Here is a 40,642-nt window from a genome sequence, read left to right as displayed (position 1 = left end):
ATATAATCAGGAGGAACAGCACCCCCATCAAATAAAGAATGCCAAAACGAATTACGATCGCACCTCATCTGAGTCCAGAAGAGCTACAAGCTCGTTTCCGTCAAGCTAAAACAACCACCCAGGCTCATCATTACCAGATTATTTGGCTGTTAGCCATTGGAAAAACCACCGCAGAAGTGATGGCAGTGACAGGTTATAGTCGTGGTTGGATTTATGAATTAGTCGGGGGCTACAATCATTTAGGACCTGAATCCCTCGGAGATAAACGTTGCAAAAATAGCGATTGTGACCCTCTGCTGAATGATGTGGAACAAGCTCAATTGTGGCAAGTCTTACAGCAGCCACCCCCCGATGGCGGGCTGTGGAATGGTCGTAAAGTGGCCGACTGGATGAGTGAACTCAAGGGTGAAAAAGTCGGTCGTCAAAGAGGGTGGGAATATCTCAAGTCCATGAAGTTTCGATTGAGAGTTCCTCGTCCAGAACATCAGGAATCAGATCTCCGCAGAACTTGCAGGAATGGAAAAAAAAATCTGCGTCGGTTCGTCTGGAAAATCAAGAAGGAGAACCCTTCAAGCGACGTAGAAGTCTGGTCAATGGACGAACATAGGCTCGGATTGAAACCTGTTTTGAGGCGGGAATGGGTGGATGAGTTTAGTAATGCCACCGCTGTTGTTAATTGGCGGTTTCAATGGTTGTGGTTATATGGTTTTGTGCATCCGAGTTCAGGAGAAACATATTGGTGGATACTGCCATTTGTCAACAGCCAGCTTTTCGAGCGAGTTTTAGAAGATTTTGCCAGACATTGGAAAGTAGGACCGAAAAAAAGAGTCGTTTTAGTCGTAGACGGAGCCGGATGGCATTTAAGTGAAAGCGTGAAAATTCCCGACGGCATACATTTGTATTGTCTGCCTTCACACTCGCCGGAACTCCAACCAGCAGAAAGACTGTGGCCACTGACAAATGAACCGATAGCCAATCGCTGTTTTAAAAACTTAGATGAATTAGAAGCAGTTTTATTTGAGCGATGTCGAAAACTGTTAAATCTCAAACAGTTAATCAGTGGTTTGACTCATTTCTATTGGTGGCCGGAGGCAAAAGCTTAATCATGGTTAATCGACCGGACATGATATGAAATCCTGTAGATTGCTCGTTGCCGAACTTCCTTCTTTGCCCAAAAAGTATGAGCCCTGAGTTTTGGATTCCAAGTTTAGTTAAAAACTCAAACCTCAAAACTCAAGACTCAAAACTCTCTCAGCCTAAAAGCCGATCGATTCAGTCGATCGCCCGACACAAATAATCGCATCAGGGCAGCATCAATTACCGGCGACGGGGAACCATCGTCTCGATATTGATATTAGCTAGAGGCACGCGCTGCGGCGCAGTAGCAGGCAGCGGCATATTGCGCGCCATACCCAAATAGTTCGACGGATCGCCAGCCTTAGCCTGCTGTTCTTGAGGAACAAAACGGCGGACACTTGTTTGCCAGATGATTTGCGGGAAGCCAAGCTGCGAACGGTGGTACTCACCGTAGCGGGGCGTTTTCAAGTTGAAAGGAGTGTCTCCTCCAACTCGCTGAGGCAAAATTCGGCGCTGCTGGTAAGGTACGGTATCGTAGCCGAACTTATCCAGGTACTCTTCGCTATTGACCAACTCGTCAATAAAGCCTTGAGGCCCCTTATTTGCTACCACGATCGACCAAGCAATCTTTTCGCGCTCGCTGTACACATCCCGGCCCAAAATGCGCTGCACGCACATTTCCACAAACCGATAGTTGCTGTTAGTTTGGTAATTCCGCTCTAGGAAAGGAGAAGAAGTCGCCAAACCGCGAATAAAGTCTCGCACCGTAATTTGGCCGAACTTGAGTTGCGACTCCAAAGACTTTTGGCGGTTGCTCTTGAGGATTTGGTGTTCGCTGTAAATCTGGCGATATCCAGCCCAAATCAAATTTTCCATGTCTCCAGACGAGAGCACATTTTCAGTTGTGAAAATTCTGGGCTGCTCGTCGCTCCCTGTTTCAAAACCAGCTACGCGCTGGTTTTGGCTTTTGGGGGCGTAGTTTATCAAAGGTAGCGCCACGTTAAAATCTCCGTTATCTCAAATTTCAGAAATAGTTGACACCGTGAGCTGCCAGCATAACGGATACAACTAACCAACATACAGATTAGGGGATTCCCGCAATCTAAATCTGATTTTCCTGAATTTTTGCAACAATCTGTAACATTTGTTGACTTTGGGGAAGTCAGTAGTCAGTAATTAGCAATCACCCTTCCAGTCTCTGGCTGGGAAGGCCACTTGAGAGGCTCTGCCTCGTCTAATCCAACCGGAGGCAGAGCCTGAGACCCTGATTCCCAGGCTGAGTCTGGAAACGAAGCCAAAGTTATGACCGATGACTAATTACTAATGACTAAATTACCAGCCCAGAGCCGAATAAAACTCGCTGGCGGGTACTTGATCTGCTGCTGCTTCTGATGTTGCATCCGAGTCTGGTTGCACCCGAATTTCGGTACAAAAAGTCGATGTGCTGAAACCGCCAAAGCGCTTTACGGTACTCGTCCGCATCCGCACGTTCGGATTAGCAAACCAAAAACGCTCGATCGAACTCATCGTCTCGTATTCCGTAATCAGCAGCAGCCCATCCTCATCATCCATCTCAAAACGGCCAGCCACAGGCACAATTTCCGCATAGCCTCGTTCGCGCAACATCAAGCCCTGCCGGGGATTTTCAGGATCGGGGACGATCGCGAACACCGTAGACCCTTTATGATTCTCATCATCCTTATCCCACGCCATCGAGCCGTGCCATGTCACAAAAGCTCCCCCAGCCGCCCGGCTCGGATCGACTTCGTGCATCTTGCAAATCTCCGCGACTCTAGCGTCATCGGCAGCTAGGGCTGTTACCTGAATATTTGAATCCCCAATCTCCGCTTGGCGGAAAGCGAGGTGGTGAGTGCTGCGCTGAGAACGCCACTCCCCAGCACTGCTTTGAAAAAACTCCATTGCATCCATACGAACTAGCTCCTTTGGCTTATGCTTCCCGGTGTTGACGCCTTTTTATGATAGAGCTCCCCCCACTTAGATGTACTTTTGCTACACAAATTAGTCTCAAAATGTCTACTTTGGACATATTGTCAAGTGAATGTTATGATAGTTTACAATGTAGGAGACACAACAAATCCTGCGAAACGTCATTCCGATCAATTTCGCATCAATCTCAGCAAACTGGAGGAGCGATTTATGGATATGCCTACAACCAGCCTCAGCATGGAACAGCAGTTCAAACTTCAAGTGCTGCGCGAAGAAGTAAAAAGGTTAAGCCAAGACCAAGCTCAGGAATACTTGCTCGAAGTTATGCGCCAAAACATGGTAAAAGAAAACCTGTTAAAGCATTGGATGAAGAATATGTGAACTCTTCGAGCATTTCTTCACAAAAATCAGTGGCTTGTATTTGCAAAAAGTACGATCGAGTTTTTAATCATAAAATCCAGAATCCCGCTTTCTCCAAGAAAGCGGGATTCTAAATTGACAAAACTTTTACGCAGTTTTTTTTGTCGTTACCATACTCAGCAAATTAAATTCTTTTCATCCCTTAGAGAGGGACGAGAGTTTGTGTAGCCCGATTGTTTCAACTTGTCGGGGAATCAACCAAAACGGCCGCTCACATAATCTAAAGTAGACTCTTCCTTTGGACTTTGGAAAATTACCTCAGTCTTATCACATTCCACAAGATAGCCAAACCGCTTCCCATCGTCAGAAAGTTTAGCATTGAAAAAAGCAGTCAGGTCAGAAACCCGAGAAGCCTGCTGCATATTGTGAGTAACGATCACAATCGTATACTTTTCCTTGAGTTCCCGCATCAACTCCTCAATCTTAATCGTAGAAATCGGGTCAAGAGAAGCGCAAGGTTCATCCATTAACACTACATCAGGATTAATCGCGATCGCCCTAGCAATACACAAACGCTGCTGCTGGCCGCCCGAAAGAGAAAAACCGCTTTGCTTCAACTTATCCTTCACCTCATCCCACAAATAAGCTTGGCTGAGCGATTTTTCCACCAGCTCATCCATATCCCCCTTATAATTGTTCACCCTCGCACCGTAAGCAATATTGTCATAAATCGACTTCGGGAAAGGATTCGGCTTTTGAAACACCATCCCAATCTTGCGGCGCACCGCCACAGCATCAATATCAGGATCGTAAAGATTTTGACCGTGGTAATCAATCCTACCCTCTAAACGAAAACCGCTAACTAAATCGTTGAGCCTGTTAAAACATCGCAGAATTGTACTTTTGCCGCAGCCAGACGGCCCAATCAAGGCAGTAATGCGATTTTTAGGAATCTCCATTGAAACATTTTTAACCGCGTGGAAAGCGCCGTAAAAAATATTGATATTTTCTGTCCGTAAAACTGTTTCCGTTTGCTTGTCTAAATCCATCATCATACAGGTAAGTATCCAATCGAATTTTACAAAATAAGGAGAAGATGAGAGCGATCGAGTTGGAGATAGGTAAAATCTTCCTTGTTCCTTCTTTTTATCAATTCCCCAATTCTCAGGGTCTTCTTCCTTCAATAAACTTTTTGGCGAGTAGCCCAGCGAGAAAGAATACTCGTCAGCAAAACCATAATCACCAAAATCAAAGATGCCGCCCAGGCCAATTCTTTCTGTGCCTTAAAAGGAACCGTTGCAAAGTTGTACACCAAAACCGAAAGACTCGGAGTTGGCTTATCAAATCCTGCCGGCCAAAAAGGCGAATTGAGCGCCGTAAAAATCAAAGGAGCAGTTTCTCCAGCAGCGCGAGCAATTGCCAGTGTCACACCCGTTAAAATAGCCGGAATTGCCGCAGGCAAAACCACCTGCAACACCGTCTGATAATTAGAAGCACCCACCCCAACCGACGCCCATCTAATATCTTGCGGGACGATTTGTAGAGCTTCGTCAGTAGTCCGCACAATCGTGGGCAACATCAGCACAGCCAGCGCCGCACCCCCTGCAATTGCCGAAAAACCTCCCATATTTACCACGAACAAACCGTAGGCAAATACCCCGGCAATAATGGAAGGAACGCCACTGAGGACATTGGTAGCAAAGCGTACCCAGCGAGCTACTTGGCCGCTGCTGAACTCCGACAAATAAACTGCTGCCAATACACCAAAAGGAACAGCAATTAAAGAAGCAATTCCCACCGTCATCAATGTACCGAGAATTGCATTAGCAATACCGCCTCCCGATAGTCCGGGTGGCGGTGGCAGCTTGGTAAACAAGTCTAAATTCAGGCGATTGAAACCTTGTACTGTGACGTAGGAAAGCACTGCAAACAAAGGTAGCAGAGTGATGGCCAGACTAGCTCCAGCCAGTACAGTCATCGCCAGACTAAACAGCGCTTGCGGGCTATTTTTAACCTTCTTTAAACTGCCTGTTTTCGATACCAAAGGATTCTCATCGGAGACGCTATTTGACATAAACTAAAACTATGTAGGAAATGGCGGCAAACTTCTAGTTGTATTTCGCTCTTACTTGAGAAACAATCCACTCTGCCAAAATATTAACAATCAGTGTCATAATAAACAGAATTAGCCCAGTGTACATCAGAGCTGCTATTTGCAACCCGGAGGCTTCTGCAAACTGATTTGCCATCAGAGAAGCAATAGTATTTGCCGGAGCTAGCACAGAAAGACTTAACTGATTGGAATTGCCAATTAACAGAGTTGCAGCCATTGTTTCTCCCATAGCGCGACCGAGGCCGAGCATAATTCCGCCGACAATGCCGGAAAAAGCCGCCGGTACGAGCACTCTAAAAATTGTTGTCCAGCGAGTAGCTCCTAAACCTAGAGATGCTTGCCGCAAGTCGGGGGGGAGACTTGCCAAAGAGTCGCGGGAGATAGCAGTAATAATGGGCAAAGTCATGATTCCCAAAATTACTCCGGCTGGTAACATTCCCGGGCCCACTGGCGGGGTACTAAAAATCGGCAGCCATCCGAAAGTGCCGTTGAGAAACTTGCCGAGAGTGGTAATCATGGGAATCAATACGGCAATTCCCCACAAACCGTAGACTACGCTGGGAATGGCGGCTAAAAGTTCTACTAAAAAAACCAAAGCTGTACGCACTGGCAGCGGCAGAAAGTCCTCGCTCAAGAAAATGGCAGTCCCTACTCCTAATGGTACTGCAATTAAGAGCGCGATCGCCGAACTGACGATCGTCCCGTAAATCATCGGCAGCGCACCGTACTCTTCTTTAACCGGATTCCAGCTACTGCCAAACAGAAAGCCCAAACCGTACTGTTGAATCGCCGGTAAAGCCCGATAAGCAACGGTGAGCGCGATTACCAGCAAAATTACACCAACTCCTATGCCCAAAATCCGCGTCAGCCAGATAAAGCCTTGGTCTAAGGACTTTTCGGCTTGAGAGCGCGATCGGGTCTGCGATCGAGCGCTGTTATTATCTGAAATCATAGAAAAAAAAACCAAATATATAGTAGCCGAAAATAGCCTGTTTCGGAAAAAGCTATAACGAAGCAGAAAGAAAGACCATAAATAAAATCAAAGAGGGGCGGGTTTATTAATTCCCTGACTTTTCAACAAGTATTTCTGGTCAAACCCACCCCTACACAGATGCACCGATTGTTACATAGAAGAGGGGCGGATTTATTAATCCCCTGACTTTTTAACAAATATTTCTGGTAAAACCCGCCCCACAGAAATATCTCTCTTCATTCTTGCTGATTTTTACCTGCACGCGCAATGCCGAAGGGCTTTTTTCCCTCTGACAACGGACAACAGTCAACAGTCAACAGTTACTATTTGGCAACCTCAATCTTGTAGTCTGCGCTGATGCCGTCAGCGGCCGCGGCTACTTTTTCTTTAACGTTTTGAGGTAGAGGAACGTAGCCCAATTCGGAACTAACTTTTTGACCTTCATTCAAGCCGTATTCAACCATTGCCTCGATGGTTTTGGCTTTGTTGGGGTCAGTAACTGTTTTGGGGACCAGCATCCAAGTGTAGGTGACAATTGGATATGATTGAGCGCCTTCGGGGTCTTCGATAAATGCTCGCAGGTTTTCCGGCATCGGCACAGTTGCTAAAGCTTGAGAAGCTGATTCGTCGGTAGGTGCGACAAAGCTGCCTGCTTTGTTTTCCAAAGATGCAAATTTGACATTGTTGTTTTTGGCATAGCCGTATTCTATGTAGCCGATGCTGCCTGCGGTTTGCAGTATTTGGGCTGTGACGCCTTCGTTGCCTTTTGCGCCTACGCCTACGGGCCACTGTACTGTTTTGCCGTCGCCTACTGCCGTTTTCCAGTCGGGGCTGATGGCACTCAGGTGTTTGGTGAAGACGGCGGTGGTACCGCTACCGTCGGAACGGTGGACGATGGTGATGGCTTGGTCTGGCAATTTAGCGGTCGGGTTGGCGGCTGCAATTTTGGGATCGTTCCAGTTGGTAATTTTACCGGCGAAGATATCTGCGTAAACGTCCCGTGGTAGTTTCAATGGTTCGGTTAAGTCTGGCAGGTTGTAGCCGATGACGATGCTGCCTGCTGTCATGGGCAGCAAGATTACGCCTTTGTCGGCTGGAACTTTGGCGATTTCGTCGTCTTTCATGCCGGTGTCGCTGGCCCCAAAGTCTACTGTGCCTTTGGTAAATTGTTCGACTCCGGCGCCGCTGCCTACTGATTGATAGTTAATTTGTACTTTGGGGTTGATTTTGTTGAAGTCTTGAAACCAACGCTGGTACAGGGGGGCGGGGAATGAGGCGCCGGCTGCGGTGATGGCTACGTCTGAGGCTAGGGCGAGTTTGGTGTTTTCCGCTGTGCCGGTGGCTGCAACGGGGGAAGCGCCGGGAGATGCTGCGGTGTCGCCGGGGCTGGGGCTGCTGCCTGTGGTTGTGCTGCCGCCGCCGCAAGCTGCTAAACTGAGGGCGATCGCCATAGCCGAAATTGCTGTAGTCAGACGGTTTGGATTAATCAAGTTGAGACGAAAAAGCATAGGTATACAAAAGTTTCGATCGTTATAGGGGTGTCCCGCATCAGCATAGCGCGCAAAAGTAAAGGTTAGGTTAAGAATCTTTACACTTAATCCCAATTTAATATTAATTAATATTATTAACGTTATTAATGAGCTTGACAATTGTGAAGTTATAAGATATAGGGAAGAGAAATAACTACGGAAACAAGCAGTCGATCGCCCGATCGCGAAAAATTCCCCATTAAATTATCACAAGATCGAGGCTTGAGAACCAGAAAACCATACAATGGTGGTTATTTTGACAGTAGTGCTAGTATTAAGGATTTAAAAGCTGCGGGCATTGAAGCTTGCATCTGACAAATACATTCTGACGAATGCTGTTTGATGATATGGCAACCGCCCTGACGGTGAGGACGTTCTTAATTGCACAAACATAAACGGTCGATTGCAACTTCGGTCTTCCTTCTTTCTTCTGCTATAATGCCTGCTCCTATTGAATTAATCTGGGCTGTTATTGGTTTGCTTCTGACGATAGGAGGCACTTTTTTGCCTGCATCTGTCACAATTCCGATCGGGTTGTGGGACGATCGAGGACTTCAGGCCTACTCTTTAGGTGTTACCTATCAAATTGGAGCCGTCTTGCTAGTAGGCTGCATGGGGGGGAAAAATGCTGCGGCTCTCTCGCAAATTGCTTATTTGGCATTAGGGTTAACTTTGTGGCCAGTTTTTTCTCAAGGCGGCGGCATCGGCTATCTCAAAGAAGCGAGTTTTGGGTATTTGCTGGGTTTTGTGCCTGGTGCTTGGGTGTGCGGCTGGGTGGCTTTTAAGGTGGCTTCGCGGCTGGAATCTATGGCTTTTAGCTGTTTGTGCGGTTTGTTCACTGTTCACACGATCGGCTTAATTTATCTAATTTTTACTTACTGGCTACCTCCGGCAAAAAAAACACCTTTATTTGATGAGATTCTTAAATATTCGGTTTATCCCCTGCCGGGACAATTGGCGGTAGTTTGTGCGATCGCAGTGCTGTCATTTACTTTACGCCGCTTGATGTTTTATTAATTCGGGAATTGAGAATTGGGAATGGGGAATTGGTAATCGGTAATCGGGGATTGGTTGTTGTGTCAAATAAGGTTATACTATCATTGCCCAACGGGAGAGTCATCTCGCTGCGGCTGGGATTGCTTTGCTGCACTGCATTCTGCTGACAAAAACCAGCGAAATTTGAGTAAATTATCCCATGCGCGATGCCCCCTATTCAATTGCCTAATTCATGCGTTTTAAAAGAAATCCCTTGTTCTGGATTGCTGCTGTTATCAGTTTAGTTTTAGACCACCTGACTAAGTTTTGGGTGGTGCAAAATTTTGAATTGACGATTCCTCCGCAGACGCAGCCGCTGTTACCCGGAGTGTTTCACTTCACTTATGTTGTTAATACCGGTGCGGCTTTTAGTCTGTTCAGCAATGGCGGGGCGAATTGGTTGCGGTGGCTGTCTTTGGGCGTTAGTGTCGGATTGATTGTGCTGGCTTGGTTCGGGCCGCGAATTAACCGCTGGGAACAAGCTGGCTACGGTTTGATTTTGGGGGGAGCACTGGGGAACGGCATAGATAGATTTGTTTCGGGTCATGTTGTAGATTTTATCGATTTTCGGATAATTCGGTTCCCCGTATTTAATCTGGCGGATGTGTTTATTAATGCTGGGATTATCTGTTTGTTGATTGCAACTTTTCACAGTGCACCGCCTACTCCGACTACTCCGAGAACTCAGGACGATCGCGATTCTATTTCAGAGTAACTTTTAAGAAGTCAATCAATTTTAGATCTTAGATTTTAGATTTTAGATTAACCCGCGCACCCGCTGTACCGTTCTCAGGTTTATCGGGTGCGGAGCTTTTTTTTGCTTATCCACTAAAGAAGCCAGGGGCCTCGCCACCAATTGTTTTCGGTCATTTGTCGGTTGTCTGTTGTCAGAAGGTATAGGTATCAACTTAAAGTTAGAGTCATTTATGAGCTATAATTATATTTTTTATTGCTAAGGCTAAACTCGATCTCCATCAAAAGCAATTTGGTCACAAACTCCCGGATTTATCCGTGGGATAAATTACCTAATCTAAAATCTAAAATCTAAAATCGGATGACTCCTAATCCATTTGCTCAAGAACGCTTACTATTTGCCCCAGCAACGCCCGATGCTGACGCTATCCCGACTATTTTTGCTTTTCCCAACGAGTACACGGTGGGTATTACCAGTCTCGGCTATCAGATAGTATGGGCAACTTTGGCGGTGCGATCGGATATTGAAGTAGGTCGTTTATTTACTGATATTCGCGAACCACTTCCCCGACATCCAGAGTTACTGGGATTTTCGCTTTCTTGGGAACTAGACTATGTAAATATTCTCAATTTATTGGAATCTCTAGAAATTCCGATTTGGGCGTCAAAACGAACTGATAATCATCCGATAGTATTCGGCGGTGGCCCGGTTTTTACGGCTAATCCCGAACCTTTTGCCGATTTTTTTGATGTGATTTTGCTGGGAGATGGCGAACATCTCATAGACAATTTTATTGATGCTTGTAAAGAAGTCCGTACCGCCGACAGAAAAACTCAATTGCGGCATTTAGCCCAAGTTCCGGGAGTTTACGTCCCCAGTTTGTACGAAGTAACTTATCTGGATGCGACTGAGGGGATTAAATCGATTCAGCCTGTTGATTTGGAAATTCCCAGTATGGTTGAAAAACAGACGTATCGCGGCAATACTTTATCTGCTTCCACTGTAGTGACGGAAAAAGCGGCTTGGGAAAATATTTACATGGTGGAAGTGGTTCGTAGTTGTCCAGAAATGTGCCGTTTTTGTTTGGCAAGTTATCTGACTTTGCCGTTTAGAACGGCGAGTTTGGAGGATTCGTTAATTCCGGCGATCGATCGCGGTTTAGCTGTGACTAATCGTTTGGGTTTGTTGGGTGCTTCGGTGACTCAGCACCCGGAATTTGAAGCGTTGCTGGATCATTTGAATCATCCGAAATACGACGGCGTGCGGCTGAGTCTTTCTTCGGTACGGACGAATACGGTGACAGTTAAATTGGCAGAAATATTAACAAACAGAGACAGCAAATCTGTGACAATTGCGGTGGAAAGCGGGAGTGATCGCCTCCGCAAAATCGTTAACAAAAAACTCAGAAATGACGAAATTATTCAAGCTGCTATCAATGCTAAGGCTGGCGGATTAAAGGGAATTAAACTTTACGGGATGGCGGGAATTCCAGGTGAAGAAATGGAGGATTTAGAGGAGACGGTGGCGATGATGCGGGCGATTAGAAAAGCTGTTCCCGGTTTGCGGTTAACTCTGGGATGCAGCACTTTTGTCCCGAAATCTCACACTCCTTTTCAGTGGTTTGGAGTCAATAAAGATGCAGAGAAGAGGCTGAAGTTTTTAGATAAAGAATTGCGGAAGTTAGGTTTAGAATTTAGACCTGAAAGCTATAACTGGTCTGTGATTCAGGGGTTGCTCTCTAGGGGCGATCGGCGGTTGTCTCGGCTGTTGGAATTAGTTCGGCATTACGGCGATACTTTGGGCAGTTATCGACGGGCATTTAAGGAGTTGCGGGGACAGTTGCCTGAGATGGATTTTTATGTTTTTCAAGAGTGGGAATTGGATCAGGTTTTGCCTTGGAGTCATTTAAAAGGGCCGCTACCGGAGGCGACTTTGAAGAAGCATTTGGCTGAGGCGATGAGTCATTTTAGGACGAAGGATTTGCAGTTGACGACTTAGGAAATAGCGGGATGCAAAAGATTAAAACTAACGGTTGCTGTTTGTACTGATACAGAGGATAATACTGCAAATGCTGAAACGCGATCGCACTTAACTGTCTAGCCAAACGATACAATGCCCAATTTTAAATATTCGTCGCTGATTAATGCCACCGTTGAAGCAGTCTGGAACTTTCACGAAAGGCCGGACATTCTGCAACTTTTGACTCCGCCTTGGCAACCGGTGAAAATCATTCGCCGCGAAGGGGGACTCGATGTGGGTGCTGTATCAGAATTTCGCCTGTTATTGGGGCCGATTCCTGTAAAATGGGTGGCGACTCACACTCGGTGCGAACAATATCGCTTGTTTGTTGATGAACAAACTGAGGGCCCAATGGCACGTTGGGTTCACCGACACGAGTTTACCTCAGAAAATGGCAAAACTAGATTGACAGATGCGATCGCATTTTCAATACCGGGCGGCCCGATTGTCGATTTGTTGTTAGGTTGGTGGGTGGAAATGCGGTTAACAGATATGTTTCGCTACCGCCACGAAGTCACAAAAAGAGAGTGCGAAAAAGATGCAAACAACGGCTGAATATTACTGTGCTTTCTGCGGCGAACCGAGTACAACGTTTGTTGATATTAGCGGTGGTATGGAGCAATCTTATATCGAAGATTGTCAGGTTTGCTGTCGCCCGAATGTTCTGTATGTCAGAATAGATGAAGATACCCTGGATATTGAAATAGATACAGACTATCAAGAATAAGTGACTATAAAAATGTAGGAATTGCCTGTGATGCTGACTTGGTAGAATTCATAAATCTTGAAGCTGCTGCTTCTACGAAAGCCTGAAAAATTCGAGAGTTAAACGAACAGTTTGGCGACATTTCCGGGTGCCATTGAATTGCTATCATCCAAGGGTGAGAGCAGTGTTCCATTGCTTCTACCAAAGTGTCAGGTGCATTGGCTACTATTTGCCAATCGGATGTTACCTTCCGCACAGCTTGATGATGCCAGGAAACAACTGTTGTTGAAGTTTTTCCCATAATTTTTGCTAGCAGACTGTTTGGCTCAATTTCAATGGTATGCTCGATCGCACGCGGGGGAATTCCCGATCCGTGATTAACCTCATCTCCGTAAGCATCCGGTACGTGAATCACCAAACTGCCGCCGCTGGCTACGTTCAGGATTTGCATTCCCCGGCAAATCCCCAACACAGGTATGTCAGCCTTCAACGCTAGCTTTGCTAAGCTTAATTCAAAATTGTCGCGTTCTGCATTAACCGAGTAAACTGTGCGATCGACATAACCGCCATAAAGTTCTGGGTTGATATCTCCGCCCCCGGAAAAAATCAAACCATCTACTGCATCCAAAATACTAGCCGGATCTAATTGATTGGGCGGCAGTAAAATCGGAATGCCACCAGCCGCCTGAACTGCATCAATATAAGTTCCATTTAAGCGGTATTCGCCTGCTGGACAGCGGTTGTATGTTGTGATGCCAACGATAGGAAACTTTTTCATTTGTTAGCGATTAGGAGATAATTAATTAAATTAATACACAGATTTGGGACGATTTGTAATCAGTTTTTCATGGGCATTGCTCAGAGCCATGGTCCACAAGAAAACTTACTTATTGTGAAACAAGCGTCTTGCCTGTTTCTTGTCTGATTACTTGTGATTGATTCCTATATTAAACTGAGGATTCGCTGCATGGCTGTCTAATTTGTAACAGTTTCAGTATGAGTTTCCTGCAGGGGTTGGCGCGTACACAGATAAGCCAGCGGCCCGAACAGCGGCACTAATGTTACCGCCCAAAATGCTGTATAATTCTGCATTCCTCGGCGGGCCATATCGTCTCCTAATAAGGCAGGAAATAGTAGGCAAAGCATACAAAAGTCTAAACTCATTACGTGGATAAAACGGTTGGTTTGCCACTGTGCAATAAAATCCGACCAATTGCCTTTTGTCAAGCCAAAGACAACTAAACCAACAGCAGCTAATGTTAAGAAAATTCCAGTAAAACGGGAGTCTAATATCTTTAAAAAGATATTTTTATGACCGCTAAATTCTGGATTAGGTTCGCGCAGGGCTAAATAAGGCAGCAAGGCAAAGGCGCCGACGCCAAAGGATAAAGTGGCAAATAGCCATGCAGGTATTTTCTGGCCCCTGCCGTCAGCAAATAAGAGGCAACAGTAGATGAGCGGCCATACTCCCATGATGTTGAACAACGCTACAATTAAAGGGTTGATGTCTGCTATTTTGCCTGTGGAAAGATTGGTAATTAGTGTGATGGTTTCTGGGCTGTCGGGTGGTGCAAATACAAAGGCGTAGGTGGTAAATGCAATCCAAAGCAGCCAAAATCCAATTTTTCGGAACATAGTTAGTTTTGTTTACTTCTGATATTACTATAGCAAGCTTAAAGGGTTTTTGAATAAGACTTTTTTTGTTTACTGCAGAGGACGCAGAGGAGGAGAGGAGAATATCTGAATGTATTGTTATTTGGTATTGCGGGTTTTGGGCAGATTGCTAAATTTTTGCATAAATTGGCGATCGATCCAATCTTTCCAATACCACAGCAGCGCCGATTCCCACATGAAAGATCCGCGAGATGCGATCGCCCTTTTATTCCCAGTACCAATTAACCCTAAATATTTTTCCTGCGGTGCAAAGGGTTTCAGGGGTTTTTCCAATAAAAACTGCTGCAAATTTTCAAACAGCGGTTTGCCCTGACGCACGGCAAACACGCCTGCTTTGGGACGGGGATAATTAACCATCGCTGCGATATCTCCAGCCGCAAATACGTTGGGGTGAGAGACTGATTGCAGGCAATCGTTGACTTGGATAAAGCCGTTTGAATCGGCTGCTAAACCGGATTCTGCGATCCAATTGGCTGCCGATGCTTGTGTCACCCAAAAAATGCGATCGCACTCTAATTCTAAACCTGATTTACAAGAAATTTGGTAATTCGTAGGGAATTGAGGATTGGTTTCTCTCTCAATCTTTTTTACAGCACAGACTTTTTCCTTTAAATGCAATTGAATGCCGCGACTGATGAGAATTTCTTGAAGGCGTCGGCGCACCCGCTGATTGTGTCCCTGCATCAATTCAGCGCGGCTGTGAAACAAATGAATTTCTAATTCTTCTTTCTTCCCCCTTCCCTTTTCTCTTTTATGTCTTTCGGTGTACCTTAATATCCATCCGTTAAATCCGTTACAGAATCCGTTGCCGAACCCCTCTTCCTTCCCCAATCGAGATTGCATATTTAAGGCTAATTCTACACCACCTGCACCGCCACCGACAATTGCGATCCGCAGCGGTTTATCGGGATGATTTTGCCTAGATTGTATCAACTGATTCCAGCTAGCTAAAAACTCCGGTACGGGTTTAGCTGCAATTGCATATTCTGCCGCACCCGGTACAGATAAAGTCGCGGGAGTGCTGCCGATATCCACAGAAAGCAAATCAAAATTAACCGAAGGGTGAGTTTGACAAATAACTAAGTTTTTGTTAAAGTCGATCGCGATCGCCCGATCGACCAATATTTGACACCCGGCAAATTCAGCGAGCGATCGCAAATCGATGTGACATTGATCGTAATCGTAAAACCCGGCAACGTGCCCCGGCAGCATTCCCGAATAAGGCGCGTGCAGGACATCGCTAATCAGAGTCAAACGCACTCCAGGCAGCGGTTTGATGCCGAACATTTTTAATACAATAGCATGACTGTGACCGCCACCAATTAACACTAAATGTTTCACAATTACAGATGTTCGATCGAAATATTCCAGCAGCGATATTGTACAGCACTCGCACTCCTTGGGCCACACTGTCCGGTAAGGAGAGCTTGCAGTGCGTAATGAATGATTTCCCAGCACTTTGACATAATGCTCTCATCTACTCTGTGTCTCATAGATTATACTTCGCTCAGTTGCGATCGCATAACATCAATCCACCTATTGCACTTAACCGATTCCACATTCAGCGCCAATGGCTGTAGACTGTAGAGCGAGCAAATTTTATCACCAAATTATGCCGGGGTGTGTTTCAATAGCTAACTCACCATTCAAAACTATGACATTACGCATCATTCCGCGCAGTTGGCAGCGATCGATAAAAACTCTTTTCCCGCTTCTGTTTGCCCTCTCATTCATTATAGTATTGCTGGCGAACAACTTCATTCCTGCGATCGCCCAGCAACCCCGCCAGGAAATTCGCGGCGTTTGGATGACGACAAACGACAAAGACATCCTCAGAGATCGTCGCAAACTAGGAGATGCTGTCAGCCAATTAAAGCGGTTAAATTTCAACACAATTTATCCCGTAGTCTGGAATTCAGGCTATGCAATGTATCCCAGCTATGTAGCGCAGCAAAGAGACATTCAGCCCTTTGTTTACAGAGGGTTAGACGGACAAGATATGCTCGCCGATTTAATTGATAAAGCTCACCGCCAAGGCCTGTTAGTGATTCCTTGGTTTGAGTTTGGTTTCATGGCTCCCCCCACATCAGAATTAGCCTTAAATCATCCCGAGTGGCTGACCCAAAAACAGGACGGTAGCCAAACATCAAACGACGCGGGCGGGGAAGTAGTTTGGCTCAATCCCTTTCATCCAGAAGTCCAGCAATTCATTACCGAACTCGTACTAGAAATCACCACTCAATACAACGCCGACGGCATTCAATTTGACGACCACATGAGTTTGCCGGCAGAATTTGGCTACGATGACTACACAATTGCTTTGTATACCAAAGAAACAAAAAAAGCTCCGCCCAAAGATTTTCAAAATCCAGCATGGGTGCAGTGGCGAGCCAATAAAATTACGGCTTTTATGTCGCAGCTAAATCAAGCCGTCAAAGCAGTCAAACCCAATGCAATTTTCTCGATTTCTCCCAATTATTACGATTTTGCTTACAAACATCACCTGCAAGATTGGCTGGCTTGGGTGCGTTTGGATATTGCCGACGAGCTAATCGTGCAAGTGTACCGTCCCAATCTAGAATCATTTGTGGACAAGATTAACCGTCCAGAAATGCAAGAAGCACAGCAAAAAATTCCCACCGGAGTTGGGATTATGACAGGTTTGAGGAATAACCCAGTGCCGATTCACCAAATTAAATCTCAGGTGCAAGCAGTCCAAGGATACGGCTTAGGCGTCGCTTTCTTCTACTACGAAAGCTTGTGGGAATATGCACCAGAACCCCTCGCCCATCGACTTTCTCAATTTAGTGCTTTCTTCCCGTCTTCTGCATTCCGAACAGCGCTACAAATACCCAGACGCGCGGCGACTTTCCCTCCGCCTGCGCCACCCAAACCAGACCCAAAAGCTAAGCCAGAGCAACCTACTAAAAACAGCCAACCTTCGCCATTACCAACCACGTAAAATAATTAAAAAGTAGGGTGCGCAATGCGCACCTTACCGCGAGATCAATCATTAATCATAAATAAAAATGCAAACTAACCAAAAACTTTTACTTCCACAAATGGGCTGTGGCACTTGGGCCTGGGGCAACAGATTTCTCTGGGGCTACAATGAAAGTATGGACGAGGAATTGCAAGCCGTTTTCAATCTTTGTGTTAGTAACGGCGTCACTTTATTCGATACCGGCGACTCTTACGGAACAGGAAAATTAAACGGACGCAGCGAGCAGCTTTTGGGGCAGTTTTATCAACAATATCAAGATAAAAATAAAGACAGTATTTGTATTGCGACAAAACTGGCTGCTTATCCTTGGAGACTGACGCGACAATCAATGATATCGGCTTGCAAAGCCTCTGCTGCGCGCCTCGGAAAAAATGTAGATTTGGTACAAATGCACTGGTCTACAGCCAATTACGCTCCTTGGCAAGAGGGGGCGCTTTTAGACGGTTTGGCTGACCTTTACGAGCAAGGATTGGTCAAGGGAGTGGGCTTGTCTAATTACGGGCCGAAACGGCTGAAATGGGTGCATGGGAAATTTAGCGATCGCCAAATTCCTATTGTTACTTTACAAGTGCAATATTCGCTACTTTCTACCTATCCGGTGACAGAACTCGGATTGAAAGATGTTTGCGATGAATTGGGGATAAAATTGATTGCTTACAGTCCTCTAGCCTTGGGGTTGCTGACGGGTAAATACTCCGAAAACGGCTCTCTTCCTAAAGGTATCCGAGGTTTGGCGTGCAAGCAGCTACTTCCGGGAATGCGATCGCTTTTGGAGTGTTTGCGAGAAATAGCGGCATTCAGAAACAAGACTGTTTCGCAGGTAGCTATCAACTGGTGCATCTGCAAAAAAACTATTCCGATTCCTGGGGCTAAATCTGCGGCACAGGCGAGGGAAAATATCGGTGCTTTGGGGTGGGAGTTAGACTCGGGCGAGATTGCAGAATTGGATAAGGCGGCGGCGAGTGTAGATAAGAAAATGGTGCAGAATATCTTTCAAACTCGATAATTAGATAGCGGTAAGGTGCGCACTGCGCACCCTACATATAAAGCTAACCGCAAAAATTTTCCACACACCGCACAAACATTTCTACACCCATCCCTAGCGCAGTTTCATCAAAATCAAAACGCGGGTGATGGTGCGGGTAAGCTAAGTTTTTATCGGGATTTGCTGAACCCAAAAAGAAATAGCAACCGGGAACTTCTTGCAAAAAGAACGACATATCCTCGCCGCCCATTGTTTGGCATTCGGGAACGATTCCTGCAGGAGTTTCGACAACTGATTCTGCCACGCCGCGGACCAATTCAGCTATTCTCGAATCATTAATAACTGGCGGATAAAGCGAACAATAATCTAATTGGTAATTTGCCCCGTGACTCTGACAAATTCCGGCAATTACTTGCTCGATTCGCTGTGCAAAATAACCTTGATATGCAGGATTGAAATAGCGCACCGTGCCACCGATTTGAGCGGTATCGGCAATGACGTTGTGGGTGTGGCCTGCGTGGAATTTGCCGACAGTTACTACCGCTGAGTCGATCGGGTCAATGTTCCGCGCGACGATTGCCTGCAATGCGCTGACAATTTGGGCTGTAACTACGATCGAGTCCACAGTTTGATGTGGCATTGCGCCGTGTCCACCTTTGCCAAAAATCGTGCACTCAAAAACTTCTACAGCCGCCATCAAAGCGCCGCTGCGGACGCCTACAGTACCCAAAGGTAGATTGTTCCACAAATGCAAGCCCACGATCGCATCAACATCAGGATTCTTCAAAACTCCCGCTTCAACCATCGGTTTTGCGCCTCCTGGCCCTTCTTCGGCGGGCTGAAAGATAAATTTTACTTTACCCGAAAAGCTGTGTTTGTGCTTTGCGAGATAACAAATAGTACCGAGGGCGATCGCAGTGTGGCCGTCGTGACCGCAAGCGTGCATAATTCCATCATGCTGCGATCGATAATCCACCTCATTTTCCTCTTGAATAGGCAAAGCATCCATATCCGCGCGAATTGCCAAAACCCGCCCCGGTTTGCCGCTGTCTATAATGGCGACAATACCAGTTTTAGCAATATTAGTTTCATGATCTATGCCCCATTCCTGCAACTTTTGCGAGACAAACTGCGCCGTTAAATTTTCATCAAAACTCAACTCCGGCTTTTGGTGCAAAAGGCGGCGCCATTCGACTAGCTGAGGCTGCAAATTTCTAATTTCCAGCCGCAATTGAGATAAATCGACAGACGTTAAATTCGGTAAAGTAGAAACCATGTTTTATTCTCCTTTTTTTGATTAGGTTTTAGATTTAATCACTTAATAAATGGTAATCACTAATTATAGCAGCCCAGAATAAGTTGTGAAACTCTGTCTTCTCTTTCTCTACGCTCTCTGCGGTCTCTGCGGTTAAAATAAAATCTTCTTAAATCCTATCCCAGTTGTGCAGGAGATTTTTTTTTAATGAACCGCAGAGGGCGCAGAGTACGCAGAGGAAGAGCAGAATGAGAAAGAGAGGTGTTTAGAATAGGGTTATTTAGAAGTCTGAGCAACTAAATTAACCCCTGGCAGTAACCGCTCTAAATCTAAATCTGAAGCAATTTTAGCTAATTTAGCAAGGTCAGTCGGGTCATCTAAATGCGGCAAAATACCCAACACAGGTATTTGAGTCAGCGACTGGATCAAATCAACGGGCGCTAGATCGGCAATTTCTTGTTCCGAATAAGCTTTAACGCAATTGAGCACAATTCCTCTCAGCTTAAAACCAGTGTGTCTGGCGAGAGCAACATTCGCCACAGCTTGCCCGATCGCCCCCAACTTCACAGGTACTACCAAAACCCCCCTCAGCCGCCAATCCCTGGCAATATCGGCCACCGTCAGTTCCCACGTTACAGGCGAACCGAGTCCTCCCAAAGCTTCCACCAACACAAAATCCTTGCGCTCCGAGAGGCTTTGCCACGCCGTCCAAACCTTTTCGAGTTCGATACGTCTCCCCTCCCGTTCGGCGGCGATCGGCGGTGCTAGAGGCGCATCAAAGTGCAGAGGATTGAGTTCTTCGGGGGATTGGTCGAGGGAAAACAAACGGGTGTAGAGTTCGCGATCGCCCGTTCCCGTTTGCCACAGCTTCATAATTCCCAAACTGCGATCGGGAAAATACATTTGCCAATAAGCAGCCAGAGCGCTGGTCAAAACAGTTTTGCCCGCGTCGGTATCAGTTCCAGCAATTAGCAGCGAGTTCATTGGCAAAAAGCTAACAAATAATTGGCCTCAACCTCAGTCTAGGGGAATTTTGCCAGAAGTTTAGAGTTCTGGCGACGGTGCGGGTGTTGGTGCTGGTTCCGGTGACGGCGCGGGTTCCGGTTCCGGCGAGGGTGCAGGAGTTGGGGCCGGTTCCGGTGACGGTGCGGGTGTTGGCGCCGGTTCCGGTGACGGTGCGGGTGTTGGCGCCGGTTCCGGTGACGGTGCGGGTGTTGGCGCGGGTGTTGGTGCTGGTGTTGGCGACGGCGCGGGCGTTGGTTTGGGTGCGGGCGTCGGTTTGGGCGTCGGTTTGGGCGTCGGTTTGGGCGCTGGAGTCGGCGCGGGCGTCGGTTTTGGTGTCGGAGTTGGCGCTGGGCTGGCTTCTGGGCTGGCTTCTGGGCTGGCTTCTGGGCTCGGTTCCGGCAAAGGTTCTGGGCTCGGTTCCGGCAAAGGTTCTGGGCTCGGTTCCGGCAAAGGTTCTGGGCTCGGTTCCGGTAAAGGTTCTGGGCTCGTTTCCGGCAAAGGTTGCGGGGTTGGGGTTGGCAAAGGTTGTGGGGTTGGGGTTGGCAAGGGTAGCGGGTTTGGTATCGGAGTTAGTGTCGGCGTCGGACTTGTAAGTGCTGGCGGTGTCGGAGTGGGTTTGGGGCGCGAATTGTTGAGAAATGAGCCGACTAAAGCCCAGGAACCGAAGCCCGTCAAGATTACTAAGCCCGCCAGCAGTCCGATCGCAGCGATGGGATTGTCCCAAAAAGTGTCGCCAGCAGGCTCACTTAAGGGGTCTGGCTGGTTTGGCGGGGGGGAATTCTGGGCGGCGGGCTCTGGCGGCCTGCCCACGGCCACCGTTGCTATTAGCGAAGGGTTTGTCGGCACCACTGCTGGCGGCGCGGGCGGTACAGTTGGCTGGCTAGGCTTAGGATTAGTTTGGGTATCGAGTGCTTGGGCGACTTCGCTGACAGATTGATATCGATCGCCCGGAGACCGACTCAACATCCGATTCAGCACCAAAGCCAAACCCGTGCTCACCTGGACTCGCTGCTGCCAATTCCACTGCAGCGTGGTTTGATCGAGCAATTCCTGCGGTTCTTTGCCTGTCAGCAGGACGATCGCCGTTACAGCTAAAGCGTAGAGGTCGCTGCTGGCTGTTGCTCGCCCGCTGTGCAACTGTTCCATCGGCGCGTAGCCGATTTTGCCGACAGTTGTCGCGTGGGCTGTTCCTTCGGGAGACTGGACTTTTGTGGCGAGTTCCTTCACCACTCCAAAGTCAATCAGCACCGGCAACTTGTCGTTTTCACGGAGGATGATATTTTCTGGGGAGATGTCGCGGTGGATGATGCCGCGGGCATGGATGTGAGCGAGTACCGGCAGCATTTGCCGGATAAATACCAAGACTTCGGCTTCAGTGAAGCTGCGACCATTTGAAGTTCGATCGAGCAACAGTTCGCGGTAAGTCATCCCTTCCACGTAATCCTGCACTAAAAACAAACGCTGGTTCTCTTCAAATATTGCCCGAAACTGGGGAATTTGTGGGTGCCCAATTTGGTAAAGTATTGCCGCCTCTCTTTGAAACAATTCCTTCGATTTTTCCAAAACGTAAGGCCCGCTTTGCACAGGGATCAATTCCTTCAGAGCGCAGCGTTCTTGAAACCGTCCCAAATCTTCTACTAAATAAGTCCGGCCAAATCCTCCTTGGCCTAAAATATTCACCAAGCGGTAGCGGTTTTGTAGGAGAGTTCCAATAGCAATAGGTGGCTGCATAAGTTTAAGTAGAAACTGTTAAAAAATAGACGATCGCTCACAGACTTAGTAATGCTATGTCTTTAATGCTCTTGAGCATACTTCACTATCTGTAGTCCCCAGTCCCGACCAAAGTTAGTATTTTACATTTTTTTGACATTCTTGGACGCAAGAATGCTCAGAAACCGGGTTTTTTCAGGAAAATACACGGGTTGCAACCCGCAAATCCGATCGAAAACCCGGTTTCTGCGTCAATATCTCAAGGGAGAAATGCACGATTTTTCGTAGAAACCGGGTTTTTTGGCCTTAGCCCTAATAAATTGTCGCCCCTCGGTCTAGGCTATACATCTCTATAAAGCTGGAGATTATTTATGGGAGATGTCTGCTGACTACTGACTACTGACTAAGCTTTGCTTTCACCATGTCTTGAATTCTGTTACCGTCTGCTTTGCCTTTAAGCTGCTGCATTGCCTTGCCCATCACCTTGCCCATATCTTTTGCCGAAGTAGCGCCAACCGAAGCAATCACTTCGTCAACGACTTGACTCACCTCTTCGTCTGACATCTGCGGCGGCAAATACTCTTCAACAATTGCCAACTCCGCCTCCTCTTGTGCCACTAAATCTTCGCGACCACCTTTGCGGTATTGTTCTATCGAATCTCGGCGCTGTTTGGCTATTTGCATCAAAATTTCCATTTCTTGAGCTTCTGTCAGCGTCTCTTGGCCGGAGGGACGAAGGCTGACTTCTTTTTCGAGAATAAATTTCTTGATGCCGCGAACTGTTTCCAAGCGAACTTTGTCCTTGGACTTCATGGCTGCTTTGATTTCTGCGTCAATGCGTTCTCTTAAGCTCATCGATTTCTACCTTGCTTTGCCCAATATCAAAAATCTGGAGTATGCTTCCGATTCTTAACTTTTTTTACAGTATTTTTCAAGTTTATTGCCTGTTGGCGGCATTTTTATCGCATTGAACCCTGATGCCTTCGGCCTTCGACTGAATTTTGGGCGACTAGACTTCCAGCCTCGGCTCCAAATTGACTCACGCCAGAACTTTTAGACGCAGGGGCACAAGTGCGATCGTACTTCTGCCAGTACAGAGTTCGCTAGAACCCACATTCCACACCTTGGGGGTGTCACACAGCATAATTACGCAGAATGCTCTATCTTTACAGTAATAAATTATGCCTTTAAAAAGTAATTTGTCCGTTAATGTACGGTATTAAAGTATAATTCATAGTTTTATGGCTCGATAAAAATAAGTAAAAACCGATTATGACCGTTAAGGATGCCGAATGTGGGGTAGAAACCGGGTTTGTTGGACATATTTCTGCAAGTCCTATTCAATTCGGTTGACTTCACACTTGTGGTCGCCCCGAATGTTAAATCTATTAAAAAATTGGCTGAATATTTCTAGTTTCAGATGGTAAGATAGCGATGGAATAAACGTCCTGCAAGAGGCCTGCTGTGATCCGTTCTGCTACTTTACCGCTTCCGCTTCCCGAGCCGCCGGTTTCCGCTCATGACCGTCTGCGGCTGTTCTCCGGTTCTGCTAATGTTCCTCTCGCCCAAGAGGTGGCTCGCTATCTGGGGATCGATTTGGGGCCGATGGTTCGCAAGCGGTTTGCTGATGGGGAACTCTACGTTCAAATTCAAGAATCAATTCGGGGTTGCGATGTTTACTTGATTCAGCCAACTTGCTGTCCGGTAAACGATCGCCTCATGGAATTGTTAATTATGATCGATGCTTGTCGCCGCGCTTCGGCCAGACAAATTACTGCCGTCATCCCCTATTACGGATATGCTAGGGCTGACCGCAAAACGGCCGGAAGAGAGTCGATTACTGCAAAATTAGTGGCTAATTTGATTACGGAAGCTGGGGCCGGTCGCATTTTGGCGATGGATTTGCACTCAGCTCAGATTCAAGGTTATTTTGACATTCCTTTCGATCACGTTTACGGTTCGCCGGTGCTTTTGGATTATCTGGCGAGCAAGCAATTGACGGATATTGTTGTGGTTTCGCCGGATGTTGGCGGAGTCGCTAGGGCGAGAGCTTTTGCCAAAAAGCTTGGTGATGCTCCCCTGGCAATTATTGACAAGCGCCGCCAAGCTCACAACGTGGCAGAAGTGATGAATCTTATCGGTGATGTCAGGGGCAAAACTGCTGTGTTGGTGGACGACATGATCGATACTGCCGGCACGATTTCTGAAGGTGCGAGATTGTTGCGCCGCGAGGGTGCGAGGCAGGTTTATGCTTGTGCTACTCATGCGGTGTTTTCGCCTCCGGCGATCGAGCGTTTGTCGAGCGGGGTTCTGGAAGAGGTAATTGTTACGAATACAATTCCTGTGCCGGAAGAGAACCGTTTTAAGCAGTTGACGGTGCTTTCGGTAGCCAATTTGCTCGGAGAAACTATTTGGCGGATTCACGAAGATAGTTCTGTTAGCAGTATGTTCCGCTAGAGGGCAAAGACACTTTTTGAATGTTTGTTTTAGGGTGCGTTAACCAAGTGTAACGCACCGTTTTTTTGCTCAATAGTGCGATGTTTACCGCAAGTAATAAGTCCAGGCTCATCTAAATTTTACTGTAAATATCCCTTGAATTCTTGTGGAGTGGGCGTCCCGCCTGCCCGGAAAATACAATTTAGAGGTCGAATAGCTTATCAAGTTCCTCGCTAAAATAACGGTTATAACTTTGTAGTGAGGACGAAAGTTCTCCTAAAATTCGCTCGGAATTGAGTTTTTACTACGAACCAAGGTGACAATCGCCGATCGCTCGCACTTGGTACCACCGGAACAAGAGATGGTAAAATTTTATCTTGTTGTTGGAAGAGGGCGACTTTTTTATATTCTAGATAAGTCTCATCACAATCAGGAGCCAATAGGGAAAAATCATGAAACATTCACTTGTACGAACAGTGGCCGCACTGGCAGGTTCAGCAATTTTAACACTTGGCGCGATCGGTTCGGCTAAAGCATTTACTTTTGACGAAACCGAAATTAACCAAGACCGAGTAATTGTCATCGCCCAACCCCGCCCTTCCGGTGGCTACCAATTGCTAATTCTAGAACAAGTCTCTGACAAGCGAAAATGCTGGAGCGAAAGTGGGTCTAATCCCGTGAAAGTCGATCCATTATTAGTTAGTTTTGATTTCACCGGTATTTGTGGCCGCGCCACTGACAGCAACGGCTTTTCAATTCGCATGGCAGGCACCGATTTAGCATTAAAATACACCCTAACTTTGGAAACTGTTGATGGCAATGTTCTACTAATTGGAACTCCGGTAGATTACCAAGGTAAATCGGTGATTATCGGGCGCACAAACGGCGATGTAAACGACTTCATGAAAATCAGTCTCGATCCTGCTTGGCGCTTGAGTAAAAGAGCTTACCAAGGCCGCACATTAGGTCACTTTTATTTCACTACCAATCAACCCGCGCCGGAAGAAATTGGCAATACCGGAGGCAATACCGAAGCAACACCGCAGCCAATACCGCAGCCAATACCAATACCAATACCAACACCGCAGCCCATACCGCAGCCCATACCGCAGCCATCACCGCAGCCAATACCGCAGGAAATACCAATACCGCAGCCAATACCGCAGGAAATACCAATACCGTAGGCAATACTAGCTTTTCTACAATTCGGAGATAGCTACCGATGATATCTACGCTTCCGAAATTAAAGAAGCTGTGGGCTTTGGGTTTGTAGCCCGGTTTTCTCAACATAATACCTTTCGACGGCAACTTGCTGTTACCAGAGAGCAATTGGTATCTTTAGTATTGGAATCCTGGAAAGGAATAGAAGATGCTATATCACATTTCCTAGCAATGTTTCTATCCGTCCCTATAGCGATGTTGATATTGTCCGCTGGAGTGCCTAAAAATTTCTCGTGGCGCCGGAAAACAAGATAGTTAGCGGTTATGGAGATGGAAATTTTAAAGCTACGCAGTCCGTCACTCGCGCTGAATTGATGGCGGTGCTCCGTTGAGCGGCGGAATTTGGTTTCTCTGCCCGGGGAATGAACCGGGATTTAGTTGCTAAAGAACCGTCTAAAACTTTTTCCGATAATCAGAATTATTGGGGTGCTTCTATTTTTACTCAAAGGTATTCTTATTGTTCTGTTGCTGCCGCTATTAACGAGATTGGCGATCGGTTTGCTTTCGAGGATTCTGCACAGCGGAATTACGGGGCGGCGGCTACTTGGTGGATGCTGAAATGCGTTAAGGCTCAGTAGAGCCAATTAGAGCCCTGACTTCTTCCAGAAGTGGGAAATCTGAGTATATTGCACAATTACCTCATTTTTTGGTTAATAGTTATATGTTGTACTCTTGTCAAGAACGGGATCTCCGGCCCGTTCCACAAAACTGGATTTTATTGTGGAACAGGCCGGAGATCCCGTTCCTAAACAAGTAATTGAGAATGGTGCAAGATATCAGTTAATCAGGACTAAAGTCCTTACTACAAACCAGTTCGTAATCAGGACTTTAGTCCTCATCATATCGTTTCCTTCCGTTTCTTCTTAGAGGGCTTTTTAGGAGTTTTCTGGACGGGGATGGTCTCGGATTCTTGCTGTGCGGAGTCTAGGGTTACTTTACACAAGTCGTTCACGGAAAGTTTTTGTTGCGATTCAAGTTCGTTTAGCAAGTTTGAAGCTGTTTCTAATATTTGCTTTTCCTGTCTGGCTTGAATAGTAGTTTTATTTTCGATCGCATCTAGCAACACAAAAATCGAGACTGTTTGCCAAATATCTAAATCGTCGCCGACGACATCGCAAGCAGAGACAATTTTGCCGTTTTCTGGGACGTGAATTCCTAAGCCGGAATCTTGAATTAACGGGTGGATTTCTGCTATACTTAAATCCGCAAGGTCTGTAATTTTATGTTCTAGGGATACTAAATCTGCTAAATCTGGCAAGTTGACCGATTCTGCGGCTAAAGGATCGAATTTAAAGGTAAGAGTTTGATTCAGCGGATCGGAAATGGCGTAAATTGATTGAATTTGCGATCGACTAACGGCACCTTTAGCGAAAAAATCTCTACCTTGCGGGGCGATCGCAATTTTTCCATTTTCAGCCACCTCCAAGCTTTCCAAACTAACCAGAGTCGCCGCCGTAGTCTTCACAAAAATCTCGTCCAACCCTAGCAAATCCGCCAATTCCTTCAAAGTGGGGGCAGGTTCAAACTCAACGCCCGCCCGCAAAATGAACTCTTCCAACACGTTAAACTGGCGCGGTTCGCTAATCGCCACCTCCAACGGAGTTTGCCGGATGGCGAAGCGGAATTGACGCGCCGCCAACACTGACAAACCCGGATTTTGTTGCTCAATTTGTTCGGCTAGCGAACTTAAATTCGAGTCTATGGGTTTAGTTGAGGACGCTAGAAACATCTACAAAACCTCCGCAGTGACGCACCGTTTTTGAAACTTCCTGATACATTTTTCCCACTGTACCTGTTTGTTGGGTAAATAAATCGTGGCAGCCGACAACTACCAGCAATTCTTGAGCGCGGGAAAATGCCACATTCACCCGTTCCGGTTCCTTAGCAAATCCAATATCGCCCCTAACATTATTGCACACGGTGCTGACAATAATTACAGGTCTTTCCATACCTTGAAATATGTCAACCGTACCAGTGCGGATACTCAAAGCAGGGAATCTTTCGCCTTCGATTCTGTCTTTAATTGCATTTAATTGAGCAGCATAAAAAGTGATAATTCCGATTTCTTTCGGTGGTTCACCCTCGGCAACTTTTGGCTGCCAAGCTGTCTCCATTTGTTCGCACAAACGCTCGATCGCATCAATCTCCTTGACATTCAACCGCGAAGTCCCCTGTTTTTCCTCTTCAAACCCTTGTCCCACGGGCGTTTTCACCCAGAGAATGTGATTATTTTCTTGAATGATTCTACCTGCCAGGTTGTGGGCGCGCTTGGTGTCAGCTTCCTGAATGCCACAGTTGAGTTTTTGCTGGTAAAACTGATTGATTGCGCCCATGATTTGTGGGTGCATTCGATACTGAGTTGTCAGCATTTTTTTGATGCTGTCGCTGGCATTTTCAAACAAAACTTTGAACAGCGATTCTTTTATGAAGCTAAGTTCGTCTCCGGTACAGCCGATGTCTTCGGCAATATCGTCGATCGTACTTTGATTAAACATCGGCGGCAATTGCCGGTGATCGCCCACTAATACTAACTTTCTGCCTTTCAAAGCGGGGATTAATAACTCGGGCGGAGTGCATTTGCTAACTTCGTCAATGATGACTGCATCAAAGCTGGGAAAGTTTTTAGTAAAATCGAAGCTGGCAGCTTGCACGCAAGTAATGCCGATAACGTTGGCATTGTCAATATAAATTTGCTTTAAATCGTTGCGGTCTTTTTCGGATGGGTTGCGAAGTTTTTGAATCCAATCTGTCACAAACGTTTGAGAAAGATTTAGGGCTATTTCTTCTTGTTCTAACTTGCGCTGCCAAGTTTTGAATAAACGCTTAATTTTGTTTAAAAAAGCTACGGTGAATAATCCTGTATTCGGAACTTCTGGTTGATATTGAGTCGGGATAGTTTGCCATGCTGACTCCCACCAATTTCTCTCAACCAGTAATGCTACTGTCGGTTGCTGCTGTTGCAGTTGAGCGGTAATTTCGCTCAATTCTGTTTGAAGTTCGGCGAGTTGCTGCTGCAAAGTTGCAGCCGCAGTTTGCAGCGGAGATAAATGCTCGTCAAGAGTGTTTTTGATGGTCTCCAAAACCCCAAAAGGGTCTAGATCGGCAATGGATTTTTCAAGCTGAATCAGGCTGGCTTTCCAAGCATCAACTTGCTTGACAAACTGCTGCGGTTGCTCCCAAATATTGGATTTTTGGGCGAGATATTGTTCGGCTAAAATCCGCAACTTTTCCGGGGCGTTTGACTGTTGGACAATTGCTTGCAACAAATTAGTAACTTCGCTAATTTTTAAGTTAGCCTCTTGCTGCGCTGTTTCTACCTGAAGTTTAGCGGCGGATATTTGCTGCTGGTTTAATGTTTGACCGATTTTATCTAATAACTGTTGCTGTTTTATAAGCTGCTGTTCGGTTTCGGTTTTCAGGGGAACCACGCACTGACGGGCATTTGCGAGGATACTGTGCAGCAATTCTTTGACTAGGCGATCGAAGGTAGCCTGGATATGATTTGGGTGCAATGATTCACTATAAAATTGTTGAATGCTGCCTAAGAAAGTGCGAGCTTTTTCGATGATAAACTTGCGCTGACTTTGACTGACTTGGGAGTAGCTGGCGAAGTCTTTGGCTAGTTGCTGCCACTGTGTACGATCGCCCGCAGAGAGCACGATCGGCGTTTGACTCAAATTTAGATGCAAAAACTCGCTAAACCGGAACTGTTGCCCTTGTATGTCCTTAAAACCCGCGCTTTCTTCGTGGGATATCGCCTTTTGCAACCGATCCAAATCGGGCAAATTGATTTTGCATTTGGGCGGCACGATCGGCAATTTGAGCGATCGGGCAATTTTCAGCAATCCTGGCGGCAATCCTACCATATCATCCGCGAGCATTGCGCCCGTTTCCCAGCACGTTTTCACGACTTCATAGAGTCCCGTATCCGCCGTCTCGATCCACTGTGCAACGGCGACGACAACGGCTGCAATTTCCGCTTTTCGCAGTTCCAAATTCTTGATTTTCTGTTCGAGATTGTGGCGGTGTGTCTGATTTTGCCGATCGCCCAATTCGAGTTGATTCACAGCCTCAGACATCTGCCGCGACACCCGCAACGACTCTGCAACCGCCGACATAGCGTGACAAACATCATCAGCGCGATCGAATGCCGTCTTAAATTCCGATATTTGCGCTGCTACAGTTTCCTGCAGCCAAACCGCAATCCCAAACCCGCCACAAGCAGGGCGATCGAAGCCGATTTGAGTAGCATAGCTGGCGGCAATCCGAACATTTGCCATAAAGTTTTCTACTAAAACATTACCTTCTGAATAGGGTTTTAGTCTGGGCATAAACTCGGCAACTTCTGGAGATTCCCAGTTGACATTCGGCGCATCCAGCAAATTTACTAGCCCGCTAACTAGAGATTCAATCTCGCTTTTTTCGCTTAAAATTACTTCATAATCTGCTGCTTGCTGGCTGCACTTTTCCTCAAGATTGGCTTTACTGTCGTGCAGGTGTTTTAGTTCATTAAAAAAATCTCTCTCTGCGGCACAGTAGGCGGTAAATCGCTCTGCTTCTGCCACCAACTGCCGCAAAGATTTGACATTAGTCAGGCGCTGGGATAGCTTTTCTTCGCAGTCAGTCGCCGTATTTTGCAGCCAAGTGCCGATCGCATTTTCCTCTAAAAACGGCTGCCCTTCTTCCTGCACCTTATGAGCTTTTCCCTTCCGCAAAGCCCGAATCGCCGGATTGTGAACTAACCGACTCAAAGCATTGTCTACAGCCAAATTTGCTTGGGAAGCAATTAACGTTTTCCCGCCCTGACGGGCAATTTGATAGCAAATCTCCGCAATCACAGTCGTTTTGCCAGTTCCCGGCGGCCCTTGAATCAAAATTAAATCCCGCGCCGAAAGCACCGTTTCTACGGCGGCAAGTTGGTCGTCATTAGCATTGCGATTTAATAAGTTTTCCCGCTCCAATTTAATCAGTTTTTCGGGCAGTCTCGCCTGAGAAGCATCGAATAAAAACTCACTCAAATATGGATTTTGAGCGCGCCCGTCTGTTAGCATTTTTAAAGCTTTTTTCTTGCGTTCTATCTGACTGATATCGCCCGCCGCCTCAAAATATAAGAATCCTTGTTTGGGCATTTGATATCTGCCGCCCGCCATGCGAGATCCTAAATCAACATCTAACTTAATCCGTAATTTACTATGTTCAAAGTCAATTTCCGCGATGCTACCCAATGTCTCTCCATCTCGGCTGCTTCTGCTTCCGGGCGGCGAATCAAACAGGATAATTTCTTCATTTCTGGCTTTTTTCAGCCTATCGCGAAAGTCGCCCAATTCTAAGGGATTTTCCTCATAGCCGTCAAGAGTTGCGGAATTACGTTCAATTTCAAAAGTGACGATATTGAAGCCGGAACCGTAATTGTGTCCTCGGAAAGGCACGCAAAATTGACGCGCTTCCGCGATGCGTTTTTCCACATTTAAAAAAGTATGCCAAACTTTTAGTTGTTCCGTAGTTGGTATGTGTCTGTCGTCCCAAAATGGCATTTGTTGGACGCGGGCGATCGACTTTACAGGAATTGGCGATCTACTGTTAGCCAAAAGTCGCAACTGAACCGGCAAAGCATACCCATCTTTCCTTCCTCTGGGAATCGCCACCAAACCAGCATCCAGCAGTTTTAAACCGCCGATTCCGTCTTCACAGCGTACAGTTGCTAACAACCGCAAAGTGCGATCGGCTTTTTGCAACAATTGGGGTAATTCAAAATCATCTCCATCCGTAGCAAGCAACAATTCCCAGATTTCTTCTTCAGAAAATCTCTCATTTACTTTTTGGCGACGCACGTAGAAAAGATTGTGGGATTTGCCAGCTATCTCCGACATCAGAATTTCCGCACGTTCTTTGCATTCCCAATCGCAATATTTCCCTAAAGCCGCTTCTCCTTCTATATCCCGAATAAACTTATTAATTGTGCGATCGCCACTAAATTTATATCCCCAATCTTCTGTTACTAAAGATGGCATATTTTGATGTTAGATGTTAGATTTTAGATTTTAGATTGGATTTAAGATTAGCACATCGGAACTTGTGGCGACAGAACCGCGACATCCCAAAAAAAATTAAGGTGTGCATTGCACACCCTACGACCATCGCAAATTGCCGTACAGGCGACGGGCAATCGAATTAAACACTTGAGAATCAAAAGGGCGAACGATGGGACTTGAACCCACGAATGGTGGTACCACAAACCACTGCCTTAACCACTTGGCTACGCTCGCCGTATCAGTTTTAACTATAGCATCAGATCTCAGCACAAGTCTAGGGGTAGGGCAAAAATATTTTGAAATATTTCTGAGCGTCCCTGAACCAGACAGATCGATTGTGCCTCAAATTCCAAGCACAGTAAGAGTTTAGCACAATTTTCGCTCTGTGCGATCGGCCTGTGCGATCGGCAATTATCTCGCTCCCAGCAGTCATGCGACCTGGGTTCGGCAGCTTTGGCAGCGTCCCGATTTGATCCAGCGCATTAAAATAGCCTTATCAGACCAGGCGCATCTAAATTTTACACTCCTGTTTGATAAAACTCACATCTTGCACCATTTTCAAGAACAGGCAAAATGCCTGTTCCACAAAGAATGAATCTTATAGGGTGGGCTGTTGTAGCCCGTCCCTAAAAGCCTGATTGAGAATGGTGCAACATCTCAGATGAAATGCTTGTGGGGTGTCCCGCCCGCCCGAAAAATACAACGCAAGAAGCGGGACAGCTTATCCCACACCGCATGAGTTATCAACCATCCTTCTTCTCTTCCTTCTTCCTTCGCGCAGCTTCGCGTCTTCGCGGTTCGTTTAAAAAAAAGTCTTGTCCGCAACATAAAATCTAAAATCAATATGAGCTACTGTGTCAACCCTGAATGTCAAAATCCTCAAAACTCCAACACCGCAAAATTTTGCTTAAACTGCGGCTTTAACCTGTTGCTGAGACAGCGATATCGCCCGATTGAACTTTTAGGTAGAGGCGGATTTGGTAAAACTTTCCTAGCCATTGATGAAGACATCCCATCTCTACCCCGTTGTGCAGTCAAGCAATTTTATTTTTACGACCGCGACCCCGAAATTGTCAACAAAGCCGTTGAATTATTTCGGCAAGAAGGCGTCCGTTTAGACGAACTCGGAAAACACCCCCAAATCCCCACATTATTAGCCTGCTTTGAACAAGAAGGTCATATTTATTTAGTTCAAGAGTTTATAGAGGGAGCGACTCTTAAACAAGAATTAGACCAGAGTGTATACGATGAAAATCAAATTTGGCAAGTGCTGCAAGACTTATTGCCCGTGCTGCAATTTATCCACGACAAGCGCGTCATTCACCGCGACATCAAACCCGAAAATATTATCCGCCGCCAATCAGACAACAAACTCGTATTGATCGATTTCGGCATTGCCAAACTGCTGACTGATTCAGCCATGCTTCGTCCAGCAACGCTCATCGGCAGTCAAGATTATGTAGCTCCCGAACAAATGCGCGGCAAAGTATTTCCTGCTAGCGACCTTTACAGTTTAGGTGTTACTTGCATTCGCCTAATGACGCAAGTTCCTCCCTTGGATATGTACGACTGCAACCACGAGCGCTGGTGGTGGCGCGAGTTTCTCCCCAAAGCCACGAGTATTAGCGAGGAGTTAGGTGAAATTTTAGATAAATTGCTGCAAACTCGTCTCACTCAGCGGTACAGTTTTGCTACGGAAGTTTTGCAAGATATCCAAGCAGCTTTAGATATTCGCCATCAAAATTCTCTTTCGCCCAAAACGCCGATCGCTCCTGCTCTCAGTAATTGCGACAACTCAAGCGATATCAGCGCGCTACAAACTTCTGATTCTCCCATTTTACCGACAAAATACGTCGCCAATTCCGCAGAAACTTTTTCCTTATCTGTTACTTCAAATCTCGATCAAGCCCTAATTTCTGCACGGGGAGTAGATTATACCAAACTGCGAAATTTTTTGTCTAACCAAAAATGGAAAGAAGCCGATCGCGAAACTTGGGGCTTGATGTGTCAATCTCTTTCCCAGCCAGCGGGAACTCAGCTAGAAATTAGCCAAATTTACCAGATCCCCTGCGAAGATTTGCAAACACTCGATCGCCTTTGGCTGCGCTACAGTCAAGGTCGGTTTGGCTTCAGCGTCCAAAAGCAGATTTATGAAAGCGTTAAGGGAGACTATATCAGATTTTGCGATCGGGTCAACTGGCAAACCTACAATTCTGCTACTACTTTAGGGCAGATTAAATTTAGTCAGCAAGCACCAATCGGACACCTCCCCTCTCGCAGTTGGGTTGGTGGCATTCAGTGGCTGCGGCATCTCGATGCCCTGTCAGCAAAATTAACCGAGTGCGACAATAATCTTGCTCCTAAATTGTAATTTGCTCAACCGACTCACTAAGTAAAATTTCATATTTAAACTCTACCTGAAAGTAGAGAAATTTGTCTCGTTAGATGTAACTAGCGACCGAGGTTCGGTGCGATCGCTTGTCGCACAATGGATGCTGAAGGTGAACACAGCTACAAGTCTGCAATCCAGAGACTGTAACAACATAATTAAAAGAGGTATCGATCCATGTTTTTTCACAAAAAACAATTAATGGCTGCGGTGACAGTAGACGAAGCCAACCCCCGTTTTGCCCAATTGCTCCTAGAACAGTTTGGCGGAGCAACCGGAGAGCTCACAGCAGCTCTGCAATACTGGGTGCAGTCCTTTCACTGTGAAGATGCAGGGATTAAGGATATGCTCCAAGATATTGCAATAGAAGAATTCAGCCACTTAGAAATGGTGGGCAAACTCATCGAAATGCACACCAAAAACGTTGACCAAACAGAAGCTTATAAAAGCACTTTGTTTGCGGTGCGCGGTGTAGGTCCGCACTTGCTGGATAGCCAAGGTCAAGCTTGGACGGGTGCTTATGTCAACGAAGGTGGCGATGTAGTGCGCGATTTACGCGCTAATATCGGTGCGGAAGCAGGAGCTCGCCAAACCTACGAAGAGTTGATTAAACTAGCACCGGATATGGGAACGAAAAAGACGCTGCACTTTCTACTGACTCGCGAAATTTCTCACACTGAAATGTTCATGAAAGCTCTCGAAGCGTTGGGTAAACTCACCGATCCGCTGTTCGGTAATATTCCGCCAGATTCCACTGTGGATCTCTACTTTAACTTGTCAACAAATGGCAAGGATGAACGCGGCCCTTGGAACTCAGAACCTACTTTCCAATACATTGCCGATCCCGCTCCCAAAGGTTAATTTGAGAGTTGTTTAGATTGTGTGGCTTATAAGATTTAAGCCCATTATTAAGTAAATTTTAAGCCGCGCACCTTACAAAAGAAGGTGCGCGGCTTAGAAGATTTAAGCCCTGTGTTGAGTAATTTTCAAGCTGGGTACTTTGCTTTAGTTGTTAGAGGTGCGCGACTCGGAAGCTTCCGGTTGAGGGTTGAGTATTTTTCAAGTCACGTGCCCTAGGGTGTTACAATTATTTGAAATCCCGATCGAACATTAACATCAAATCCATATTGAAATTGCGCTCATCCACCTATTTATTAGTCTCTCACGGCAGCCGCGACCCCAGACCCCAACTAGCTTTGGAAAACCTAGGTCAACTGGTGTCTCAAAATTTGGCTGACTCATTCCCCGCAGTAGCAACCGCCACCTTAGAACTCGGCCCCGCACCGCTGCACGAACAAATTTGCAGTTTTGGCGAACGTACCTTGTCGCTGGGACTGAGAGAATTGCAAATCCTGCCTGTATTTTTATTGCCGGGAGTTCACGTCGCCGAAGACATACCGGCAGAGGTGGAAATTGCCCAAAAAACTTTTGGTGACAAGCTAAAAATTGAATTGCGCCCGCATTTAGGTTCTCAGGAAGCAGGCTTAACAAAATTGGTAAAAAGTCAGATGCAAGAGGTGACTTTTCTCCCCAATCTGCTATGGCCAAAATGGATTTTATTATCTCACGGCAGCCGTCGCCCCGGAGGTAACTCGATTGTTGAGGAAATCGCCAGCCAACTCGGTGCGCTGACAGCTTATTGGTCGGTAAAGCCGAGTTTGGAAGAGCAAATTGACAGTTTGGTTCGTGGTGGACAGCAGCAAATTGGAATTGTGCCATACTTCTTATTTAATGGAGGAATTACAGATGCGATCGCCAAAAATGTCGCACAGCTAAAGCAGCAATTTCCTGCGGCGGAACTTCATCTCGCAAATCCTCTAGGCCCAAGTGTAGAATTAGCAGACTTAATTAAGGATTTAATTCAAAAATGAACCGCCGAGGCACAGAAGAGGTAAAGGAAGAAAGAAAAATGTCTTTAGGAAAAGTGTATTTAGTAGGTGCGGGACCCGGAGATCCGGGTTTGATGACCTTGAAGGGAAAAGCTTTGTTAGAGTGTGCAGATGTCGTGATTTACGACGCTTTAGTCAGCCCTCAAATTTTGGCAGCAATCAACCCCCAAGCAGAACGAATTGATGCCGGAAAACGCAAAGGTCGTCACTCGTTAATGCAGGACGAAACCACTCAACTAATGATAGAAAAAGCTGGAGATAATGCGATCGTAGTTCGTCTCAAAGGCGGCGATCCGTTTATCTTCGGTCGCGGCGGCGAAGAAATGGAAGAGTTGGTAAAAGCAGGAGTGTCAGTAGAAGTCGTCCCCGGTGTCACTTCTGGAATTGCGGCCCCTGCCTATGCGGGAATTCCTTTAACACATCGATCGTACAGTTCCTCTGTCACCTTTGTCACCGGTCACGAATCAGCCGGAAAATATCGACCGGAAGTAAATTGGCAGGCGATCGCCCGCGGCTCGGAAACAATTGTAGTATACATGGGAATCCACAATTTGCCTTACATTATCGGTCAGTTAACAGCAGCCCAATTGAGTGCAGAAACGCCAATAGCGTTAGTGCGCTGGGGAACGCGGCCGGAACAAGAAGAACTGATCGGGACTTTGGGTACAATTGTAGAGCAAGTTGAGGCGGTTGGATTTGCAGCACCTGCGATCGCAGTAATCGGAAACGTCGTCAATTTGCACTCAATATTGTCTGGCTGTCGGCCAGTTTCTCCGACTGTAGAATAAGCGGGAAAATTGGGTCAGAAGCGATCTAATTTCGATCGCTTTGATTTCCCTCCCTCTGAGGTGGCTCGCCAGCGGGGACGAGGACCCGCTCGATGTCATTCCGATGTCATTCCTAGACGCATAAATGACATAAAAATGTCATTGCTCACTCTTGAGTGTTAGCTTTCGCGCTCTATTATGGGTGTTGCACAAAGTTGAATGATTAAGATAACAGAGGAATCCGCCCGTACTTAAGATAGTAGATCGGCAAGCGTACTGACTTGTACAACATATGAACTGACTTGGAATAATATAAAGTCTGGTGTTGCATCATGGAGAATGATGTGATGAAATATGCCAATGCCTTGCCCTCTCACAGTCAAAGTTCCAAAGTGGTAAAAAATCGACACCGCCAAGGTAAACAGAGCTATCTGTGTCGAAGATCGTCTTTGAATATCCTCTTGTGGTTCATTAAATTTATAATCCGTCACTTTACTCTAGCGACTGTCTATTCCAGCCTCACTTGGGCCCCCCACAAATCTTGCGGGAGAAATACTCTGTCGGTGGGTAGGGGAGCAACTGACGCCGTGAGGGTAAATTGACCCGCTTCAATTTGCTGCTTCAATTCCAATGCTACTTGCCGGGAGAGAAACATACTCGCAAGGGGGGCGGCCCGTACTGGTTTGCCCTCGATGAGGATGCGGCCAGTCTTTAATTGAGCATAGCTGACTAAACCGAAGGTGGGACGAACGCGCCGGGGGATAGAGAAATCTACCACCGGCGCTACTATTTTTTTGTCTGAGACTGCACAGTGGGCGACGACTGTTTCGTTTAAGACGGGAAACGGGATGCCGACTCCCAGCATCAGGGATGGGCCGTAGTTTTTGAAGTAGCAGCCGCGCACCCATTTGGAGTTCATCTGTTTGGCGTCGCCGATGAGTGCGAGGGTGGCGGCCGGGCCGATGGGGGTGCGGTTCGGCTGGCGTTTTTGCAGCGGGAAGTGCTGGGTTCCTTCCCAGGTGATGTAGCCCTGAGCGCCTCCTAGAAAGATGCGGGTGCCGATGCCGATGATTTCGAGGTCGGGGTCGTTTAGCAAGGGAGACATGGCTCCAAGGTTCGAGTAGACGGCGTTGCCGAGGTTTGGTTGCAGGGGGCCGAGGTAGGTGAACAGCGGGCGATCGCCCCCGTTGACTCCAACAATAAAGTTTTGATATGCGTTGCGGGGATTGAATAAATAAAACTGGTTGATTGTATCGCGGGTAATGGTGGTTTCAAAGGAAGCGCGGGGGTAGCAGTCTGTTACTTGCCCCAAGGCTCGCAACTGCACGGGTTTGCCGGCTATTAAGTCTTCGATGACGTGTCCGCCACCCCGTTCGCGGGATTCTTCGCCGTCTTCGGCTACTTGGGTGGCTCCCAGGTACAGGTCTACTGCCCCGAAGCCGGAGTAGGCTAAAACGCCGTCCAGCCAGCACTGGCGGATTTTTATCGGCGGGTCGGTATGGCCGAGGTTGATGATTGCACCGGAGGATTCCATCGGCTCGAAGGTGCCGGTGGTAATCACATCGACTTCTTTGGCTGCTTGGGTAATGCTGGTTTCTTGAACTCTAGTTTTGAGTTCTTCGATTGTCCAGACTGTGGCTTTGCCCTGGCTGATTTTATCGTTGATTTCGTCGATCGATCTCATATATTTTAGATTTTGGATTTTAGATTTTAGATTTTGAATTGATTGATTTTGGATTGATTTTGATTTGGGATTGACTTTGGATTGATGGAATGTCGATCGAGCGAATGCTGTTTTGGCTATCGACCTCGGTTTGATAACACCGCAAAATGCTATAACAGATATCAGGATTATATTATAAATAAAATAAAGAGCGATCGCCCTGACTCAAGCGATATTAAAACCAGTCACCTTCGATGAATTTATTGACGGGTATCCTGAAAATTATGAAAACCGTTACGAACTGCACAATGGAACTATTGTTGAGATGCCTAAAGCAACCGGAGAACCTTCAGAATTAGCTGGCTTCCCAGTCGCCGAGCTCAAATTTGAAATCCAACGACTAGGACTTCCCTACTTCGTCCCCAAACAATTGCGTGGTCCAAGCTGATAACGAGCTATCTGGTTACGAACCGGATGCGATCGTTTTGGACAGGCAAGGGACTGACAGCGAACCGAGATGGAAAAAGGAATCTATCATTACAATGGGTAGTTCTGTCCCGCTAATTGTCGAAGTTGTCAGTACCAATTGGCGGGATGATTACGGCTACAAATTAGTTGATTACGAAGCTTTGGGCATTTCTCAATACTGAATTGCGGACTATTTGGGAGTTGGCGGCAGACGCTATATTGGGAATCCGAAACAACCTACTTTTTCTGTTTACCAGTTGGTTAACTGCGAGTATCAAGTCAGTATGTATCGGGGAGTGATAGGGGTGTGTTACCCATATTTTGGCACTTGAATTTGAGTGTTCAACATATTTTTATAGCTACCAGAGAGACGGTATAAAATTCGAGGCTTGAAGACATTTATTGGGGGAGTTCGTACCACAAATTTCCTAACTAAGTTTATAGTGAATCCTTCTGTCCTATAAGTGGGAATAAAGCAGAAGGGAAGTCATTATGAACCTTAATTATTGATTTTCAGGAGCCTCATTTTCAGCGCGATCGGGGATGTCTGGTTTCGGTTCGGGTAAATATTTTTCTTGCAGGCTGTCGGCGACTCCTATGTATTCATGCTTTTCATGGATAGCAGAATCGATTGCCGCTAAGGTTTTAGGACTGGCACTCCACTGGTTTAGAATATCTTTAATGAGGGCTTCCCTAATCCAAACTTGAGCTACAACGGTGAGGGGGAGAGCTAGCAATAAGCCTAAAAATCCAAAGAAGGTGGCGAAGAATACTTGAGCTATTAATGTTACTGCTGGCAGCAGTGATACTTGCTGTGCCATGACGTAGGGGGTGAGGAGGTTGCTTTCAAATTGTTGAATTAGAAAGTAAAGGATCAGCACAAAACCGGATTTTAACGGAGAGTCTAAAAGTGCGATCGTCACTGGAGGAATGACGCTCAAACCAGGACCGATATTGGGTATTAGGTTCAGCAAGCCGGCTAAAACAGCGTGAGCTAGAGCTAGGGGAACCTGCAATACTGACAAACCAATTAAACTCAGGAAAGTGATAACGCTCATGCTAATTAAAGCACCGATTACCCATCGACCAAGCGCTATTTCGCATTCATCTAAGATGCCATCGATTCGCCGCCGATAAAAAGAGGGGAAAAGTTGTATAAATGCTTTGCGGTAAGAGAGAGGTTCTGCTAATGTCATCAATGTCAAAACTATGACTAGCAAAAAGCTGAGAATAACACCTAATGTGTTGCCGACAAAAGCTCCTGCACCGCCGACGAGTTGGTTGAATAGGGGTTGTAGCTGTTGGATAATATCGTTAATATCAAGATTCGGCAGTCGCTGACCAATTTGTCCCGAAAAGCGCGTTTCGAGCTGATCGATCCACTGATTTAATCTTTCTATTCCTTGAGGGGCTCTTTGGGTAAGTTGTTGAAACTGTTGGGCAAAGGGCGGTACAATGATTAGGAATAATCCTACAAAGATGAGGACTAGGAAACTAACTGATAACAGTACGGCGATCGATCTTTTGAGTCCGAATTTTTGCAAATAGCGTGCTAGCCTGTTTAAGGCTGTGGCTAAGACGACGGCGGCAAACAGCAGCAGTAGGGCCTGCCTGATTTGCCACAGGATGTAACAAGATGCGATGAGGGCTAATAAGCCCATCCACTGTCCTAGCTTCATTAGATTTTAGAT

At 46.5% G+C, this 40,642-nt stretch carries 35 protein-coding genes, 1 tRNA gene and 1 pseudogene; 19 read left to right on the top strand and 18 right to left on the bottom strand.

The genetic code is table 11. The annotated features are described in order from the left end of the window. Positions 1-38: 38 nt before the first annotated feature. On the top strand, positions 39-1,103 hold the full coding sequence (locus QUA45_RS16560) for an IS630 family transposase (RefSeq protein WP_333221567.1): 1,065 nt from the start codon (positions 39-41) through the stop codon (positions 1,101-1,103). Between the two features lie 214 nt (positions 1,104-1,317). On the opposite strand, the gene QUA45_RS16555 is transcribed toward QUA45_RS16560, so the two are convergent. Together QUA45_RS16555 and QUA45_RS16550 are read right to left on the bottom strand one after the other, a co-directional pair. Next, a complete protein-coding gene (locus QUA45_RS16555) occupies positions 1,318-2,076 on the bottom strand; it encodes a phycobilisome rod-core linker polypeptide (RefSeq protein WP_333099139.1) in 759 nt (252 codons plus the stop codon). 333 nt (positions 2,077-2,409) lie between these two features. Beyond that, positions 2,410-3,006 (bottom strand): phycobiliprotein lyase, encoded by a 597-nt coding sequence (locus QUA45_RS16550; protein WP_333066521.1) that lies wholly within the window; start codon positions 3,004-3,006, stop codon positions 2,410-2,412. Positions 3,007-3,141: 135 nt separating this feature from the next. On the opposite strand from QUA45_RS16550, the gene QUA45_RS29200 reads away from it, so the two are divergent. Next, positions 3,142-3,405 (top strand): NblA/ycf18 family protein, encoded by a 264-nt coding sequence (locus QUA45_RS29200; RefSeq protein WP_445242851.1) that lies wholly within the window; start codon positions 3,142-3,144, stop codon positions 3,403-3,405. A 233-nt stretch (positions 3,406-3,638) separates the two neighbouring features. Here QUA45_RS29200 and pstB read toward each other — a convergent pair whose 3' ends face one another. From pstB to pstS, 4 genes are all read right to left on the bottom strand, one after another. Further along, entirely contained in the window at positions 3,639-4,439 is an 801-nt protein-coding gene (gene pstB, locus QUA45_RS16540; protein WP_333036858.1) for a phosphate ABC transporter ATP-binding protein PstB, read from the bottom strand. Positions 4,440-4,564: 125 nt separating this feature from the next. Continuing rightward, the gene (gene pstA / locus QUA45_RS16535; protein WP_333099138.1) at positions 4,565-5,458 is read right to left on the bottom strand and encodes a phosphate ABC transporter permease PstA; all 894 of its coding nucleotides are present in this window, start codon (positions 5,456-5,458) and stop codon (positions 4,565-4,567) included. Positions 5,459-5,492: 34 nt separating this feature from the next. Further along, positions 5,493-6,449: a phosphate ABC transporter permease subunit PstC gene (gene pstC / locus QUA45_RS16530; protein WP_333099136.1), complete on the bottom strand. Its 957-nt coding sequence runs from the start codon at positions 6,447-6,449 to the stop codon at positions 5,493-5,495. Between the two features lie 344 nt (positions 6,450-6,793). After that, positions 6,794-7,978: a phosphate ABC transporter substrate-binding protein PstS gene (gene pstS, locus QUA45_RS16525; protein ID WP_333221565.1), complete on the bottom strand. Its 1,185-nt coding sequence runs from the start codon at positions 7,976-7,978 to the stop codon at positions 6,794-6,796. 459 nt (positions 7,979-8,437) lie between these two features. On the opposite strand from pstS, the gene QUA45_RS16520 reads away from it, so the two are divergent. From QUA45_RS16520 to QUA45_RS16500, 5 genes are all read left to right on the top strand, one after another. Next, positions 8,438-9,016 carry a biotin transporter BioY gene (locus tag QUA45_RS16520; RefSeq protein WP_333221563.1) on the top strand — a complete coding sequence of 193 codons (579 nt, stop codon included), beginning with the start codon at positions 8,438-8,440 and terminating at the stop codon, positions 9,014-9,016. Positions 9,017-9,227: 211 nt separating this feature from the next. Next, positions 9,228-9,749, top strand: a complete 522-nt coding sequence (lspA, locus tag QUA45_RS16515; protein WP_333099134.1) for a signal peptidase II — start codon at positions 9,228-9,230, stop codon at positions 9,747-9,749. A 339-nt stretch (positions 9,750-10,088) separates the two neighbouring features. After that, complete coding sequence (locus QUA45_RS16510) at positions 10,089-11,726, top strand: radical SAM protein (protein WP_333221562.1); 1,638 nt, start codon at positions 10,089-10,091, stop codon at positions 11,724-11,726. Positions 11,727-11,840: 114 nt separating this feature from the next. Further along, the gene (locus QUA45_RS16505) at positions 11,841-12,302 is read left to right on the top strand and encodes an SRPBCC family protein (RefSeq protein WP_333099132.1); all 462 of its coding nucleotides are present in this window, start codon (positions 11,841-11,843) and stop codon (positions 12,300-12,302) included. Then, on the top strand, positions 12,286-12,474 hold the full coding sequence (locus QUA45_RS16500) for a CPXCG motif-containing cysteine-rich protein (protein ID WP_006635525.1): 189 nt from the start codon (positions 12,286-12,288) through the stop codon (positions 12,472-12,474). Before QUA45_RS16505 ends, QUA45_RS16500 begins: the two co-directional genes overlap by 17 nt. Before the next feature lie 4 nt (positions 12,475-12,478). Here the strand turns inward: QUA45_RS16500 and QUA45_RS16495 are convergent, their stop codons facing one another. The 3 genes from QUA45_RS16495 to QUA45_RS16485 form a co-directional block, all read right to left on the bottom strand. After that, positions 12,479-13,231 (bottom strand): gamma-glutamyl-gamma-aminobutyrate hydrolase family protein, encoded by a 753-nt coding sequence (locus QUA45_RS16495; protein ID WP_333099131.1) that lies wholly within the window; start codon positions 13,229-13,231, stop codon positions 12,479-12,481. A gap of 197 nt (positions 13,232-13,428) precedes the next feature. Then, positions 13,429-14,088 (bottom strand): DUF2834 domain-containing protein, encoded by a 660-nt coding sequence (locus QUA45_RS16490; RefSeq protein WP_333099130.1) that lies wholly within the window; start codon positions 14,086-14,088, stop codon positions 13,429-13,431. Positions 14,089-14,205: 117 nt separating this feature from the next. Further along, positions 14,206-15,414 (bottom strand): FAD-dependent oxidoreductase, encoded by a 1,209-nt coding sequence (locus QUA45_RS16485; protein WP_445305326.1) that lies wholly within the window; start codon positions 15,412-15,414, stop codon positions 14,206-14,208. Between the two features lie 283 nt (positions 15,415-15,697). Between QUA45_RS16485 and QUA45_RS16480 the strand changes: the two genes are divergently transcribed. Both QUA45_RS16480 and QUA45_RS16475 read left to right on the top strand, forming a co-directional pair. Then, positions 15,698-17,089 carry a glycoside hydrolase family 10 protein gene (locus QUA45_RS16480; RefSeq protein ID WP_333099128.1) on the top strand — a complete coding sequence of 464 codons (1,392 nt, stop codon included), beginning with the start codon at positions 15,698-15,700 and terminating at the stop codon, positions 17,087-17,089. A gap of 67 nt (positions 17,090-17,156) precedes the next feature. After that, positions 17,157-18,137: an aldo/keto reductase gene (locus QUA45_RS16475; RefSeq protein WP_333221561.1), complete on the top strand. Its 981-nt coding sequence runs from the start codon at positions 17,157-17,159 to the stop codon at positions 18,135-18,137. Between the two features lie 43 nt (positions 18,138-18,180). Here the strand turns inward: QUA45_RS16475 and QUA45_RS16470 are convergent, their stop codons facing one another. The 4 genes from QUA45_RS16470 to QUA45_RS16455 form a co-directional block, all read right to left on the bottom strand. Next, entirely contained in the window at positions 18,181-19,392 is a 1,212-nt protein-coding gene (locus QUA45_RS16470) for a M20 family metallopeptidase (RefSeq protein WP_333221560.1), read from the bottom strand. A 255-nt stretch (positions 19,393-19,647) separates the two neighbouring features. Beyond that, positions 19,648-20,355: a dethiobiotin synthase gene (gene bioD, locus QUA45_RS16465; protein WP_333221559.1), complete on the bottom strand. Its 708-nt coding sequence runs from the start codon at positions 20,353-20,355 to the stop codon at positions 19,648-19,650. A gap of 60 nt (positions 20,356-20,415) precedes the next feature. Further along, positions 20,416-22,107, bottom strand: a complete 1,692-nt coding sequence (locus tag QUA45_RS16460; RefSeq protein WP_333221557.1) for a serine/threonine-protein kinase — start codon at positions 22,105-22,107, stop codon at positions 20,416-20,418. A gap of 375 nt (positions 22,108-22,482) precedes the next feature. Continuing rightward, complete coding sequence (locus tag QUA45_RS16455; RefSeq protein ID WP_333036877.1) at positions 22,483-22,941, bottom strand: GatB/YqeY domain-containing protein; 459 nt, start codon at positions 22,939-22,941, stop codon at positions 22,483-22,485. Between the two features lie 609 nt (positions 22,942-23,550). Here QUA45_RS16455 and QUA45_RS16450 point away from each other — a divergent pair. From QUA45_RS16450 to QUA45_RS16435, 4 genes are all read left to right on the top strand, one after another. Next, positions 23,551-24,543 carry a ribose-phosphate pyrophosphokinase gene (locus tag QUA45_RS16450; RefSeq protein WP_006635514.1) on the top strand — a complete coding sequence of 331 codons (993 nt, stop codon included), beginning with the start codon at positions 23,551-23,553 and terminating at the stop codon, positions 24,541-24,543. Between the two features lie 431 nt (positions 24,544-24,974). Next, positions 24,975-25,706 carry a DUF3747 domain-containing protein gene (locus tag QUA45_RS16445; RefSeq protein ID WP_333221555.1) on the top strand — a complete coding sequence of 244 codons (732 nt, stop codon included), beginning with the start codon at positions 24,975-24,977 and terminating at the stop codon, positions 25,704-25,706. Between the two features lie 270 nt (positions 25,707-25,976). Further along, the gene (locus tag QUA45_RS16440) at positions 25,977-26,075 is read left to right on the top strand and encodes an S-layer homology domain-containing protein (protein WP_333221553.1); all 99 of its coding nucleotides are present in this window, start codon (positions 25,977-25,979) and stop codon (positions 26,073-26,075) included. Positions 26,076-26,105: 30 nt separating this feature from the next. Beyond that, the gene (locus QUA45_RS16435) at positions 26,106-26,321 is read left to right on the top strand and encodes a hypothetical protein (RefSeq protein ID WP_333221551.1); all 216 of its coding nucleotides are present in this window, start codon (positions 26,106-26,108) and stop codon (positions 26,319-26,321) included. A 260-nt stretch (positions 26,322-26,581) separates the two neighbouring features. On the opposite strand, the gene QUA45_RS16430 is transcribed toward QUA45_RS16435, so the two are convergent. The 3 genes from QUA45_RS16430 to QUA45_RS16420 all read right to left on the bottom strand — a co-directional run bounded on the left by QUA45_RS16430 (position 26,582) and on the right by QUA45_RS16420 (position 32,009). Further along, on the bottom strand, positions 26,582-27,472 hold the full coding sequence (locus QUA45_RS16430) for a hypothetical protein (protein ID WP_333221549.1): 891 nt from the start codon (positions 27,470-27,472) through the stop codon (positions 26,582-26,584). After that, positions 27,450-31,754 carry an AAA domain-containing protein gene (locus QUA45_RS16425; RefSeq protein ID WP_333221547.1) on the bottom strand — a complete coding sequence of 1,435 codons (4,305 nt, stop codon included), beginning with the start codon at positions 31,752-31,754 and terminating at the stop codon, positions 27,450-27,452. The genes QUA45_RS16430 and QUA45_RS16425 overlap by 23 nt, the downstream gene beginning before the upstream one ends. 182 nt (positions 31,755-31,936) lie before the next feature. Beyond that, positions 31,937-32,009 (bottom strand) — tRNA-His (locus tag QUA45_RS16420). A 610-nt stretch (positions 32,010-32,619) separates the two neighbouring features. Here QUA45_RS16420 and QUA45_RS16415 point away from each other — a divergent pair. From QUA45_RS16415 to QUA45_RS29195, 5 genes and pseudogenes are all read left to right on the top strand, one after another. Beyond that, the gene (locus QUA45_RS16415; RefSeq protein WP_333099116.1) at positions 32,620-34,146 is read left to right on the top strand and encodes a serine/threonine-protein kinase; all 1,527 of its coding nucleotides are present in this window, start codon (positions 32,620-32,622) and stop codon (positions 34,144-34,146) included. A gap of 195 nt (positions 34,147-34,341) precedes the next feature. Continuing rightward, positions 34,342-35,025, top strand: a complete 684-nt coding sequence (locus tag QUA45_RS16410; protein WP_333036883.1) for a manganese catalase family protein — start codon at positions 34,342-34,344, stop codon at positions 35,023-35,025. 266 nt (positions 35,026-35,291) lie between these two features. Further along, complete coding sequence (locus QUA45_RS16405) at positions 35,292-36,035, top strand: sirohydrochlorin chelatase (RefSeq protein ID WP_333221545.1); 744 nt, start codon at positions 35,292-35,294, stop codon at positions 36,033-36,035. Beyond that, positions 36,032-36,841, top strand: a complete 810-nt coding sequence (gene cobA, locus QUA45_RS16400; RefSeq protein ID WP_333099114.1) for a uroporphyrinogen-III C-methyltransferase — start codon at positions 36,032-36,034, stop codon at positions 36,839-36,841. Before QUA45_RS16405 ends, cobA begins: the two co-directional genes overlap by 4 nt. 339 nt (positions 36,842-37,180) lie before the next feature. Next, positions 37,181-37,260, top strand: a pseudogene (locus tag QUA45_RS29195) (IS1 family transposase); the annotation flags it as partial. A gap of 68 nt (positions 37,261-37,328) precedes the next feature. On the opposite strand, the gene QUA45_RS16390 reads toward QUA45_RS29195, so the two are convergent. Continuing rightward, positions 37,329-38,504 carry a homocysteine biosynthesis protein gene (locus tag QUA45_RS16390; protein ID WP_333099113.1) on the bottom strand — a complete coding sequence of 392 codons (1,176 nt, stop codon included), beginning with the start codon at positions 38,502-38,504 and terminating at the stop codon, positions 37,329-37,331. Positions 38,505-38,917: 413 nt separating this feature from the next. Between QUA45_RS16390 and QUA45_RS16385 the strand changes: the two genes are divergently transcribed. Continuing rightward, on the top strand, positions 38,918-39,133 hold the full coding sequence (locus tag QUA45_RS16385) for a Uma2 family endonuclease (RefSeq protein WP_333099112.1): 216 nt from the start codon (positions 38,918-38,920) through the stop codon (positions 39,131-39,133). A 321-nt stretch (positions 39,134-39,454) separates the two neighbouring features. On the opposite strand, the gene QUA45_RS16380 is transcribed toward QUA45_RS16385, so the two are convergent. Then, positions 39,455-40,630: an AI-2E family transporter gene (locus QUA45_RS16380; protein WP_333221543.1), complete on the bottom strand. Its 1,176-nt coding sequence runs from the start codon at positions 40,628-40,630 to the stop codon at positions 39,455-39,457. Positions 40,631-40,642: the final 12 nt, after the last annotated feature.

It is taken from the genome of Microcoleus sp. Pol12A5 (genome assembly GCF_036701435.1).
Taxonomy (GTDB): Bacteria; Cyanobacteriota; Cyanobacteriia; order Cyanobacteriales; family Microcoleaceae; genus Microcoleus.
Note: the sequence above shows the minus strand (reverse complement) of the source record. Positions and strands in the feature narration are given on the sequence as shown.

Coding starts and splice junctions, on each gene's coding strand:
- QUA45_RS16560 (WP_333221567.1), top strand. CDS start 39: ATGCCAAAACGAATTACGATCGCACCTCATCTGAGTCCAGAAGAGCTA.
- QUA45_RS16550 (WP_333066521.1), bottom strand. CDS start 3,006: ATGGATGCAATGGAGTTTTTTCAAAGCAGTGCTGGGGAGTGGCGTTCT.
- QUA45_RS29200 (WP_445242851.1), top strand. CDS start 3,142: ATGATAGTTTACAATGTAGGAGACACAACAAATCCTGCGAAACGTCAT.
- pstB (WP_333036858.1), bottom strand. CDS start 4,439: ATGATGATGGATTTAGACAAGCAAACGGAAACAGTTTTACGGACAGAA.
- pstA (WP_333099138.1), bottom strand. CDS start 5,458: ATGTCAAATAGCGTCTCCGATGAGAATCCTTTGGTATCGAAAACAGGC.
- pstC (WP_333099136.1), bottom strand. CDS start 6,449: ATGATTTCAGATAATAACAGCGCTCGATCGCAGACCCGATCGCGCTCT.
- pstS (WP_333221565.1), bottom strand. CDS start 7,978: ATGCTTTTTCGTCTCAACTTGATTAATCCAAACCGTCTGACTACAGCA.
- QUA45_RS16520 (WP_333221563.1), top strand. CDS start 8,438: ATGCCTGCTCCTATTGAATTAATCTGGGCTGTTATTGGTTTGCTTCTG.
- lspA (WP_333099134.1), top strand. CDS start 9,228: ATGCGTTTTAAAAGAAATCCCTTGTTCTGGATTGCTGCTGTTATCAGT.
- QUA45_RS16510 (WP_333221562.1), top strand. CDS start 10,089: ATGACTCCTAATCCATTTGCTCAAGAACGCTTACTATTTGCCCCAGCA.
- QUA45_RS16505 (WP_333099132.1), top strand. CDS start 11,841: ATGCCCAATTTTAAATATTCGTCGCTGATTAATGCCACCGTTGAAGCA.
- QUA45_RS16500 (WP_006635525.1), top strand. CDS start 12,286: ATGCAAACAACGGCTGAATATTACTGTGCTTTCTGCGGCGAACCGAGT.
- QUA45_RS16495 (WP_333099131.1), bottom strand. CDS start 13,231: ATGAAAAAGTTTCCTATCGTTGGCATCACAACATACAACCGCTGTCCA.
- QUA45_RS16490 (WP_333099130.1), bottom strand. CDS start 14,088: ATGTTCCGAAAAATTGGATTTTGGCTGCTTTGGATTGCATTTACCACC.
- QUA45_RS16485 (WP_445305326.1), bottom strand. CDS start 15,414: ATGTTCGGCATCAAACCGCTGCCTGGAGTGCGTTTGACTCTGATTAGC.
- QUA45_RS16480 (WP_333099128.1), top strand. CDS start 15,698: ATGGCTGTAGACTGTAGAGCGAGCAAATTTTATCACCAAATTATGCCG.
- QUA45_RS16475 (WP_333221561.1), top strand. CDS start 17,157: ATGCAAACTAACCAAAAACTTTTACTTCCACAAATGGGCTGTGGCACT.
- QUA45_RS16470 (WP_333221560.1), bottom strand. CDS start 19,392: ATGGTTTCTACTTTACCGAATTTAACGTCTGTCGATTTATCTCAATTG.
- bioD (WP_333221559.1), bottom strand. CDS start 20,355: ATGAACTCGCTGCTAATTGCTGGAACTGATACCGACGCGGGCAAAACT.
- QUA45_RS16460 (WP_333221557.1), bottom strand. CDS start 22,107: ATGCAGCCACCTATTGCTATTGGAACTCTCCTACAAAACCGCTACCGC.
- QUA45_RS16455 (WP_333036877.1), bottom strand. CDS start 22,941: ATGAGCTTAAGAGAACGCATTGACGCAGAAATCAAAGCAGCCATGAAG.
- QUA45_RS16445 (WP_333221555.1), top strand. CDS start 24,975: ATGAAACATTCACTTGTACGAACAGTGGCCGCACTGGCAGGTTCAGCA.
- QUA45_RS16435 (WP_333221551.1), top strand. CDS start 26,106: ATGAACCGGGATTTAGTTGCTAAAGAACCGTCTAAAACTTTTTCCGAT.
- QUA45_RS16430 (WP_333221549.1), bottom strand. CDS start 27,472: ATGTTTCTAGCGTCCTCAACTAAACCCATAGACTCGAATTTAAGTTCG.
- QUA45_RS16425 (WP_333221547.1), bottom strand. CDS start 31,754: ATGCCATCTTTAGTAACAGAAGATTGGGGATATAAATTTAGTGGCGAT.
- QUA45_RS16415 (WP_333099116.1), top strand. CDS start 32,620: ATGAGCTACTGTGTCAACCCTGAATGTCAAAATCCTCAAAACTCCAAC.
- QUA45_RS16410 (WP_333036883.1), top strand. CDS start 34,342: ATGTTTTTTCACAAAAAACAATTAATGGCTGCGGTGACAGTAGACGAA.
- cobA (WP_333099114.1), top strand. CDS start 36,032: ATGAACCGCCGAGGCACAGAAGAGGTAAAGGAAGAAAGAAAAATGTCT.
- QUA45_RS16390 (WP_333099113.1), bottom strand. CDS start 38,504: ATGAGATCGATCGACGAAATCAACGATAAAATCAGCCAGGGCAAAGCC.
- QUA45_RS16380 (WP_333221543.1), bottom strand. CDS start 40,630: ATGAAGCTAGGACAGTGGATGGGCTTATTAGCCCTCATCGCATCTTGT.